At 72.4% G+C, this 43,245-nt stretch carries 46 protein-coding genes and 1 pseudogene; 34 read left to right on the top strand and 13 right to left on the bottom strand.

Annotation, left to right across the window (positions count from 1 at the left end):
• The 4 genes and pseudogenes from Q7F20_RS05395 to Q7F20_RS05380 all read left to right on the top strand — a co-directional run.
• Positions 1-606, top strand: a pseudogene (locus tag Q7F20_RS05395) (hypothetical protein); the annotation flags it as partial.
• A gap of 47 nt (positions 607-653) precedes the next feature.
• Complete coding sequence (locus Q7F20_RS05390) at positions 654-3,821, top strand: GH92 family glycosyl hydrolase (protein WP_305739088.1); 3,168 nt, start codon at positions 654-656, stop codon at positions 3,819-3,821.
• 34 nt (positions 3,822-3,855) lie between these two features.
• Positions 3,856-4,086 (top strand): hypothetical protein, encoded by a 231-nt coding sequence (locus Q7F20_RS05385; RefSeq protein ID WP_305739087.1) that lies wholly within the window; start codon positions 3,856-3,858, stop codon positions 4,084-4,086.
• Between the two features lie 46 nt (positions 4,087-4,132).
• Positions 4,133-4,336 (top strand): hypothetical protein, encoded by a 204-nt coding sequence (locus Q7F20_RS05380; protein WP_305739086.1) that lies wholly within the window; start codon positions 4,133-4,135, stop codon positions 4,334-4,336.
• 116 nt (positions 4,337-4,452) lie between these two features.
• Here the strand turns inward: Q7F20_RS05380 and Q7F20_RS05375 are convergent, their stop codons facing one another.
• The 3 genes from Q7F20_RS05375 to Q7F20_RS05365 form a co-directional block, all read right to left on the bottom strand.
• Positions 4,453-4,965 carry a GNAT family N-acetyltransferase gene (locus Q7F20_RS05375; RefSeq protein WP_305739085.1) on the bottom strand — a complete coding sequence of 171 codons (513 nt, stop codon included), beginning with the start codon at positions 4,963-4,965 and terminating at the stop codon, positions 4,453-4,455.
• Positions 4,966-4,988: 23 nt separating this feature from the next.
• A complete protein-coding gene (locus tag Q7F20_RS05370; RefSeq protein WP_305739084.1) occupies positions 4,989-5,927 on the bottom strand; it encodes an aldo/keto reductase family oxidoreductase in 939 nt (312 codons plus the stop codon).
• 119 nt (positions 5,928-6,046) lie between these two features.
• Positions 6,047-6,658, bottom strand: coding sequence for a hypothetical protein (locus Q7F20_RS05365; protein WP_305739083.1), 612 nt, complete (start codon positions 6,656-6,658; stop codon positions 6,047-6,049).
• 89 nt (positions 6,659-6,747) lie between these two features.
• Between Q7F20_RS05365 and Q7F20_RS05360 the strand changes: the two genes are divergently transcribed.
• Positions 6,748-7,557 (top strand): putative RNA methyltransferase, encoded by an 810-nt coding sequence (locus tag Q7F20_RS05360; RefSeq protein ID WP_305739082.1) that lies wholly within the window; start codon positions 6,748-6,750, stop codon positions 7,555-7,557.
• Between the two features lie 8 nt (positions 7,558-7,565).
• On the opposite strand, the gene Q7F20_RS05355 is transcribed toward Q7F20_RS05360, so the two are convergent.
• Positions 7,566-8,066 (bottom strand): hypothetical protein, encoded by a 501-nt coding sequence (locus tag Q7F20_RS05355; RefSeq protein WP_305739081.1) that lies wholly within the window; start codon positions 8,064-8,066, stop codon positions 7,566-7,568.
• 112 nt (positions 8,067-8,178) lie between these two features.
• Positions 8,179-8,598, bottom strand: coding sequence for a VOC family protein (locus Q7F20_RS05350; RefSeq protein WP_305739080.1), 420 nt, complete (start codon positions 8,596-8,598; stop codon positions 8,179-8,181).
• A 61-nt stretch (positions 8,599-8,659) separates the two neighbouring features.
• On the opposite strand from Q7F20_RS05350, the gene Q7F20_RS05345 reads away from it, so the two are divergent.
• The 8 genes from Q7F20_RS05345 to Q7F20_RS05310 all read left to right on the top strand — a co-directional run bounded on the left by Q7F20_RS05345 (position 8,660) and on the right by Q7F20_RS05310 (position 18,305).
• On the top strand, positions 8,660-9,604 hold the full coding sequence (locus Q7F20_RS05345; protein ID WP_305739079.1) for a YafY family protein: 945 nt from the start codon (positions 8,660-8,662) through the stop codon (positions 9,602-9,604).
• 228 nt (positions 9,605-9,832) lie between these two features.
• Entirely contained in the window at positions 9,833-9,922 is a 90-nt protein-coding gene (kdpF, locus tag Q7F20_RS05340) for a K(+)-transporting ATPase subunit F (protein ID WP_042724093.1), read from the top strand.
• Positions 9,922-11,607: a potassium-transporting ATPase subunit KdpA gene (kdpA, locus tag Q7F20_RS05335; RefSeq protein ID WP_305739078.1), complete on the top strand. Its 1,686-nt coding sequence runs from the start codon at positions 9,922-9,924 to the stop codon at positions 11,605-11,607. The genes kdpF and kdpA overlap by 1 nt, the downstream gene beginning before the upstream one ends.
• A gap of 29 nt (positions 11,608-11,636) precedes the next feature.
• On the top strand, positions 11,637-13,730 hold the full coding sequence (gene kdpB, locus Q7F20_RS05330; RefSeq protein ID WP_305739077.1) for a potassium-transporting ATPase subunit KdpB: 2,094 nt from the start codon (positions 11,637-11,639) through the stop codon (positions 13,728-13,730).
• A gap of 2 nt (positions 13,731-13,732) precedes the next feature.
• Complete coding sequence (gene kdpC / locus Q7F20_RS05325) at positions 13,733-14,338, top strand: potassium-transporting ATPase subunit KdpC (RefSeq protein ID WP_305739076.1); 606 nt, start codon at positions 13,733-13,735, stop codon at positions 14,336-14,338.
• A 121-nt stretch (positions 14,339-14,459) separates the two neighbouring features.
• Entirely contained in the window at positions 14,460-16,952 is a 2,493-nt protein-coding gene (locus Q7F20_RS05320) for an ATP-binding protein (RefSeq protein WP_305739075.1), read from the top strand.
• Positions 16,949-17,647 carry a response regulator gene (locus Q7F20_RS05315; protein WP_305739074.1) on the top strand — a complete coding sequence of 233 codons (699 nt, stop codon included), beginning with the start codon at positions 16,949-16,951 and terminating at the stop codon, positions 17,645-17,647. Before Q7F20_RS05320 ends, Q7F20_RS05315 begins: the two co-directional genes overlap by 4 nt.
• Positions 17,648-17,759: 112 nt before the next feature.
• Complete coding sequence (locus tag Q7F20_RS05310; RefSeq protein WP_305739073.1) at positions 17,760-18,305, top strand: helix-turn-helix transcriptional regulator; 546 nt, start codon at positions 17,760-17,762, stop codon at positions 18,303-18,305.
• Between the two features lie 12 nt (positions 18,306-18,317).
• Here the strand turns inward: Q7F20_RS05310 and Q7F20_RS05305 are convergent, their stop codons facing one another.
• Complete coding sequence (locus Q7F20_RS05305; protein WP_305739072.1) at positions 18,318-19,190, bottom strand: LuxR C-terminal-related transcriptional regulator; 873 nt, start codon at positions 19,188-19,190, stop codon at positions 18,318-18,320.
• 110 nt (positions 19,191-19,300) lie between these two features.
• Between Q7F20_RS05305 and hxlB the strand changes: the two genes are divergently transcribed.
• From hxlB to Q7F20_RS05285, 4 genes are all read left to right on the top strand, one after another.
• Positions 19,301-19,861: a 6-phospho-3-hexuloisomerase gene (gene hxlB / locus Q7F20_RS05300; RefSeq protein WP_305739071.1), complete on the top strand. Its 561-nt coding sequence runs from the start codon at positions 19,301-19,303 to the stop codon at positions 19,859-19,861.
• A gap of 11 nt (positions 19,862-19,872) precedes the next feature.
• Positions 19,873-20,511 (top strand): 3-hexulose-6-phosphate synthase, encoded by a 639-nt coding sequence (gene hxlA, locus Q7F20_RS05295; RefSeq protein ID WP_305739070.1) that lies wholly within the window; start codon positions 19,873-19,875, stop codon positions 20,509-20,511.
• Between the two features lie 67 nt (positions 20,512-20,578).
• Positions 20,579-21,667 (top strand): bifunctional GNAT family N-acetyltransferase/class I SAM-dependent methyltransferase, encoded by a 1,089-nt coding sequence (locus Q7F20_RS05290; RefSeq protein ID WP_305739069.1) that lies wholly within the window; start codon positions 20,579-20,581, stop codon positions 21,665-21,667.
• On the top strand, positions 21,664-22,404 hold the full coding sequence (locus Q7F20_RS05285) for an alpha/beta hydrolase (protein ID WP_305739068.1): 741 nt from the start codon (positions 21,664-21,666) through the stop codon (positions 22,402-22,404). The genes Q7F20_RS05290 and Q7F20_RS05285 overlap by 4 nt, the downstream gene beginning before the upstream one ends.
• On the opposite strand, the gene Q7F20_RS05280 is transcribed toward Q7F20_RS05285, so the two are convergent.
• Positions 22,370-22,813, bottom strand: coding sequence for an NUDIX domain-containing protein (locus Q7F20_RS05280; protein WP_305739067.1), 444 nt, complete (start codon positions 22,811-22,813; stop codon positions 22,370-22,372). The genes Q7F20_RS05285 and Q7F20_RS05280 overlap by 35 nt on opposite strands.
• Before the next feature lie 74 nt (positions 22,814-22,887).
• A complete protein-coding gene (locus Q7F20_RS05275; RefSeq protein ID WP_305739066.1) occupies positions 22,888-24,243 on the bottom strand; it encodes an APC family permease in 1,356 nt (451 codons plus the stop codon).
• Positions 24,244-24,445: 202 nt separating this feature from the next.
• Between Q7F20_RS05275 and Q7F20_RS05270 the strand changes: the two genes are divergently transcribed.
• The 3 genes from Q7F20_RS05270 to Q7F20_RS05260 all read left to right on the top strand — a co-directional run bounded on the left by Q7F20_RS05270 (position 24,446) and on the right by Q7F20_RS05260 (position 28,671).
• Positions 24,446-25,213: an HAD family phosphatase gene (locus tag Q7F20_RS05270; protein WP_305739065.1), complete on the top strand. Its 768-nt coding sequence runs from the start codon at positions 24,446-24,448 to the stop codon at positions 25,211-25,213.
• Positions 25,214-25,288: 75 nt separating this feature from the next.
• Positions 25,289-27,799 (top strand): glycoside hydrolase family 65 protein, encoded by a 2,511-nt coding sequence (locus Q7F20_RS05265; protein WP_305739064.1) that lies wholly within the window; start codon positions 25,289-25,291, stop codon positions 27,797-27,799.
• Between the two features lie 104 nt (positions 27,800-27,903).
• Positions 27,904-28,671 carry an SDR family NAD(P)-dependent oxidoreductase gene (locus Q7F20_RS05260; protein ID WP_305739063.1) on the top strand — a complete coding sequence of 256 codons (768 nt, stop codon included), beginning with the start codon at positions 27,904-27,906 and terminating at the stop codon, positions 28,669-28,671.
• Between the two features lie 7 nt (positions 28,672-28,678).
• On the opposite strand, the gene Q7F20_RS05255 is transcribed toward Q7F20_RS05260, so the two are convergent.
• Positions 28,679-29,065 carry a VOC family protein gene (locus Q7F20_RS05255; RefSeq protein WP_305739062.1) on the bottom strand — a complete coding sequence of 129 codons (387 nt, stop codon included), beginning with the start codon at positions 29,063-29,065 and terminating at the stop codon, positions 28,679-28,681.
• Complete coding sequence (locus Q7F20_RS05250) at positions 29,062-29,577, bottom strand: DUF1697 domain-containing protein (protein ID WP_305739061.1); 516 nt, start codon at positions 29,575-29,577, stop codon at positions 29,062-29,064. The genes Q7F20_RS05255 and Q7F20_RS05250 overlap by 4 nt, the downstream gene beginning before the upstream one ends.
• A gap of 72 nt (positions 29,578-29,649) precedes the next feature.
• On the opposite strand from Q7F20_RS05250, the gene Q7F20_RS05245 reads away from it, so the two are divergent.
• From Q7F20_RS05245 to Q7F20_RS05230, 4 genes are read left to right on the top strand one after another with little or no spacing between them, the layout of a single operon-like run.
• Complete coding sequence (locus Q7F20_RS05245; protein ID WP_305739060.1) at positions 29,650-30,132, top strand: prevent-host-death protein; 483 nt, start codon at positions 29,650-29,652, stop codon at positions 30,130-30,132.
• A gap of 3 nt (positions 30,133-30,135) precedes the next feature.
• Entirely contained in the window at positions 30,136-30,378 is a 243-nt protein-coding gene (locus Q7F20_RS05240; RefSeq protein WP_305739059.1) for a hypothetical protein, read from the top strand.
• Entirely contained in the window at positions 30,375-30,515 is a 141-nt protein-coding gene (locus Q7F20_RS05235) for a hypothetical protein (RefSeq protein ID WP_305739058.1), read from the top strand. Before Q7F20_RS05240 ends, Q7F20_RS05235 begins: the two co-directional genes overlap by 4 nt.
• 44 nt (positions 30,516-30,559) lie before the next feature.
• A complete protein-coding gene (locus tag Q7F20_RS05230) occupies positions 30,560-31,027 on the top strand; it encodes a hypothetical protein (RefSeq protein ID WP_305739057.1) in 468 nt (155 codons plus the stop codon).
• A gap of 65 nt (positions 31,028-31,092) precedes the next feature.
• On the opposite strand, the gene Q7F20_RS05225 is transcribed toward Q7F20_RS05230, so the two are convergent.
• Positions 31,093-32,565, bottom strand: a complete 1,473-nt coding sequence (locus Q7F20_RS05225; protein WP_305739056.1) for an NCS2 family permease — start codon at positions 32,563-32,565, stop codon at positions 31,093-31,095.
• A gap of 145 nt (positions 32,566-32,710) precedes the next feature.
• Between Q7F20_RS05225 and folE the strand changes: the two genes are divergently transcribed.
• The 5 genes from folE to Q7F20_RS05200 all read left to right on the top strand — a co-directional run bounded on the left by folE (position 32,711) and on the right by Q7F20_RS05200 (position 36,493).
• Complete coding sequence (gene folE, locus Q7F20_RS05220; RefSeq protein ID WP_305739055.1) at positions 32,711-33,322, top strand: GTP cyclohydrolase I; 612 nt, start codon at positions 32,711-32,713, stop codon at positions 33,320-33,322.
• The gene (folP, locus tag Q7F20_RS05215; RefSeq protein WP_305739054.1) at positions 33,319-34,260 is read left to right on the top strand and encodes a dihydropteroate synthase; all 942 of its coding nucleotides are present in this window, start codon (positions 33,319-33,321) and stop codon (positions 34,258-34,260) included. The genes folE and folP overlap by 4 nt, the downstream gene beginning before the upstream one ends.
• Positions 34,257-35,042 (top strand): pyrimidine reductase family protein, encoded by a 786-nt coding sequence (locus Q7F20_RS05210; protein ID WP_305739053.1) that lies wholly within the window; start codon positions 34,257-34,259, stop codon positions 35,040-35,042. The genes folP and Q7F20_RS05210 overlap by 4 nt, the downstream gene beginning before the upstream one ends.
• Before the next feature lie 85 nt (positions 35,043-35,127).
• A complete protein-coding gene (locus Q7F20_RS05205) occupies positions 35,128-35,781 on the top strand; it encodes an HAD-IA family hydrolase (protein ID WP_305739052.1) in 654 nt (217 codons plus the stop codon).
• A gap of 169 nt (positions 35,782-35,950) precedes the next feature.
• Complete coding sequence (locus Q7F20_RS05200; RefSeq protein WP_305739051.1) at positions 35,951-36,493, top strand: type 1 glutamine amidotransferase domain-containing protein; 543 nt, start codon at positions 35,951-35,953, stop codon at positions 36,491-36,493.
• A gap of 38 nt (positions 36,494-36,531) precedes the next feature.
• Here Q7F20_RS05200 and Q7F20_RS05195 read toward each other — a convergent pair whose 3' ends face one another.
• Positions 36,532-37,104 (bottom strand): molybdenum cofactor biosysynthesis protein, encoded by a 573-nt coding sequence (locus Q7F20_RS05195; protein WP_305739050.1) that lies wholly within the window; start codon positions 37,102-37,104, stop codon positions 36,532-36,534.
• A 110-nt stretch (positions 37,105-37,214) separates the two neighbouring features.
• Here Q7F20_RS05195 and Q7F20_RS05190 point away from each other — a divergent pair, with 110 nt between their 5' ends.
• The 5 genes from Q7F20_RS05190 (at position 37,215) to Q7F20_RS05170 (ending at position 42,786) form a co-directional block, all read left to right on the top strand.
• Positions 37,215-38,783, top strand: a complete 1,569-nt coding sequence (locus tag Q7F20_RS05190; protein WP_305739049.1) for a DNA-3-methyladenine glycosylase 2 family protein — start codon at positions 37,215-37,217, stop codon at positions 38,781-38,783.
• Entirely contained in the window at positions 38,780-39,292 is a 513-nt protein-coding gene (locus Q7F20_RS05185; RefSeq protein ID WP_305739048.1) for a methylated-DNA--[protein]-cysteine S-methyltransferase, read from the top strand. Before Q7F20_RS05190 ends, Q7F20_RS05185 begins: the two co-directional genes overlap by 4 nt.
• A gap of 165 nt (positions 39,293-39,457) precedes the next feature.
• Complete coding sequence (locus Q7F20_RS05180) at positions 39,458-40,276, top strand: alpha/beta fold hydrolase (protein ID WP_305739047.1); 819 nt, start codon at positions 39,458-39,460, stop codon at positions 40,274-40,276.
• A 17-nt stretch (positions 40,277-40,293) separates the two neighbouring features.
• On the top strand, positions 40,294-41,175 hold the full coding sequence (locus Q7F20_RS05175) for a hypothetical protein (protein WP_370871622.1): 882 nt from the start codon (positions 40,294-40,296) through the stop codon (positions 41,173-41,175).
• Between the two features lie 135 nt (positions 41,176-41,310).
• Positions 41,311-42,786, top strand: coding sequence for an amino acid permease (locus tag Q7F20_RS05170; RefSeq protein ID WP_305739045.1), 1,476 nt, complete (start codon positions 41,311-41,313; stop codon positions 42,784-42,786).
• Positions 42,787-42,814: 28 nt separating this feature from the next.
• On the opposite strand, the gene Q7F20_RS05165 is transcribed toward Q7F20_RS05170, so the two are convergent.
• Positions 42,815-43,245: LysE/ArgO family amino acid transporter (locus Q7F20_RS05165; protein ID WP_305739044.1), on the bottom strand; the 431-nt coding region annotated here is incomplete at its 5' end.

Below are 43,245 nucleotides of genomic sequence, written 5' to 3'. Positions count from 1 at the left end.
CTGGACGCGCAGCGGCCGAACGCCTCCGACGACGTCGCGACCACGGTGCTCGGCGCCCAGGCGGCCCGCAGTGCGGACGGTGCGACCGGGGCGGTCGGCCGTTCCGGAGGCCCGCGCGGCCCGGTCGCCGCACCCCCGGCACCGACGCCGGACGACCGACCTCGCCGCCGTCGCGGACCGATCATCGCGGCAGTGGTGGTCGGCGTGCTCGTGCTCGCCGGCATCGTCGTCGCCGTGTTCGCCCTGAACGGGGACGACGGGCCGACGCCGGCACCGACGGATTCGAGCTCGAGCTCGCCCTCGACGGACGACCAGCAGCCGAGCGAGCCGGCGGAGCAGCCGTCCGAACCGGCGGAGCAGCCGTCCGAACCGGCCGAGCAGCCGAGCGAACCGGCGGAGCAGCCGTCCGAGCAGCCCTCCGAGCCGGCACAGCCGAGCGACCCGGCGGACGATCCCTCGGTGGGGCCGCAGCCGTCGAGCCCGGCGTCGAACCCGGTGCAGACACCGCAGGGCGGCGCCGACCCGGCCGTCGACACCAGCGGCAAGGGCGGTCCCCGGCAGGGCCCCGGGAACTCGTCGAACGCGCCGGGGCACAAGAAGGGCTGACACGCCGGGGGTTTTCCTCCAGACGGTGGACCAAATACGCTGGTCCGGTGCGAGAACTGCAACGGAGCGGTGGCCCGACGACGGCCGTCGCCGCGCGGAACGGTGTCGGCTTCGGTTCGGCGGAGGGCTGGCTGGTCGAGCGGCCCGCCGGCGAGGACGTCGCCGAGGCGATCGTCCCGGGGTTCGACGGTCGGACGATCGAGTCGGGCGACGAGCTCTCGTGGGTGTGGTTCCCGGAGCGCGTGCTGCCGGACGGCGCGACGGAACCGACCGAGGACGACCTGCCGCACTTCTGGGACGCGACCGCGTTCGCGCTCGACCTGGTCTGCACCGACGGCACCCGGCTGAGCGACACCGCGCGCGACCAGTACGGCGACGCGCTCACACCGCGGGCGCAGGACGCCGCACGCAAGCAGTGGGTCGACCAGTGGAACCGTCGATCGGTGGACCTCACGCCGCTCGCGGGTCGGGTCGTGGACCGCCTGGAGGCGCGGCTCGGCTCCGCCCCGCACCCCACGATCGCAGCCGGATCGGGTCCGACCACCGCCTCCAGCGTCGACGACGGGTCCCGTCGGCACCTGCGCGGCTGGCTCGACGCCGTCCGCATCGGACCCGCGCGCCCCGCCCCGCGCACCCCGCTCGACCACGTCCGCACGACCCGCGGCACGCAGGCGTCCGCACGGTTCTCCCGCGGCAACAACGCCCCGCTGGTCGGCATCCCGCACGGAGGGGTCTTCGGCCTGCCGATGACCGACGCCTCGAGCAACCGCTGGCCCTACGCCTACCAGGAGCACGACCGCACCGACGCGACGGGCCGGGTCCGCCCGGCGATCCAGGCGTTCGCGACGAGCCACATCCCGTCACCGTGGATGGGGGACCGCGGCGTGTTCCAGGTCATGCCCTCCCCGCTCGACACCCCCGACCCCGATCGCGGCGCCCGCGCGCTCGGCTTCGACCACGACCACGAGCTGGACGGCCCCCACCGGTACCGGGTCGAGCTCGACGGCGGCGTCACGGCCGAGATGACCGCGGGGGAGTTCGCCCTCGGCTTCCGGTTCACCGGCACCCGGAGTCTCGTGCTCGACCACCACGGCCGGGTCTCGGAGGTCTCGGTGACGGTCACGGACGGTGCGGCCGTGGTCGAGGCCCTGCTCGACGATCGTCCGGGCACGCCGCCCCACTTCGTGCACCTGCGGGTCCCCGGCGTGACGGCCGACCACACCACGGTCGGCGAGCAGCAGCTCCGCGGCTGGCTGTCGCTGTCCGACGACGCCGGAGGCACCGACGTCCTGCTCGGCATCTCCACGGTCTCGTTCGAGGACGCCCGCGCGAACCTCGACGCCGCCGGCCCGTTCGACACCATGCGGGCCCGGGGTGAGCAGCTCTGGACCGACGAACTCGCCACGCTCTCCGTCGAGGGCGCGACCCCCGACCAGCTGACGAGCCTGTACTCGGGGCTGTACCGGCTGTTCCTCTACCCGAACCGTGCGGGAGAGACCGCCCGCGACGGGGTTCCCCGGCACCGCTCCCCGTACGGCGCCGTGCAGGCCGAGCCGATCCGCGACGAGCCGGGCCCCGAGATCGTCGACGGGCCCTTCACCACCACGAACGGGTTCTGGGACACCTACCGGACGGCGTGGCCGCTCCTCGCCCTGCTCACCCCGGAGACGGCGGGCGACCTCGCGCAGGGATTCGTCGAGCACCACCACGACGGTGGATGGACTCCCCGGTGGAGCGCCCCCGGCGCCGAGGACTGCATGACCGGCACCACGAGCGACACCGTCTTCGCGGACCTCGCGGTCAAGGGCGTCCCCGGGTTCGACCTGGAGCAGGCCTACCGGAGCGCGGTGCGGAACGCGACCGTCCCGCCGCGGGACGAGCGTGTGGGACGCAAGGGGAGCCTCCCGGGTGCCTTCCGCGGCCACGTCGACACCGCGACCCACGAGGGCATGAGCTGGACCCTCGACGCGGCCATCAACGACTGGGGGCTCGCCGTCATGGCGGGCCTGCTCGCCTCGCGCGCCCGGACGTCGGCCGACCTCGCCCGCTGGGAGGCGGAGGCGGAGTGGTTCGCCCGTCGTTCCCTGCAGTACCGGAACGTGTTCGACTCCGAACGCGGGTTCTTCATCGGCCGCGACCCGGACGGGTCGTGGCGGGTCGGCACCGAGTTCGACCCGCGTGACTGGGGCGACGACTACACCGAGACGAACGCGTGGGGGACGGCCTTCACCGCTCCCCACGACGGTGCCGGGGTCGTCGACCTGCACGGCGGCGCGTCCCGGTTCGACGCCGCGCTCGACGCCTTCTTCGCCACCCCGGGGACCGGTGCGACCGCCCGCTCCGGGTCGTACGGCTTCCCGATCCACGAGATGACCGAGGCCCGCGACGTGCGGATGGGGATGCTCGGGCTGTCGAACCAGCCAGCGCACCACATCCCGTTCTTCCCGATGTTCACCGGGCGGCACGACGACGCGCACCGCCTCGTCCGCGAGGCGCTCGAGCGACTCTTCGTCGGTTCGGACCTCGGCCAGGGCTACCCCGGCGACGAGGACAACGGCGAGATGAGCGCCTGGTACGTCTTCGCGACGATCGGGCTCTACCCGCTGGCGCCGTCCACGGGCACCTACGTCCTCGTCCCGCCGTCGGTCCGCCGGGCCGTGCTGCGGCAGCCCGGGCCCACGCCCACCGTCATCGAGACGCGTTCCGACGGACGGTTCATCGCCTCCGTCACCGTCGACGGGGAGCCCTGGACGTCGGTCAGCATCCCGCACTCGGTCGTGGTGTCGGCGTCCAGCATCGTGTTCACGCTGACCGCCGAGCCACAGGGCTGGGCGTCGGACAGCCGCCCGGTGTCGGCGTCCGACGTGCACGGGTACCGGGACACTCCCGTCGACCTGCTGCCGGTCGGCCTCTCGCCGCTGAGCGACGACGCGGGTCGGACCGTCACACCCGTCACGGCGGGGACCTCGGTGTCGTTCGAGGTCCCACCGGTCCCGACCTCGCTGTACACCGTCACCGCCGCGGAGGCCGGGGTCTACTCGTGGGACGCGGCGGTCGGCGACACCCGGGTCACCGTGCAGGACGCGGTGTTCGACTGGGCGGGGCAGACCCGGGTGTTCCGGCTGCAGGGCACCGGCACGGCCTTCACGGTCACTGCGGTCTCCGACCTCCCGCTCACACAGCTCGAGCTGATCGCGGCGGACGGACAGCGTTGACCCGTCGTTCACCCTTGCGGAGGATGCTCACCCCATGTCGATGAGCACACCCTTCGATCCCGAACAGCCCGGCCGCTCGATCCCCGTGGACGGCTCCGACGAGGACGAACTCCAGATCGAGGAGGACCGCGGCGCCGACGTCGGTCCCGCCGCCGGTGACCCGAGCGTCTCGCCCGTCCACCACGAGGACGAGGACGAGGCCGGCGGCGGTCCGGTGTTCCGGCGCCCGCAGGCCGGCGACCGCCTGCACCCGGACGACCTCTGACGCGTTTCCAGGGCGATTGCCAAGTGCGTCGGGCACGCTCGGGCGCATGTCGATCGCGAACTCGTGGGACCCGTCCGGTGGCCGTGCCATCCCCGAGGACCAGGTGAAGCAGGACGGGCTCGAGCTCGACGAGGAGACGGCTGCCGAGCTCGGCATCACGTTCGACGTCGTCGGCGGGGCGTCCGCCGACCCCGCGGGGGTGTCGCCCGTCGACGTAGCGGTCCCGAGCACCCCCACCCACACCGACTGACCCCCCTTCGCCGGCGCTGGCCGCGGCGTACCCGGTCGGATCGCGCGTTGCTGGTCAGAAGTTCTGACCAGGTACGCGCGAGAACACCTTGCATCGTGGACGTTCTGGGAAGAACCTCAGCGCACCCGGTACTTGAACCCGACGTGGGAGCCCGTGAACCCCAGCCGCTCGTAGAACCGGTGCGCCTGGGTCCGGTCGGCGTCGGAGGTCAACTGCACGAGCGACGTCCCGAGCTCCCGCGCCGCGACGTCGATCACCCACCGCATCACCGCGCTGCCGATCCCACCGGAGCGCACGGCACTGCTCACCCGGACGGCCTCGACGAGCAGCCGGGCGGATCCACGCCGGGCCATCCCGGGGATCCTCGTGAGCTGCAGCGTGCCGACGACGACGTCCCGCTCGTCGGTCACGACGAGGAGCGCGTTCGCCGGGTCCGCGACGATCGCCCGGAGCGCGGCGGCGTACAGCGGCTCGTCCTCGGGCGCGGCGACGTCCCCGCGCGCGGCGCTGATCGGGTCGTCCGACAGCAGTGCCGTCAGGGCGTCGAGGTCCTCGGGCGAGGCGTCGCGGACGGTGACGGCGCCGGAGCGTGTGGCGAGGGTGACGGGCAGGGTGAGGTCGCGGAGCACGGGTCCCACCCTGCCCGATCGGCTCAGGGAACGGTGTGCCCCGCGGCGGTGAACACCCGGTACCACTCCTCGCGGGAGAGCACGACGTCCGACCCGGCGGCCGAGTCCCGCACGCGCTGTGGGTTCGTCGTGCCGAGGACGACCTGGAAGTGCGCGGGGTGCCGGGTGATCCACGCCACCGCGATCCCCGTCGGGGTGACGCCGTGCGCGGCCGCGAGCTCGTCCAGCACGTCGTTCAGCTCGGCGTAGTGCTCGCGGTCGTCGAGGAAGACGCCGTCGAAGAACCCCTTCTGGAACGGCGACCAGGCCTGCAGCGTGATGTCGTTCAGGCGCGAGTGGTTGAGGATGTCGTTGTCGCGGTCGATCGACTGGTCGAGTCCGGCCATGTTCGCCGTGACGCCCTGCGCGATGACGTTCGCGTGCGTGATGCTCAGCTGCACCTGGTTGAAGGCGAGCGGCTGCTGCACCGAGCGCTTGAGGAGCTCGACCTGCCCCGGCGTGTGGTTCGAGACGCCGAAGTGGTGCACCTTGCCGGCGGCGTGCAGCTCGTCGAAGGCCTTCGCCACCTCGTCCGGCTCGACCAGGGCATCGGGACGGTGCAGGAGCAGCACGTCCACGTAGTCGGTCCGCAGTGCCTCGAGCGACTCGTGGACGGACTCGATGATGTGCTCGTACGAGAAGTCGAAGTACGCGCCGTGCGGGGTCGGACGGATCCCGACCTTGGTCTGCAGCACGATCTCGGCCCGCTCGGCCGGCGACAGCGTCACGGCCGAGCCGAACCGCGCCTCGCAGCCGTGCCACTCGCCGTACACCGCGGCGTGGTCGAACATCGTCACGCCGGCATCGCGCGAGGCGGCGTACAGCGACCGGATGTCCTCGTCGCTCATGTCGTTGATCCGCATCAGGCCGACGATCACGTCGGAGGCGGTGAGGTCCGTCTGTGGCAACTCCAGTGTCTTCACGCCCTCGATCCTGCCATCGCTCCAGGCCGGCAGGCAGGCCCTGTCCGTACCCGCATCGGACGGGTCGGGAGGCGCGGCTCGGCCCCGCCACGGACGTCCCGACGGTCAGGTGGTCCGGTTCAGGGCACCAGGGCGGCGAGCACGCCGGTCCCGCCGGCCCAGGTGCCGGAGAGCGTGCGGCCCGCGGGCAGTTCCGCTCCGATGACCCGGGCGACGACGAGCGTGCCGTGGTCGGTGCGGACGGAGGTCAGGTCCCCGGCGGTCTGCGCTGCGGCGGCAGCCACGGCGGGGGAGTCGGTGTCGGATCCGCTGCCCTGGGCCGTCCCCTCGGCGTCCCACGCCCCGGAACCGTCGGCGCGCTCGAGGGTGGCCTCGTGCCCGCCCGTGGCGATCGCCCGACGGAGCACGTCGGCGTACACCGGGTCGCCGACGGCGTCGTAGACCCATCGGCGTCCGAGTACCGAGTGGTCCATCTCGGTCACGAGGAAGGCCTCGGCGCCGTCGAGCGGTCCGCCGCGGTAGGTCAACGGCGCCTGGAGCACCCGGTCGTCCGAGGTGCGCACGAGGATCGTCTCGACGCCGACCTCGCCGGCGGGGTCGTCGAACCGGAACCTCCCGGCGATCGCGAGGTCGTCGCCGGCGGACACGCCGCTCCAGGGCTGGCCCGGCAGCCAGGCGGCGAGCGCCTCGAGCTTCGACGGACGGAGTTCTGCGCGGTGGATGACGGCCATGCCCCGACCGTACCGGGGTCAGTGGACGGAGAACCCGCCGTCGACCGCGCCGGTCCGGCCAGGCCAGCGAGGCCCCGTACGCTGGGCCGGTGCGTGACGACCTGCTCCCCGTGCTCGCCTGCCCCGTCTGCGCCGAGCCTCTCGGCCGCGTGGTCGGCGGTCAGGTCGGCTGCGCGAACGGTCACCGGTTCGACGAGGCCAAGCAGGGGCACCTCACGCTCCTGCCCGCGAAGCGTCGGGCGTTGACGGCGGACACCCCGGAGATGGTCGACGCCCGGCTCCGCTTCCTCGGGCGGGGGCACTACGCGCCGGTGGAGCGCGCCGTCGCCCGAGCGGTCGCTTCCTTGGACGTGCCCGGTGTCGTCCTCGACGTCGGGTCCGGTCCGGGCACGTACCTCGCGCACGCGCTCGAGGCCGTCCCGCGGCTCGGGGTCGCACTCGACCTGTCCGCGGTCGCGATCCGACGCGCCGCTCGCATCCACGAGCGTGCGGGGGCCGTCGTCGGGGACGTGACCGAGCGCCTCCCGGTCGTCGACGGCGCCGCCGCCGTCGTGCTGGACGTGTTCGCGCCGCGCAACCAGAGGGAGTACGCGCGGGTGCTGCACCCCGAAGGGCTCCTCGTCGTGGTGACACCGCGCACCGGACACCTTGCGGAGCTGGCCGAGGCGACCATCACGGTGGACCCCGAGAAGGAACGGCGGCTGCACGAATCCCTGGCGCCCGCGTTCGAGCAGCGCTCGGCCGAGGACCGCACGTGGACGATGGAGCTGTCCGCCGAGGACGTCCACGACGTGGTGCACATGGGGCCGAGTCACCACCATGTCGACCCGGAGCAGGTGTTCGCGCCGACGAGCGTCACCGCTGCCGTGACGGTCAGCACGTGGAGTCCCACGCGCTGACCGCCCGGTCACCGCGCCCGCCGCCGAGCGGTGTGGGCTCGCCCGCGAGAGCGGTCGATCGCGATCCCGGTCCGCGCGAGCAGCAGCACGGCGCCGACACCACCCGCGCCGATCGGGGTCACGAACAGGCCGAGGTCCATCCCCGGCATCCGCCACCAGTCGATCGACCACGCGGCGACGAGGGCGAACGCGAGCAGCAGTCCAGCGCGCCACCACCAGCGACCCGGCAGGCGACCGACGCCGAGCCAGGCCAGCACGAGGAGCGCCCAGCACCCCTCCGGAGCGAAGGACCGCGGATCGTTCGTCCCGCACGAGGACACCGCACACTCCCACTCGACCTGGTCGGCGACGCCGGCGTACCAGCGGAAGAGCAGGACGGCCGTGACGACGGCGAGGAGCGCGACCGGCGGGCCGACCCAGCGCCGGGCGCGGCCGAACCGGTCGCGGCGGCGAGCGGCCACCCACCCGTTGCCGAGGTCGTAGCCGGGCATGGGTCGGAACTCGGGCATCCCAGCACGCTACCGGGGGCCGGATTTCGTGGAGAAGTGGATCGGAATCCGGAGGCGCGGTCACCAGGGCGGCGGCTACGCGGAGCCGTACGGCCCCGCGCAGCCTCCGGTGTCAGCCCTGCGACCCCTCGACGTCGAGTGCCCAGACCACGCCGAAGCGGTCGCGGAGCTGCCCGGCGAGCGGTGCCCAGGCCGACGGGCCGAGCGGCTGCCGGATCTCGGCACCCTCGGACAACCCCGCCCAGTACCGCTCGATCTCGGCAGCGTCGTCGCCGTGCACGTACACGTAGAAGGCGTTCGTGCCCTGGTCGTACGGCTGTCCCGGCCAGACGTCGAAGGCCATCACCCGCAGCCCGGCGTCGGTGGCGACCTGGCCGAAGACGATGCGGTCGGCCCAGGCGGGCTCGTCCGAGGCGCCCATCGCGCCGTAGGTCATGGACGCGACCTGTCCGCCGAAGACCGAGGCGTAGAAGTCGAGGGCCGCGCGGGCCTGTCCGTCGAAGTTGAGGTGGGTTGTGGTTTCGATGCTCATGCGACCAGCATCGGAGGTGTTGCGGTCAGATCCTGTCCGCTTCTCGATCGATACTGGGGACATGTCCGGACCGTCCTCGCGCATGCTCGCGCTGCTCTCACTGCTGCAGGTGCACCGGGACTGGCCGGGTGACGAGCTCGCCGGACGGCTCGAGGTCAGCCCACGCACGCTCCGTCGGGACGTGGACCGGCTCCGCGGCCTCGGCTACCGCGTCGAGGCGCTGCGCGGCCCGGCAGGGGGCTACCGACTGGAGGCGGGTGCGGACCTGCCACCGCTGCTGTTCGACGACGGCCAGGCGGTCGCGATCGCCATCGCGCTGGCCGTGGCACCCGCCACCGGCGCGGACATCGCCGAATCGGCCGCCCGGGCGCTCGCGACGGTGCGACAGGTGATGCCCGCGCGTCTGCGCGCACGGGTCGACGCGATCGACGCGGTCACGTCGCCCGGACGCACCCGCGTCGACCCGGAGGTCCTGGCCGCCGTGAGCGAGGCGGTCCACCTCGGCGAGGTGCTCCGCTTCGGGTACGGCCCTGACGAGACGCTCCACCGCGTCGAGCCGCACGCGGTGGTCGCTCGGGACGGCCGCTGGTACCTGCTCGACTGGGACCTCGACCGCGCGGACTGGCGCACGCACCGAGTCGACCGCATCACCCCGCGGATGCGGACGCGCGTGCGGTTCCCACCGCGTCACGTACCGGGCGGTGATCCGGCAGCGTTCGTGGCCGCGCGGTTCAAGGGGTCGGACCGCGCGGACGTCTGGCCGTGCACCGGCACCGCCGTCCTCGAGGTGCCGGCCGACACCATCGCGCCGTACCTCCCCGACGACGCCGTGCTCGAGCCGCTCGGACCGGAACGGTGCCGCCTCACGCGCGGCTCCTGGTCGTGGGACGGCCTCGCGGCGGCGTTCGCCGGCACCACCGCGCAGTTCACCGTCGAAGGGCCCGACGAACTCCGTGCAGCGACGGCCGTGCTCGCCGAGCGGCTCCGGAGGGCCACGGCGCGTTAGCGACGCGCATGCGTGTGTGCGGAGCGCGTTAGGGAACCGTCAGGACGGCCCAGGAGGCGCGGCTGCGGATCCACCATCGGTTCGGCACCACACGTGGTGCCGGTCCGCACCACCCGGTGCCGGGCCCGTGCAACCTACGGAGTCCCAAGTGTTCGACGTGTTCGTCGTCGCCGGTGTCCTCGCCGTGTTCGGCGTGGTCGCCCTCATCGCCAAGGGGGTCGAGCGGCTGTGATCGGCATCACCATCGCCGCCGCCGTCCTCGGCGTCGCCGCTGTCGTCTACCTGGTCTGGGCGCTCGTCCGGCCGGAGAAGTTCTGATGAGCACCGGGGACACGTGGGCCGGCATCGCCCAGGTCGCGCTCCTCGTCCTGCTCCTCGTGGTCTGCTACCGACCCGTCGGTGACTGGATGGCGAGCGTCTACACGCCCGTCCGGCACACCCGCGTCGAGCGCGGGGTCTACCGCGTCATCGGTGTCGACCCCGACGCGGAGCAGTCCTGGCCCGCCTACCTGCGCGGCGTGCTGCTCTTCAGCGTCGTCGGGCTCCTGCTCGTGTACCTCCTGCAGCGGATCCAGGTCGTGCTGCCGGGGGACCTCGGACTGCCGAACGTCGGACCGTCGCTCGCCTTCAACACGGCGGCGTCCTTCGTCTCGAACACCAACTGGCAGTCGTACTCACCCGAGGCGACCGTCGGCTACAGCGTCCAGATGGCCGGCCTCGCGGTGCAGAACTTCCTGTCCGCCGCGGTGGGCCTCGCCGTCGCCGTGGCGCTCGTCCGCGGGTTCGCCCGGCGGAGGTCCGACACGCTCGGCAACGTCTGGGTGGACGTCGTCCGCGGCACCGTCCGACTCCTGCTCCCCGGTGCGTTCGTCTTCGCGATCGTCCTCGTGGCCGGCGGTGTCATCCAGTCCTGGGGTGCCGGCGTCGACGTCACGACGCTGGCCGGGGGCGCACAGCACGTCCCGGACGGCTTCGTCGCGTCGCAGGAGGCGATCAAGGAGCTCGGGACGAACGGCGGCGGGTACTTCAACGCGAACTCCGCGCACCCGTTCGAGAACCCGCAGGCGTGGACGAGCCTCGTCGAGGTCTTCCTCATGCTCGTCATCCCGTTCTCGCTGCCCCGCACGTTCGGGCGCCTCGTCGGCGACGACCGCCAGGGCTACGCGATCCTCGCCGTCATGGGCGCGATCTTCCTCGTGTCGCTCTCGGTCATGTCGGCGTTCGAGCTCGCCGGAGCCGGCGCGGCCACGCACGCCGCCGGTGCGGCCATGGAGGGCAAGGAGGTCCGGTTCGGGATCCTCGGCACGACGCTCTTCGGCACGACCTCGACGGCCACCTCGACCGGTGCGGTCAACGGCATGTTCGACAGCTTCACGCCGATCGGCGGGATGATGGCGCTGCTCAACATGATGCTGGGCGAGATCAGCCCCGGCGGCGTCGGCTCCGGGCTGTACGGCATGCTCGTGCTCGCCGTCATCACGGTGTTCATCGGCGGGCTCCTCGTCGGTCGCACCCCGGAGTACCTCGGCAAGAAGATCCGCGCCCGCGAGATGACCTTCGCCGCGCTCTACATCCTCGTGACCCCGACGCTCGTCCTGCTCGCCACGGGGTTGTCCCTCGTGATCCCGGGGGTCAAGGAGCAGGTGACCGGGACGAGCATCTTCAACCCGGGCAACCACGGCCTGTCCGAGCTGCTCTACGCCTTCACGTCCGGCGCGAACAACAACGGGTCCGCGTTCGGCGGCCTCACCGCGAACACCACGTGGATGAACTCCGCGCTCGGCGTCGTGATGCTCCTCGGACGCTTCCTGCCGATCGCGCTCGTGCTGGCGCTCGCCGGCTCCCTCGCCCAGCAGGACAAGGTGCCCGCGACCGCCGGCACGCTGCCCACCCACCGGCCGCTGTTCATCGGCCTCCTCGGGGGCGTGGCCGTCATCGTCACCGCCCTCACCTACTTCCCGGTGCTCGCACTGGGACCCCTCGCAGAAGCGCTCGCTCGATGAACGCCCCGTCGACGTCCAAGGACAACTCCATGACCACCGCGACCTCCGCGCCCGAGGCGACCAGCGCCTCCAGGCCGACCACCTCGTCCGCCTTCGGACCCCGCCAGCTGGCGGCGGGTCTGCCGGGTGCCCTGCGCAAGCTCGACCCGCGTCTCATGTGGCGCAACCCCGTCATGTTCATCGTCGAGGTCGGCGCCGCGCTCACCACCGTCTCGCTGTTCGTCGAGCCGTCCGCCTTCACCGTCGCGATCGCCGTGTGGCTCTGGCTGACGGTGGGCTTCGCGAACCTGGCGGAGTCCGTGGCCGAGGGCCGCGGCAAGGCGCAGGCCGACACCCTCCGCAAGACGCGGTCGACCACGACCGCGCGGCGGGTGCTCGGGTACGACACCGCGGACCCGGCCGCCACCCGCAACGCGACCGAGGAGGTCGCGTCCGTCGACCTCGCCAAGGGCGACGTCGTCGTGGTGGTCGCCGGCGAGGTGATCCCGGGTGACGGCGACGTCGTCGACGGCATCGCGTCCGTCGACGAGTCGGCCGTGACGGGTGAGTCCGCTCCGGTCATCCGCGAGTCCGGCGGCGACCGGAGTGCCGTCACCGGCGGCACCCGGGTGCTCTCGGACCGGATCGTCGTGCGCATCACGTCGACCCCCGGTGAGACCTTCATCGACCGGATGATCCGGCTCGTCGAGGGCGCCGCACGCCAGAAGACGCCGAACGAGATCGCGCTGAACATCCTGCTCGCGTCGCTGTCGATCGTCTTCGTGATCGTGTGCCTCACGATGCAGCCCATCGCCGGTCTGGTCGGCGCGACCGTGAGCATCCCGGTGCTCATCGCCCTGCTCGTCTGCCTCATCCCGACCACCATCGGGGCGCTGCTCTCGGCCATCGGCATCGCCGGCATGGACCGCCTCGTGCAGCACAACGTGCTCGCGATGTCCGGCCGTGCGGTCGAGGCAGCCGGTGACATCACGACCCTGCTGCTCGACAAGACCGGCACGATCACGTACGGCAACCGCCGGGCGTCCCGCGTCGTGCCGGTGCCCGGTGTCACCGAGCCGGAGCTCATGGAGGCTGCGGCGCTGTCGTCGGCCGCGGACAGCACGCCCGAGGGTCGCTCGATCGTCGAGCTGGCGGAGTCCTCCGGCGTCACGACCCTGAAGCCGACCGGAGCGGTCGAGGTGCCCTTCACCGCGCAGACCCGCATGTCCGGCCTCGACCTGACCGACGGCACGGAGGTCCGGAAGGGTGCTGCGGCTGCGGTGCTCCTGTGGGCCGGGGCAGCCGACCCGGCCGTCACCGCCGCGATCGACGCCACCGTGGCCGAGGTCTCCGACCAGGGCGGCACCCCGCTCGTCGTCGCCCGCCGCGCGCCCGGTGGCGCCGTCGACCTGCTCGGCGTCGTGCACCTCAAGGACGTCGTGAAGGACGGCATGTCCGCGCGGTTCGCGCAGCTCCGCGAGATGGGCATCCGGACGGTCATGATCACGGGCGACAACCCGCGCACCGCGAAGGCCATCGCCGCCGAGGCCGGCGTCGACGACTTCCTCGCCGAGGCCACCCCCGAGGACAAGCTCGCCCTCATCCGCAAGGAGCAGGAGGGCGGCAACCTCGTCGCGATGACCGGCGACGGCACGAACGACGCCCCGGCCCTGGCGCAGGCGGACGTCGGCGTCGCGATGAACACCGGCACGACGGCGGCGAAGGAGGCGGGCAACATGGTCGACCTCGACTCCGACCCGACCAAGCTCATCGACGTCGTCCGGATCGGCAAGCAGCTGCTCATCACCCGCGGCGCGCTCACCACGTTCTCGATCGCCAACGACGTCGCGAAGTACTTCGCGATCATCCCGGTTATGTTCCAGCTGGCGTTCCCGGGGCTCGCGGCGCTGAACGTCATGGGCCTGCACAGCCCGTCGTCCGCGATCCTGTCGGCCGTGATCTTCAACGCGCTCGTCATCGTGGCGCTCATCCCGCTGTCGCTGCGCGGCGTCACGTACCGCGCTGCATCGGCCTCGTCGATCCTCGGCCGCAACCTGCTCCTCTACGGGCTCGGCGGCGTGGTCGTCCCCTTCATCGGCATCAAGCTGATCGACCTCGTCGTCGGTCTCATCCCGGGGTTCTAGTCATGGCTTCTGCACGTACAACCTTCCGTTCCGCCGGTGTGGCCGTCCGCCTCACCCTCCTCTGCACCGTCGTCCTGGGCGTCGCCTACCCGCTCGCGGTGTGGGGTGTCGGCCAGGCGGCCTTCCACGACCAGGCCGACGGCTCGATGGTCACGTCCTCTGACGGGAAGGTCGTCGGGTCCTCCCTGATCGGTCAATCGTTCGACGGGCCCTCCGCAGCCCGGTGGTTCCAGTCCCGTCCGAGTGCCGCGGGCGAGAAGGGCTACGACGCGAACGCATCGAGCGGGTCGAACCTCGGGCCGAACAACCCCGACCTCGTCAAGGCGATCCAGGAGCGTCAGGAGGCGATCGCGAAGGCCGACGGCGTCCCCGTCAGCGAGGTCCCCGCGGACGCGGTCACCGCGTCGGGCTCCGGCCTCGACCCGGACATCAGCCCCGAGTACGCGATGCAACAGGTCGCCCGGGTGGCGTCGGCGCGGGGGATGTCCGAGTCGGCCGTCCGGACGCTCGTGGAACAGCACACCGAGGCTCGGCAGCTCGGGTTCCTCGGCGAGCCCGTCGTCAACGTCCTCGAGCTGAACCTGGCGCTCGCGAAGGCGTCGGCGTGACCCGTGGCGCGGATCGCTCCCGCACGACCGGAGTCACCTCGAACCGCGCGGAACCGCGGTCCGGACGGACTTCGGTCGTGCGGGCGCTGCCTGCACCGCTCGGACGCGAGAGGATGGGCACGTGAAGCGCGGGAAGCTACGGGTCCTGCTCGGTGCGGCGCCCGGTGTCGGCAAGACGTTCACGATGCTCGAAGAAGGGCACCGACTGCGCGCCGAGGGGCGCGACGTGGTCGTCGCCGTCGTCGAGACCCACGAGCGCGCCGCCACCGCCGCGCTCGTGCACGGCCTCGAGGTCGTGCCGCGCCGGATCGTCGAGCACCGCGGCGTGACGCTCGACGACATGGACCTCGACGCCGTCCTCGCGCGCCGGCCCGACATCGCCCTCGTCGACGAACTCGCCCACACGAACGCCCCCGACGGCCGCCACGAGAAGCGGTGGCAGGACGTCGAGGACCTGCTCGCCGCCGGGATCTCCGTCGTGAGCACCGTGAACATCCAGCACATGCAGTCCCTCGGCGACGTCGTCCGCGAGATCACCGGCACCGTCCAGCGCGAGACCGTGCCGGACGCCGTGGTGCGCCAGGCGGACCAGATCGAGGTGGTGGACCTCGCCCCCGCGGCGCTGCGCGAGCGGCTGTCGGACGGGCTCGTCTACCCGGCGAGCCGGATCGACGCGGCACTGTCGAACTACTTCCGGCTCGGCAACCTCACCGCCCTCCGCGAGATCGCCCTGCTCTGGCTCGCCGACGAGGTCGACGACGCGCTCAAGGCCTACCGAGCCGAGCACGGCATCGACCACCGGTGGGAGACCCGGGAACGCGTCCTCGTCGCACTGACCGGCGGCCCCGAGGGGGAGACACTGCTGCGCCGGGGTGCCCGGATCGCCGCGCGGAGTGCCGGCGGCGAGCTCGCGGCGGTGCACGTCACGACGAACGACGGCCTCCGCGAGCGCCACCCGGGAGCGCTCGGGAAGCAGCGCGCCCTGCTCGAACAGCTCGGCGGGACGTACCACCAGGTGGTCGGCGACGATGTGCCAACGACCCTGGTGCGGTTCGCGAAGTCGATCGACGCCACGCAGATCGTCATCGGTGTGAGCCGTCGCAGTCGCATCGCGGCGGCGATGACCGGTCCGGGCATCGGCAACACCGTCATCCGTGAGTCCGGCGACATCGACGTCCACGTCGTCACCCACGAGCGCGCCGGCGGCGGCTTCGCCCTGCCGAAGCTCGGCGGCAGCCTGTCCCGCGGGCGCATCGTCGCCGCCTTCGCGCTCTCGCTCGTCGCCGGGCCGCTGCTGACCTGGTTGCTGTCGTTCAGCACCGACCCCGACTCGATCACCGTGGACGTGCTCGCCTACCAGCTGCTCGTGCTCGTGGTGGCGCTCGTCGGCGGGATGTGGCCGGCCGTCTTCGCCGCCGTGCTGTCCGGGCTGAGCCTGGACTTCTTCTTCGTGCAACCCCTGCACATGGTCACGGTGCAGCAGCCGTGGCACCTGGTCGCCCTGGTCATGTACGTCATCAGTGCCGTGCTCGTGAGCTTCGTCGTGGACCGTTCGGCACGGCGGTCCCGTGCTGCCCGGCGCGCCGCAGCGGAGTCGGGGCTGCTGATGGGCATCGCGGGCAGCGTGCTGCGCGGCGACGACGCCCTGCAGGCGCTGCTCGACCGCACCCGCGAGGCGTTCGGCTTCACCGGCGTCCGGATCCGGCAGGGCGACGAGGTGCCGGCCACGTCCGGGGTGTTCGACGGGACGCCGGACGCGGCCACGTCCCTCCCGTCCGGCGCCGTCCTCGAGTTCGCGGGCGCCCCCGACGACCCGACCCAGCGTCGACTGCTGCGCGTCGTCGAGCAGCAGCTCGACGCCGCGGTCGAACACCGCGACCTCACCCGCGCCGCCGTCGACGCCGAGCGCATCGCGGCGGCAGACCGCGTGCGGAGCGCGATCCTCGCGGCCGTCGGCCACGACGTGCGGCGACCGATCGCAGCCGCCTCGGCGGCCGTCCAGACGCTGCGGGCGTCGGACATCGAGTTGTCGACGGACGACCGGGAGGCGCTGCTCGCCACCGCCGACGAGAGCCTGCGACAGCTGGCGGTGCTGTTGGCCGACCTGCTGGACGTCAGCCGCGTGCAGGCCGGGGTGCTCGCCGTGAGGCCGGTGCCGCTCGCCCTCGAGACGGTGGTCGCCCCCGCGCTCGACGAACTCGAACTCGGTCCGGACGACGTCGACCTCGACCTGCCGGCCGACCTCCCGCCGGTGCTCGCCGACGCCGTCCTGCTGCAGCGTGTCGTCGTGAACCTGCTCGCCAACGCCGTGCGGTACGCCCCCGAGGGCACCCGGGTCCGCATCGCCGCGAGCGCGTTCGGCGGCGGGGTGGAGCTGCGCGTGGCCGACCACGGGCCGGGCATCCCGGAGGACCGCCGCGGCGAGGTGTTCCAGCCGTTCCAGCGCCTCGGCGACACCGACAACGACACCGGACTCGGACTCGGACTGGCGCTGGCCCGCGGGTTCACCGAGGGCATGGGCGGCACCATCGAGGTCGACGACACCCCGGGCGGCGGACTCACCGTCGTCGTGCGGCTGCCGATCGCCGGACACGTGGGGGTGTCGGTCCTGTGAGCACGAAGGTCCTCATCGCCGACGACGACGCCCAGCTCGTCCGGGCGCTCGCCGTCACCCTCGCGGCCCGCGGCTACGACGTCGTCACCGCCCGTGACGGTCGTGCCGCGCTCGACGCAGTGATCACCGAGCGTCCCGACCTCGTCCTGCTCGACCTCGGGATGCCACGGCTGGACGGCATCGGCGTGCTCGAGGGGCTCCGGGCCTGGACGCAGGTCCCGGTGCTCGTGCTCTCCGGCCGCACCGACTCGTCCGACAAGGTCGACGCGCTCGACGCCGGGGCCGACGACTACGTGACGAAGCCGTTCCAGATGGACGAGCTCCTCGCCCGGCTCCGGGCGCTCGGGCGACGGCAGGCAGCCGTCGCCGCGTCCGCCGGCGGTGCACCCACCGTGGCGGTCGGCGACCTCGTCGTCGACCTCGTCGCGAAGCAGGTCACTCCGCCGACCGGTCCCGCGATCCGGCTCACCCCGACCGAGTGGCGGCTCCTCGAGGTCCTCGTGACGAACCCGGACCGGCTCATGACGCGCGAGATGCTCCTCACCGAGGTGTGGGGTCCGTCGCACGGCAACGACTCCGGGTACCTGCGGCTGTACATGGCGCAGCTGCGGCGCAAGCTCGAGCCGGACCCGGCGCACCCGCGGTACCTGGTGACCGAGTCGGGCATGGGCTACCGGTTCAGCCCGCGTGCGTGACGAGCCCGTCGTGGACGTGACGAGCGCAGTCGTGCACGTGACGGGTCGCTGTCGGGGACGTGGCGGGTCCCTGTCGTGGTGGTCTCGCCCGTCCGGTTCCTAGGCTCGGGGCATGAACGAGATGCGGATCGCTGCACTGCGGCGAGAACGAGGCTGGACGCAGGAACGGCTCGCCGAGGCGAGCGGGATCGCCGTCCGGACCGTCCAACGGCTCGAGGGCGGCAAGGACGCGAGCCTCGAGACGCTGAGCGCCCTCGCCCGTGCGCTGGAGGTGCCCGTCCGCGACCTGTTCGCCGGCGAGGAGCCGTCCGGGCTGGACCCGGCCGTGCGTGGGCTCGACGAGCGGACGGCGGCCGACCAGGCGGCTCGCGACCGGGCGGTCGCGGGCTTCTGGTCGCTGTACTCCGCGATCGGCGTGGGGTTCGGCATCGCGACCGCGCTGCTCGTCGTGCTCCGGGTCTGGTCCCCGCTCGTCTTCGTCGCCGTCGGCGGGTACTGGGCCGTCGGGCGCCTGGCAGGACGCTTCCTGCTCGACTCGGTCGTCGGGCCGCGACTCGACCGCCGGTACCCGCTCGCGAGCACCACGAGCGCACGCGGTACGGGGAACAGCGCCCCGAGCGGTACCGAGACGGGTACCCGGACACCGCCGGCTGGCTGACCCCGGCGGTCCTCAGGCCCGGGAACTGACCGCGGCGAGCTCCGCCCGCGTCCGCGCGCCGAGCTTCCGGAGCAGGTTCGCCACGTGGTACTTCACCGTGTTCGGGCTGATCCCGAGGCCGTCGGCGATCTCCCGGTTGCCGATCCCGGTGGCGACGAGCCGCAGCACGTCCTGCTCGCGAGGCGTGAGGTCGGACGCCTCCGACGACACCGGTGTCCCCGCCGGCGGGTCGAGCGGGATGGCGATGTCGAGCACGGAGCCCCAGCCCGCCGTGGACGCCACGTGCAGGTCGCCGTCGAGGGCCGCGACCCGCTCGGCGATCGGCCGCACCGTGTCGTCGTGCGCGTCGAGCGTTCCGGCTCCGTCGTCGCGGAGCTGCATGAGCAGGTTCCGTCCGTCGCAGTCCCACTGGATGCGGACGCGACGCGCAGCACCCTCGTCCACCAGGGCGAGCACCGCCGTCCGCACGATCGCCCGGGCGCTGTGGGCGACGTCGCCGGGGAGTGCCCGACCGGTCGCGGGCGGTTCGACGAACTGCACGTCGAGGTCGCCGAACCGGACGAGCGGACGGAGGTCGGCGCGGAGCCGCGAGAACGCCCCGGTGACCGGTTCGAGCAGGGCTCCGCGCTGCCGGTCCGTCACGGTCCGGAGGTCGACGAGCGCCGCCGAGGCGATCTCGACGGCCTCGGCACGGGCTGCCGCGTCGCCGACCCGCGGCGACCGGAGCACGGCGAGCACGGACTCGAGGGTGAGCGCGTGCCGGTCCGCCTGCTCCGCGACCGTCCGCGCGTGGTCGGCGGCGGCGAGGCGTCCCGCGGGGTCGCGCCGCGCCTCCTGGTCGACCGACCCGGTGGCCGTCCCGTCGTCGCGCGCTCTGTCGGTCACGCGACCAACCGTACGACTCCCACCCGAGCGGGTGGGGCCACCCGATCGGACGGGAACCCCGCCGTGTCGGGTAGCGGCGACGGACCCGCGCCCGGACCACGATCGGAGCCGTGCCCGCTGCCACCGTGACCGACGCCCTCGCCCTGATCGTCCACGAGTCCGCCGACCTCGCCGAGACCGTGCGGGGCGACACCGACGCCGCGCTCGACCTGCTCAGCGGTGCCGAGCGCGTGTTCGTCCACGGGGCCGGCCGCTCCGGCCTCGCGCTCCGGATGACGGCCATGCGGCTCATGCACCTCGGACTCGCCGTGCACGTCGTCGGCGAGGTGACGACGCCGGCCGTCCGGAGGGGAGACGTCCTGCTCGTCGCGAGCGGCTCGGGGACCACCACCGGCATCGTCCAGGCGGCGCGCACCGCGGTCGACGTCGGCGCCGACGTGCTCGCCGTGTCGACGACCGACGACTCGCCGCTCGGTGCGCTCGCCGCCGTCACCCTCGTCGTCCCCGCCGCGACGAAGACGGACCGGTCGGGCAGCGCCTCCGAGCAGTACGCGGGCAGCCGCTTCGAGCAGGCCGTGGTCCTGCTCGGCGACGCGCTCTTCCACGCCCTCTGGACCCGGAGCGGACGCTCCGCCGACGACCTGTGGCCCAGCCACGCCAACCTCGAGTGAAAGGCACACCCATGCAGATCCAGTTCGCCATCGACACCCTCACCACCGAGGCCGCGCTCGACCTCGCCGCGAAGGCCGCTCCGAGCGTCGACGTCCTCGAGCTCGGCACGCCGCTCATCAAGAGCGCCGGCCTCTCCGTCATCACCGCGATGAAAGAGGCGCACCCGGACAAGACCGTGTTCGCCGACCTCAAGACGATGGACGCCGGCCAGCTCGAGGCGGACATCGCGTTCGCCGCGGGGGCCGACCTGGTCACGGTGCTCGGTGTCGCCGGCGACTCCACCATCCGCGGGGCCGTCGCCGCCGCCGAGCAGCACGGCAAGGGCGTCGTCGTCGACCTGATCGGCGTGGACGACAAGGCCGCTCGCGCCCGCGAGGTCGTCGCCCTCGGCGCGCAGTTCGTCGAGGTGCACGCGGGGCTCGACGAGCAGGCCGAGGAGGGCTTCACCTTCGCCACGCTGCTCGAGGCCGGCGAGGCGTCCGGTGTCCCCTTCTCGATCGCGGGTGGCGTGAACGCGTCGTCGATCGCGGCCGTGCAGGCGTCCGGAGCGATCATCGCCGTCGCCGGGAGCGCCATCTACAGTGCGGACGACGTCGCAGCCGCGGCGGCGGAACTGCGTGCGGCCGTCTCGGAGGCCGCGGCGGTCTGACCCGGTCCAGGAGGCGCGGGTCGACCCGGCAGGGTCGGCTCGCGCCCGCGGGCGGTAGCGTCGGGGCGTGACGATCGCGCTGCGCCGGGTGACGGCGGACGACTGGGAGACCTGGCGCCCGGTCCGGCTCGCGGCCCTCGCGGACGCACCCGGCGCCTTCGGCTCCACGCTCGCCGACTGGGCCGACGCACCCGAGCACCGGTGGCGGACCCGCCTCTCGATCCCCGGTGCACTCGACCTGCTCGCCCACGCCGAGGACGACTCCGTCGTCGGCATGGCCGGCGGCGTCCCGGGGTCCGTACCCGGCACCGCCGAGCTCATCTCGATGTGGGTCGACCCCGCTGCACGCGGCCGAGGGGTCGCCGCCGCGCTCATCCGTGCGGTCGCGACCTGGGCGGCCCGCACCGGTGCCCACACTCTCGAACTGTCCGTGATGCCGGACAACACCGGGGCCCGCCGCACGTACGAGCGCTGTGGCTTCACCGCGGCCGGGGACGCCGGAGACCCGCTGCCCGACGGTCGGCACGAGATCGTGATGCGCCGGGACCTCGCCGCCGAGCGCACGCTGGACGCCTACGAGCGCGCCGCCGACCGCTACGCCGAGCGCACCGACGACCACCGCGCCGGGCTCGTCGACGACCTGCTCGCACTCGTCCCGCTCGGGGCGCGGGTGCTCGAACTCGGGTCCGGCCCGGGGCGCGACGCCCTCGCGCTCGAGACGACCGGACTCGTCGTCGACCGGACGGACGGAGCGCGGTCGTTCGTGGACGCGCTGCGGGCCGACGGGCACGACGCCCGCCAGCTCGACGTGCGGCCGGACGCGTTCGGCGGCCCGTACGACGCCGTGTTCGCGAACGCCGTGCTCCTGCACGTCGAGCGGGGTGACCTCGGGGGAGTCCTCGCTCGGCTGCGTGACGCCGTGCACCCCGGCGGTGTGCTGGCCGCGACGGTGAAGCTCGGCGAGGGCGAGGCCTGGAGCACCCGGAAGCTCGACCGCGCCCGGCACTTCACCTACTGGACGCCCGAGCCCCTGGCCGAGGTCGTCCGCCGATCCGGCTGGACCGACGTCGACGTCCGCGAGACCACGCGCGCGGGCGCCGACGAGCGGTGGCTCACCGTCACCGCCCGACGCCCGCAGGGAGCAGGGAGACCATGAACCGAGCACTCCGCTGGACCGCCTGGGTCGTCGCCGTTGTCGTGCTGATCGCGGTGGTGTTCCTCGTCTGGGCGAACATCGTCATGCAGGGCACCCGGAGCGCGGCGCTGCAGGTCTGGCGGGACGACCGTGTGGCCGTCCGGGACGCGGGCGACGCCGTGGTGATGACCCCGACCGGCACCGCGAACGGTGTGGGCATCGTGTTCATCCCCGGCGCGAAGGTCGACCCCTACGCGTACATGGCGACGTTCCGGCAGGTCGTCGCCAGCGGGACGACCGTCGTCATCACGAAGCCGACGCTGCACCTCGCCTTCTTCGACACCCGCCCGCTGTCGACGTTCGAGTCCCACGCCCCCGACGTCCGGTCGTGGGCGGTCGGCGGTCACTCCCTGGGCGGTGTCCGTGCCTGCCAGCTGGCGAAGGACGCCGACGGGCTGCTCCTCCTCGGGAGCTACTGCGCGAACGACATCAGCCGCTCGTACATCCAGGTGCTCAGCGTCTCGGGCTCACGTGACGGCCTCTCGACGCCGGCGAAGGTGGACGCTGCCCGGCACCTGCTGCCGTCGACCGCGACGATGACCGAGATCAACGGCGCGAACCACGCGGCCTTCGGCGCCTACGGCGACCAGCCGGGGGACCGGACGGCGACGATCAGCCCCGCCGACGCGCGATCGCAGATCACCGCCGCCGTGGAACGCTGGGTCAGCGCGCTGCCCGCTGGGTCGAGCCTGCGCTGACCGCTGCCCGGACGGCCGCGAGGGCCCGCTGCGGCACGAGGCCGACGTCCTCGAGGCGGTCGAGCGGGACCCATGTCGGGTGGTACCGGTTGCCGGGTGTCGTGCGCGCGCCCTCGGGAGACGTCGGGTCGAGCACGGGTGCGTCCTCTCCGACGGCGACCTGGAGGTACACGGTCGGCGCCTCGCGGTCGAGCCCGACGGGCAGCAGCGCGAGGACCTCGCCGTCGAGTCCGGTCTCCTCGCGCAGTTCGCGGACACAGGCCTGCTGCGGCGTCTCACCGACCTCCACACCACCGCCCGGCAGGACGGCGTAGCGGCGGCCGTCCCGCTCCCGCAGGACGAGCAGCACCGCGTCGTCGCGGACCGCGACGGCCGCAGCGCGGACGCGGAGGGGGTCAGGACCGGCCATCCGCCCACCGTACGCGGTCCGGTGTCGGTGAACCGCGCCTCCTGGCGGTCGGACGGGAGGCGCGAGGCGCGCGGTCAGTCGGCCCGCGGATGCTGCTGGTCGCGACCACGGCCGCGCGTCGCGCGGGCGATGCCGTACAGCACGACGCCGACCACCAGCAGCAGTCCCGCGTACAGCCACACCTGCCCGCTCTGCTGGGTGAGCAGCAGCACGCAGGAGGCGACGCCGAGCACCGGCACGAACGTCCAGACCCGGAAGTGGTCGTGCGCCACGTGGTCCCGGCGGAGCACGAGCACGGCGACGTTCGTGCTGATGAAGACGAACAGCAGGAGGAGCACGACGGTCTCGGCCAGGACCCCGACGTCGCCGATCAGGGTGAGGAGCATCGCGACGACCGTCGTCGCGACGATGGCCGTCCAGGGGGTCCGCCGCTTCGGCAGGACACTGCCGAGCACGCTCGGCAACAGCCGTTGCTCGGCCATGCCGTAGGTCACGCGGCTCGACATGATCATCGTGAGCAGCGCACCGTTCGCCACCGCGACGAGTGCGATCAGGCTGAACACCCAGTCGGGGATCGGCACGCCGGACGCCGACACCACGGCGAGCAGCGGGCCGCTCGAGTCGGAGAGCTCCGGAGCGGGGAGGGCGATCGAGCTGGCGAGACCGACCAGGACGTACACGACGCCGGCGGTGGCCAGCGCGCCGAACAACGCCTTCGGGTACACCTTCCGGGGCTCGCGGACCTCTTCCGCGACGTTGGCGCTCGTCTCGAAGCCGACGAACGAGTAGTAGGCGACGATGGCGGCGCTCAGGGTCGCGAGCGCCGGGTTCGCATCCGCCGGGAACGCGCCGACGCGGCTCACGTCGCCGCCTCCGCCGCCGAGCATCACGGCGACGACGACGATCACGATCACCAGTCCCGACACCTCGATGACCGTCATCACGACGTTGCTCCGGAGCGAGTCCGAGATGCCGCGCGCGTTCAGGCAGGCGATCAGCGCCAGGAACACGATCGCGGTGGGGACGGGCGGCAGGTCGACGAAGGTCCCGAGGTAGTCGCCGGCGAACGCGAGCGACAGGCCGGCCGCGCTCGTGACGCCCGCGGCCAGCATGCAGAAGCCGACGAGGAACGACACCAGCGGAACCCGGTAGGCGCGTTCGGCGAACACGGCGGCACCACCGGCCCTCGGGTACTTCGTGACGAGTTCGGCGTAGGAGCCGGCGGTCAGCAGCGCGAGCAGCAGGGCGAGCACGAGCGGTGCCCACAGCGCGCCGCCGACGTCCTCCGACAGCGTCCCCATGAGGGCGTAGATGCCGGCGCCGAGGACGTCACCGAGGATGAACAGGTAGAGCAGGGGCCCGGTGATGACCTGCCTGAGCTTGGAGTCGCCGTCCTGCGCGCGTGCCGGAGCGGTGGTGTCGCTGGTCATGGTGGTGCCTTCCGTCCCGGCCAGCGTCCCGGGACGGACCTCGGCGCGCTCCCAGTCGGTGCACGGAACGCGGTTCCCCTGCACAGCGAACGAGTGTGTGAACTCTTTCCACGGGGCCCGGCGCGCCTGAACGCCGGGCCTGGAGCGGTCCTAGACTCGTCCGGAAGCACCGTCGACGACCCCGTCCCCCGGAGGGCAGCACATGACGACGCCGGACCGGCGCACTCCCGCGCGACTCGCTGACCAGCGAGCGCTCCTGTTCGACCTGGACGGCGTCCTCACCCCCACCGCGGACGTCCACATGCGCGCGTGGAGCCGGTTGTTCACGCCCTACCTCGCCCAGCACGGCGTCGCTCCGTACACCGAACAGGACTACTTCGCGTACATCGACGGCAAGCCCCGGTACGACGGGGTGCGCTCCCTGCTCGAGTCCCGTGGCATCGACCTGCCGCAGGGCACCCCGGACGACCCGCCGGACGCCGACACGGTGTGCGGGCTCGGCAACCGGAAGAACGCCGAGTTCACGGCCGAACTGGCCGAGCACGGGGTGGAGCCCTACCCCGGCTCGCTTCGGTTCCTCGTCGCCGCGATCGACGCCGGACTCTCCGTCGCCGTCGTGTCGAGCTCGGCCAACGCGGTGCAGGTGCTCCGCACGGCCGGCATCCTCGAACGCTTCCCCGTGGTGGTCGACGGCCTCGTCGCCCGCCAGGACGGCCTGGCCGGCAAGCCCGCGCCCGACACCTACCTCGACGCGGCGAGCCGGTTCGGCCTGACCGCTGCCGAGTGCGTCGTGGTCGAGGACGCAACGAGCGGGGTCGAGGCCGGCCGCAACGGCGCCTTCGGGCTCGTCGTCGGTGTCGACCGCGGTGCCGGTGCCGACGCGCTCCGAGCCCACGGGGCGGACGTCGTGGTCGGCGACCTCGACGAACTCGTCGACCAGCTGCCGGAACCGGCCACGAGCACGACGTAGGCGGGGCGGCCGGGGCGATCCGCGCCTCCAGGCCTCCCGACCCTCCCACGAACACCTCCTCCCCCACGGAGCACCATGAACCCCATCACCTCCGACCCGTTGGACCGCGTCCGCTACCCGATCGACGAGTGGGCCCTCGTCGAGACCGAGTACGCGCCGGACGAGCAGGGCGTGGCCGAGACGAACTTCGCCGTCGGCAACGGCTACCTGGGCCTGCGCGGCAACCTCGACGAAGGTCGCGGCGGCGTGCAGTACGGCACGTACATCAACGGCTTCCACGAGACCTGGCCGATCCGTCACGCAGAAGACGCCTTCGGGTTCGCGAAGACCGGGCAGACCATCATCAACGCGCCCGACGCCAAGGTGATCCGCCTGTACGTCGACGACGAGCCGCTCGTCCTGGCCGAGGCCGACATCCTCCGGCACACCCGGCGGCTGGACTTCCGCGGTGGGTACCTGTTCCGCGAGACCGAGTGGTCGACGCCCTCCGGCAAGCGGGTGCTCATCCGGTCCAGGCGGCTGGTGTCGTTCACCGACCGGCACCTGGCGGTCATTGACTACGAGGTCACCGTGCTCGACGCGGACGCCTCGATCCTGCTGTCGAGCCAGATCCTCAACCGGCAGGACGTGCAGGACGAGTACCACGCGGGCATGCGTGCGGCAGCGAACGCCTTCGACCCGCGCAAGGCCGAGGCGTTCACCGAGCGGGTGCTCGAGCCGAAGCTCAAGCGCAGCACCGGCGGCCGTTCGCTGCTCGGGTACCAGGCGGCGAGCTCGGGCATGACGATCTGCGTCGGCGTCGAGCACCACCTCGAGACCGAGAACAGCTGGGACGAGTCCTCGTCGATCGAGGACGACCTGGCGAAGCACGTCTACCGCGTGCAGGCGCGCGCCGGGCAGCCGATCCGCCTGACGAAGCACGTGGTCTACCACACCTCCCGCGGGGTCCCGGCGCGAGAACTCGCCGATCGGTGCGAGCGGACGCTCGACCGTGCCCGTGCCGAGTCCGTCGACGCCGCGTTCACGCGGCAGGCCGAGTGGATGGACGACTTCTGGGCACGCAGCGACGTCGAGATCGCCGGCCAGCCCGCGCTCCAGCAGGCGGTCCGGTGGAACCTGTTCATGCTCGCGCAGGCCACCGCCCGCACCGACGGGCACGGCATCGCGGCCAAGGGCGTGACGGGCTCCGGGTACGGCGGCCACTACTTCTGGGACATGGAGATCTACGTCCTGCCGTTCCTGTCCTACACGGCGCCGATCGTCGCCCGGAACGCCCTGCGGTTCCGCTACAACATGCTCGACGCGGCACGGTCCCGCGCCCGTGAGCTCAACCAGCACGGTGCACTGTTCCCGTGGCGGACGATCAACGGCGAGGAGTCCAGCGCCTACTACGCAGCCGGCACCGCGCAGTACCACATCGACGCGGACATCGCCCACGCGCTCATGCAGTACGTTCGCGCCTCGGACGACCGCGAGTTCCTCAAGCGTGGTGCGATCGACATCCTCGTCGAGACCGCCCGCCTGTGGGAGGACCTCGGGTTCTGGCGGTCCAACGGCGACAAGAAGTTCCACATCGACGGTGTGACCGGTCCCGACGAGTACACGACGGTCGTCGACGACAACCTCTACACCAACGTGATGGCGCGGGCGAACCTGTGGTTCGCGGTGAACGCCTGCCGCGAACTCGCGGTCGACGACCCGGAAGAGTACGACCGCATGGTGCGGCGGACCGGGCTGCAGGCGCAGGAGATCACCGACTGGGAGCACGCGGCCGAGTCGATGGAGATCCCGTTCGACCCGCACCGCGGCATCCACCCGCAGGACGCCCAGTTCCTCGACAAGGAACTCTGGGACCTCGACAACACCCCCGAGAGCAAGCGGCCGTTGCTGCTCCACTACCACCCGCTGGTGATCTACCGGTTCCAGGTGCTCAAGCAGGCGGACGTCGTGCTCGCGCTGTTCCTGCAGGGGCACGAGTTCACCGCCGCCGAGAAGCGTCGCGACTTCGACTACTACGACGCCCTCACCACCGGCGACTCCACGCTGTCGGCGGTCGTGCAGTCGATCATGGCGGCCGAGGTCGGCTACCACGACCTCGCGCTGCAGTACTTCCAGACGGCGCTGTACGTGGACCTCGCCGACCTGCACGGCAACACCACCGACGGGGTGCACATCGCATCGACGGGTGGCATCTGGGGTGCGGTCGTGAACGGGTTCGGCGGCATGCGGGACCACGGCGGTCGGATGACCTTCAACCCGCGACTGCCGAAGGACTGGGAGCGCATCACCTACCGACTGACGGTCCGTGGATCGCGCGTGCGGGTCGACCTCGAGCAGGACGCCATGACCTTCACGGTCGAGACGGGGTCCGGCTTCACGGCGTGGGTGCACAACCAGCAGTGGGACGTCACCGCCGGTGAGCCGACGGTCGTGCCGCTGCCGCACCAGGGCCCGCGGATGACCGGGCGCGCACCGACGACCGCCGACATCCAGGGCACGCTCCGCGCCGACGGCTCGGTCGTCACGGCGTCGATCCCGACCATCTCGCTCGACCGCGACCTCGAGCCGGAGGACACGACCGCCTGACACCTCCGAACGCGCCCAGGCGCACGCGGGCACCATGGCTCGCCGTGCCCCGTCGGGCCGATGGCGTCTCCCCGGGCACGGACCGTGCAACGAGAGGAGACACCATGGGCAACCGGTTCGAGGGCAAGGTGGCGATCGTCACGGGTGCCGGGTCCGGCATCGGCGAGGCGACCGCTCGGGCGTTCGTCGACGAGGGGGCGTCCGTCGTCCTGACCGACAGCGTCGACGAGAAGGTCCGGGCCGTCGGCGACAGCCTGCCGGCCGACCGGGTCGTGGCGCTCCACGCGGACGCCGCGAGCCCCACCGACTGGCAGCGGGTCGTCGACGCGGCCGTCGAGCGGTTCGACCGCATCGACGTGCTCGTGAACAACGCCGGGACGTTCAGCTCCGGCGACATCACGGACATCGCCCCCGAGGAGTGGCGACGGGTGATCGAGACCGACCTGTCCAGCGTGTTCTACGGCACGCGTGCGGCGCTGCCGTTCCTCCGTGCCACGAAGGGGTCGATCGTCAACACCTCGTCCGTGTCCGGCGAGGACGCGGACTGGCGGATGAGCCCCTACAACGCGGCGAAGGGCGGGGTCTCGAACTTCACCAAGGCCGCCGCGCTCGACAACGGGCAGTTCGGCGTCCGCGTGAACGCCGTGGCGCCCGGGCTCGTGTGGACGGACCTCACGCAGGACCAGGCGGAGGACGAGGAGCTGCAGGAGAAGTTCGAGGAGCGGATCGCCCTCGGCCGCGCCGGTCGTGCGCACGAGGTCGCGGCGGCCGTGCTGTTCCTGGCGAGCGACCAGGCGTCGTTCATCACCGGGGCGGTCCTGCCGGTCGACGGTGGCACCACCGCGAGCAACGGGCAGCCGCCGCAGGCCTGACGACGGCTCAGTCGGCGACGAGTTCGACCTTGACCCGTTCGGCGTCCTCGAGGAACGCCGCGTGGTGGTCCGGCCCGCCGGCGTGCGGATGACGGTCCTCGTAGAGGCGGCGCCATCCGTGCTCCGGCGCGGCCTGCCAGAGCCGGGCGACGTCGTCGGTGTCGCCGGCGTGGAACGCGAGGTGGCTCAGGCCGGGGCGTCGACGGTCGTGCTCACCCGGCAGCGGGGCGGTCTCGAGCACGACGTACAGGTCGCCCAGCCGCCAGCTCCGTCCATCGGGCCACCGCTGGAACGGCTCGTAGCCGAGCTCGGTCACGAGCCAGTCCCACGCGGGACCGGACACGTCGAGGTCGGCGGTGCGGAGTTCGACGTGGTGCAGACCACCCCGGCTCACAGGAGCTTCCGGAGCGTGTTCGCGTTGCGGGTCGTCGTCGTCCGCTTGAAGCGGGCGGCACCGGCCCGCTTCGCGAACGCGGTGTCCGTGCTCGCCCCCTTCGGACACGACCAGTAGACGACGCCCCCGCCACGTGCGACGCGCTCGACGGACTCGTCGACGTCGAGGTCGGCCAGCAGGTCGTCGAGGGCGCCGTCGTCGGAGCCGAACACCACGTAGTCGTGACGGTCCTCGGCGGAGGGGAACGGGAAGCCGTCCACGATCGCGGCGAGGTCGTCGTGGGGGACGAGCACGATCCAGGCGTCGTAGCCGAAGCGGTCCCGGAGCGACTGCTCGATGTCGGTCGTGAGTGCCGCAGCCGTGCCGTCCGAGCCGAACACCACGTTCCCCGATGCGAGCACGGTCCGGACGTCCTGGTAGCCGCGTTCGCGGAACAGCGCCGCGAGTTCGGCGCTCCTGATCGTGATCCCGTTGACGTTCACCCCGCGCAGCAGCGCGACCCACCTGGTCATGCCCGAACCGTACCGCGCCCCTCTGACGAGCGCAGGGTTGTCTTCAGAACGTGTTCTGAATACTCTGGTCGCGTGACCGCTCCCGCTCCCGCTCCTGCTCCAGCACCGTCCCGGCGTCGTCGCGCGGTGCAGTCCTCCGACCTCTCGCGCCACGCGAAGGAGGTCTTCGCCGCAGCCGAGCAGGAACCGCTCGAGGTGACCCGCCGCGACGGCAAGCCGCTCGTCCTGACGACGAAGGAACGCTCGGACGACGACGAGGCGGTGCTCGACATCGCCGCGCAGCTCATCGCGGCGGTGACGATCAACGAGCAGCTGCCGCTGCACGACCGTCTGGCCATCCCGTACCCGTGGCTGAAGCTGTTGAGCCGCGCCGATCAGCAGCGGTTCGCGAAGGAGATCGTCGAGGTCGCGCGCGGCTCGTTCTCGCTGCGACAACCGCGCCGGCTCCTGCTCGAGATGCAGGCGTGGCGCAACTCCGCCGAAGCCATCGCCGCTGGCTGGGACACCTCCGAGGTCGAGGTGACCGACAGCCCCGTCGTCGTCGAGAAGCCCTGACGGGTGGCCCGTCGTTCCGGGGTGGCGCGGCCGGTCCGCACCACCGAGTACACGATCGTCTTCGGGAACCGAGCAGCGGAGCACGGGTGGCGAGACGTCGTCGCCACGCAGCGGAATGCCGTGGCGGCGGCATGGGAACGGCTCACGACCGATCCGCTGACCGAGGACCTCGCGTGTCACGCGCTCCGAGGTGAGCTCGGGTCGGTGACGCGTGTCACGCGCTCCGAGGTGCGCTCGGGTCGGTGACGCACTCCGGGCGGGAGTGGGTCCGCCGGCAGTACGAGCTGCGCCGCGGTGCTCGGCTGTGGTTCACCGTCGACGAAGTGCAGATGGTCGTCCATCTCCTCGCGGTGCACACGCACCACCCGAACGCGACGAAGTGAGGCACCTCGGAGCGGTCCGAGCAGCCGTCCGGTAGACGGGACGCATGACGAACGACGCACCGACCGACGACGCTCAGGGTCCCGACGAGCAACACCGCGTGCCCGAGGGGGTCTCGGACACCACGGTCGAGGCGCTCGGCACCCTGTCGGCAGCGGTCGAGGTGATCGAGCATGCCCGAGGGCTGCTCTACGGGTTCCACCGACTGACCGGAACGGCGGACCTGAACCTCGGCGAGGCGGTGGACCAGCTCCGGAACGCGGGCCACACCGAGTTGGCGGACCGCATCGAGACCGAGCTCGTCGGGCGCAACGTCATCGCCGGCCGGTGGACGTTCCAGATCGTCGAGGACTACGACGACGGGTACTACGCCCTCGCGAAGGAACTCGAACGGACCGCTCGTGACGAGCTGGTGCAGGGACGGAAGCACCTGTTCGAGGCGGGCATGAAGGAGGACCGGCGCACGCAGGGCCGACGCCACCACGAGGCGACGCCGGCCGACCTGGCGGGCTGAGGCCGCGCCTCCCGGGCCGTGTGCCCGCGCGAAGGCGAACGCAGCACGGCCGCGCAGCGCGCGCCTCAGCCGACGCCGAGCAGCGCCTCGATCGGCCCCCGCGCGAAGTACAGCAGGAAGCCCGCCGCCACGACGTACAGCAGCCACGACACCTGACGGCCACGGCCGGACAGCAGCTTGATGAGCACCCAGCTGATGAAGCCCGCGCCGATGCCGTTCGCGATCGAGTAGGTCAGCGGCATGATCACGATCGTCAGGAACGCCGGCAGCGCAGCACCGAAGTCGGTCCAGTCGATGTCCTTCACCTGCGCCACCATGAGCGCCCCGACGACCACGAGTCCGGCGGCGGCGACCTCGAGCGGGACGACCTGGGTGAGCGGCGTCAGGAACATCGACGCCAGGAACAGCAGACCGGTGACGACCGAGGCCATGCCGGTGCGCGCACCCTCGCCGATGCCGGCGGCGGAGTCGATGAAGACGGTGTTCGACGACACCGAGGCGCCACCACCTGCGATCGCACCGGCACCCTCGACGACGAGCGCCGACTTCAGGCGCGGGAAGGTGCCGTCGGGGTTCGCGACACCGGCGGCCTTAGCGAGCCCCGTCATCGTGCCCATGGCGTCGAAGAAGTTCGTGAAGACGAGGGTGAAGACGAGCATCGACGCGGCGATCGGGCCGATGCGGGTGAAGGCGCCGAAGACGTCCGCGTGGCCGACGAGCGACAGGTCGGGCACCGCGAACAGCGCAGAGGGCAGCCCCGGCGCGTTGAGGTTCCACCCGGTCGGCGAGTCGACCGAGGTCGGGACCTTGTAGATCGCCTGCAGGATGATCGCGATGATCGTGGTCGCCACGATGCCGATGAGCAGGGCGCCCCGGACCTTGCGCGCCATCAGCGTGCCGATGATGACGAGGCCGATGAGGAAGACGATGGTCGGCAGCGCCGCGATGGAGCCGTCCTCGCCGAGCTGCAGTGGCGGGGAAGCGTTCTTCGTGGTGCGGACGAACCCGGAGTCGACCAGGCCGATGAACGCGATGAACAGACCGATGCCGACGGTGATCGCCGACTTGAGCTGTGCGGGCACGGCCGTGAAGATCATCGTCCGGATGCCGGTCAACGCCAGGATCACGATCACGACGCCGTTGATGACGACGAGGCCCATCGCCTCGGCCCAGGTGACCTGGTGCACGACGCTGACGGCGAGGAACGAGTTGATCCCGAGGCCTGCCGCGATGCCGAACGGCAGGTTCGCGATGAGGCCCATCGCGATCGTCATGAGACCGGCGACGAGTCCGGTGGCGGCGGCGACCTGGGCGTTCTGCAGCCAGCCGCCGACGACGTCCTGCGGTGCCTGGTCCTGACTGAACCCACCGAGGATGAGCGGGTTGAGGATGACGATGTACGCCATCGTCACGAAGGAGACGAGTCCGCCCCGGATCTCGCGGGGGATCGTCGAGCCGCGGTGGGTGATCGAGAAGAAGCGGTCGAGGCCGGTCGCGAAGCGGTTCCGGGGTGTGGTGTCGGTCTGCGGGGCGCTCACCGATCAAGGTTAAAGGACGCTGGGTCCCCGGCGTGTCACGGGGCTCCTCCAGGCGGCGCACGGGAGGCGCGGCTCGCCTCGACGGGGTACGTCACGCCCGGTGGCCGCTCGCGTTCTGCGGCCAGGGCTGGTGTTGGATGGACGGGTGAACGAACGTCTGGACCGTGCGCGGATCGAGGCAGCCGTGCGGGAGCTCCTGCTCGCGATCGGTGAGGACCCCGACCGTGCGGAGCTCGCGCGGACGCCCGCTCGCGTTGCCGAGTCGTACGGGGAGTTCTTCTCGGGCATCGGGACGGACGCCGTGGCGATCGCACGAGACGGCACGGTCCACGCCGAACCGGCCGACCGCGGGCAGCTCGTCATCGTGCGGGACGTGAAGTTCCGGTCCGTGTGCGAGCACCACCTGCTCCCGTTCCTCGGAGTGGCGCACCTCGCGTACGCGCCGGGCGAGCGGCTCATCGGCCTCGGCACGCTGTCCCGCGTGCTCGACGCGGTGGCCTCTCGCCCGCAGCTGCAGGAGCGGCTCGGGGAGCAGGTCGCGGCGACCATCGCCGAGGGCCTCGGGGCCGCGGGCGTGCTCGTGGTCCTCGACGCACAGCACCAGTGCGTGACGACCCGCGGGGAGCGCCAGACCGGCTCGACGACGGTCACCGTGGCGGCGACCGGCAGCCTGGCCGAGGCGGCGGGACGGGCCGAGGCGATCGCCCTGATCGGTGCCGACGCCGGCGACGGCACCGGCCACGGGGCGGACGCGTGACGACCGAGCGCGGCGAGTCGCGCCTCCAGGACCCTGCCGCCGCCGCGCCCGGGTGGGTCGTCCCCGACCTGCGCGACCCCGTACGCACCATCGGCCGTCGGACGTTCGACTTCGACCACCGCATCGCCGTGATGGCGATCGTGAACCGCACGCCCGACTCGTTCCACGACCGCGGCGCCACCTTCGCACTCGACCGTGCGGTCGAGGCCGCCGTCCGCGCGGCCGAACAGGGCGCGGACTGGGTCGACATCGGCGGCGTGAAGTTCGCCCCGGGGCCCGAGCTGCCCGCGGCCGACGAGATCGACCGCGTCGTCCCCGTCGTCCGACAGCTCGCGCAGGAGTCCGACGTGACGATCAGCGTCGACACCTTCCGCCCCGAGGTCGCCCGAGCGGCGATCGAGGCCGGCGCGAGCGTCGTCAACGACACGACCGGGCTGTCCGACCCTCGGATGGCGGCGGTCGTGGCGGACTCCGACGCGACGATCGTGATCACGCACTCCCTGGCGGAGCCCCGTCGTCCGCTGCCCGCCCCGCCGCAGTACGGCGACGTGACGACCGAGGTCGTCGGTTTCCTGCGCGAACGCGTCGAACGGGCGCTCGCCGCGGGTGTCCCGGAGTCGCGGATCGTCGTCGACCCGGGGCACGACCTCAACAAGAACACCGTGCACACGCTCGAGCTCACCCGACGCCTGCCCGAGGTCGTCGCACTCGGCTACCCGGTGCTCGCGGCGGTGTCGAACAAGGACTTCGTGGGGGAGTCGCTCGGTCGTCCCCGCGGTGAGCGACTGGCGGGGTCACTGGCCGTCGCCACCGTCAGCGCGATGCTCGGCGCCCGGATCGTCCGGATGCACGACGTGATCGAGAGCGTCGACGCGATGCGCATGGTCGAGGCGACACTCGGCTGGCGGGCACCGGTGGAAGCGCGGCACAACACGTGAGCGTCCTCCCGCCGTCGATCGCCGACCTGTCCGACGACGAGCTGCTCGAGCTGTACACGGCAGGGGCGACCGCGCCCTGGCTGCGGGTGAACTTCGTGACGACGCTCGACGGCTCGGCGACGGCCGGTGGGGACGGGGTCTCGGGCTCGCTCGGCGGGCCGGACGACCTGCGCGTGTTCGACCTGCTGCGTCGGGTCGCCGACGTGGTGCTGGTCGCCGCCGGGACCGTCCGTGACGAGGGCTACGGTCCGATGGTGCTGCACGACCGGGACGTGGCCTGGCGACGGGCGCACGGGATGCCCGACCACCCGGTCTTCGCGATCGTGTCCGGCTCGCTGTCCCTCGACCCGGCGTCCCGGGTGTTCACCGAGGCGCCGGTCCGGCCGATCGTGCTCACCTCGGCCACGGCGGCGGCGTCCCCGCACGCCACGGCGCTGCGGGCGGTCGCGGACGTCGTGCCGTGCAGCTCCGACGACGATCGGGACACCGTGGACGCCGTCGCCCTGCGGGACGCCCTGTTGGCGCGCGACCTCGGCACGGTGCACTGCGAGGGCGGGCCGAGGTTCTTCGGGGCGCTCGTCGCGGCGGACCTCGTGGACGAGCTCACCCTGACGGTCGACCCCTCGCTCGAGGGCGGCGCCGGCCCGCGGATCACGCACGGCGGTTCGCCCGACCTCCGGCGCTTCCGGCCGGCCCACGTGCTGCTCGGCGCCGCCGGCGTGTTGTTGACCCGGTACGTCCGGGTCCGCGACCGCGACCGGGTCCGCGACCTCGACGAGTGAGCAGCAATCGTCGGGTGCCCGGAGCGTGCTCGACGATTCCTGCTCACTCGACGAGCGCGCGGCACGGCGCGCTAGGGTCGGGCGCGTGATCGACATCGTGGCGTCCGGGGTCCTCTTCGACATGGACGGGACCCTCGTCGACTCGACCGCGGTGGTCGAGGCCGCCTGGACGGGCTTCGGCACCCGGCACGACATCGACCCGCAGACGATCCTGGCGTTCTCGCACGGACGTCAGACGATCGACACCGTCCGGCACTTCCTGCCCGACCTGCCGCTCGACGAGCAGCACCGCATCGTCGACGAGATGATCGCGGCGGAGGTCGACAACGTCGACGGCATCCTCGAGGTCCCCGGAGCCGCCGCGTTCGTGTCGCGTCTGGTCGACGCCGAGGTGCCGGTCGCCCTCGTCACGAGCGCTCCGCGGGACCTCGCCGTCAACCGGATGCGGGCCGCCGGGGTGCACGTGCCGGAGGTGCTCGTCGCCTCCGAGGACGTCGAGCACGGCAAACCGCACCCGGACGGGTACCTGCGCGGCGCCGCACTGCTCGGCGTCGACGCCGCCGACTGCGTGGCGTTCGAGGACGCACCCGCGGGGCTCGAGGCCGCGATCGCCTCCGGGGCGACGACCGTCGTCGTGGGGGCGCTCGAGGGAGACGTCACCGCGGGGCTGTACCGCGTCGGGGGCTACGACGGGATCTCCGTCGAGCGAGAGGGCACGGCCTTCCGCATCCGCGGCTGACCCCGACCGGCCCGTCCGCTCGGCTCGGGGCAGTCCGCTCGACTCGGGGCAGTCCGCCCGGCTCCGTGCTGTTCACCTGGCTCCGTGCTGTCCACATGCGGAGGCGTCCAGGGGCCCCGGACGACGCTGGTGGTGCGGCCGGAACCACCGGGCCGTGGAAGGAACGATCATGGCAGCACTCGACGGCAAGAACATCCTCGTCATCTCGACGAACTACGGCGTGGAACAGGACGAGATCGTCGTCCCGATCGACCAGCTCCGTGAACGGGGCGCGAGCGTGACCGTGGCCGCGCAGGAGACCGGGGCGATCCAGACCCTCGTCGGCGACAAGGACCCGGGCAAGACGGTTGATCCGGACACCACCATCGCCGGTGTCAACGCGGGTTCGTTCGACGCGCTCGTCGTCCCCGGGGGCACGATCAACGCGGACACGCTCCGCACCGACCAGCGAGCGGTCTCCCTCGTGCAGGCGTTCGCGGGCGCGGGCAAGCCCATCGCCGCGATCTGCCACGGGCCGTGGACCCTCGTCGAGGCCGGCGTCGTGTCGGGGAAGACGATCACGTCGTACCCGTCGCTGCAGACCGACCTCCGGAACGCCGGCGCCGAGTGGGTCGACCAGGAGGTCCAGGTCGACGGTGGCCTCATCACCTCGCGGAACCCGGACGACCTGCCGGCGTTCGTCGACGCCATCGAGCAGGCGCTGACGGCCTAGACACCGGCCCGGCACCCCGGCACCGAAGCGCCCGCCGCTCAGGGCAGCGCGACGGGGCGGGCCGTGCGGAGCACCGCGGGGCCGAGGGCGAGGACGCCGTCGGACTCCGGGTCGCACCGCACACCGCCCCGCCCGCGCATCGCCCGGAACGCCCCCGGGGCCACCTCGTGGTCCATCCAGGCGCACGGGTTCGCCGGCCGGTACCCGCGGAACAGCACGGGCTCGCGGTCCCCGCTCTGCAGGGAGAACGGCTCGCCCCGGAGCGCCTCGACGTCCGCGCCACGCAGGAACACGTTGCGACGGGTCGCCACGGGGTCGACCGTCGCACCGAGTGACGCGCCGACCTGCTCGAGTCCCTCGAGTCCGATCACGGTAACCGAGGCGTGCACGTGTGCCCGCGAGGCGAAGTACCGGTCGCCGACGATCCCGAGCCCCGCTCGTACCTCGACGTGTTCGCGCAGTTCGTCGGGCTCGCCGTCCAGGACCGGCAGCGCACCGTCCGCCGGCCGCCCCTCGTACCGGTGCCGCCGCGACACCAGCAGCAGTGCGATCTCGACGTCGGTCCGGAAGGGCAGGTCGCCGGGGCCGGCCACGTCGTCCACCAGGGTCACGCGCCCCACGCTAGCCGCGCCTCCTGGCCGCCGTCACCGTGCTGCCGGACGGCTGCTGCCCTGTCTGATTTCCGCCAGTCGATGTCGGTGTCCCGTGTCAGGCTGAGCTGGTGACCACAGAACCAGACGCACTCCACGCCGAGCGCTACCGCGTCGTCGCGTCCCGCGACGCCCGGTTCGACGGGCAGTTCGTCACCGCCGTGCACTCGACCGGCATCTACTGCCGACCCTCGTGCCCGGCCCGGACGCCCCGGGAGTCCGGCGTCACCTTCTACCGCACCAGTGCCGCCGCGCACCTCGCCGGGTTCCGCGCCTGCAAGCGCTGCCTGCCCGAGGCGACGCCGGGCAGCCCCGAGTGGGACCTCCGCGAGGACGTCGCCGGTCGCGCCATGCGCCTCGTCCTCGACGGCGTCGTCGAACGCGACGGCGTGCCGGGCCTCGCCGCCCGCGTCGGCTACTCCGAGCGGCAGCTGAGCCGCATCATGACCGCCGAGCTCGGCGCCGGGCCGAAGGCGCTCAGCCGAGCGCACCGCGCACAGACCGCCCGGACCCTGCTCACCTCGTCCGACCTGCCCATCGCGGACGTCGCGTTCGCCGCCGGGTTCGCGAGCGTGCGCCAGTTCAACGAGACCGTCCGCGAGGTCTTCGCGGTCACACCCACCGAGCTCCGAGCCCGTCGCACCCTCCGACCGGTGGCGGACGGCGCGCTGCACGTGCACCTGCCGGCGCGGGCGCCGTTCGATGCGCAGGGACTCCTCGACTGGCACGCGCTCCACGCCCTGCCCCGCACCGAAGAGGTGCAGGTCGACGACACGGGGCGGGTCACGTCGTACGGACGGGTGCTCGACCTGCCAGGAGGCGCGGCCTGGTTCAGCGCCTCGGCCGCCGTCCCCGGGATGGCCGGGCGGGGGACCGGGATCGACCTGCGCGTGCGGGTCACGGACCTCGCCGACCTTCCGACCCTCGTGGCGCGGGTGCGCTCGTACTTCGACCTCGACGCCGATCCGGAAGCGGTCGACGCCGTCCTCGGCGCGGTTCCCGAGCTCGCCGACGCCGTCTCGCGGGTTCCCGGCATCCGGCTCCCCGGTGCCGTCGACCCGCACGAGATCGTGTTCCGCACCCTCATCGGTCAGCAGGTGTCCGTCGCGGCGGCGCGGACGGCCCAGGCGCGGCTCGTCGCGGCGCTCGGGTCACCGGTACCGTCCGCGATCGCGTCGGACGCCCTGCTGTTCCCGTCCGCCGCCGTCGTCGCGGACCGCGGGCACGAGGTGCTCCGCGGCCCGGCTGCCCGCGTGGACACGATCCTCCGGGTGGCCGCCGCGCTCGCCGACGGATCGCTCGTGGTCGACGGCGGGCAGTCCCTCGACGAGCTGCGTGCCGGGCTCCTCGCGGTCAAGGGCATCGGGCCATGGACCGCCGACTACGTGGCACTCCGGGTCCGCCACCACCCGGACGTCTTCCTCCACAGCGACCTCGCGGTGCGCAACGGTGCACAGGAACTCGGGCTGCCCGGATCGGCGCGTGCGCTCTCCCTATGGTCAGAGCGGGTGGCGCCGTGGCGGAGCTACCTCACGATGCACTGCTGGCGACCGATCGTCGACCGCGCGACGGCGACGGCGACGGCCGGTGCGACCCACACGACGACCGCGGCTCCGGCCGCCCGGAAGGACGAACGATGACCGATGCGACGATCCAGACGCTGGACACCCCCGACGGCCCCTTCACCGTGCTCGAGGACACCGAGGGCCGTGTCCTCGCCTCGGGCTGGACGGACGACCTGGAGCGCATCCTGGCGCGTCTCGCCGACCGGCACCGCCCGGAACGCGTGCTCGACGGCCGGGTGGCCTCGGCGGACGCCGTCGACGCGTTCTACGCGGGCGAGGTCGAGCACGCGATGCAGGTGCCCGTGCGCCAGTTCGGGACCGAGCTCTTCGCCGAGGGATGGCGGCAGCTCCGGCTGATCCCGGCGGGCGGGACGCTGACCTACACCGGGTTCGCGGCGGCGATGGGCCGACCCGACGCCGTGCGGGCCGCGGCGAGCGTGTGCGCCCGGAACGCCCCGGCGCTGTTCGTGCCGTGCCACCGCGTGCTGCGGACCGACGGCACGCTCGGCGGCTTCGCGTGGGGGCTCGACGTGAAGCGGTCCCTGCTCGAGCGGGAATCGGTGGGGACGACGGCCCTCGTCTGAGCCGGTGGGATCCGCGGCCGGACCGGCGTTCTCCCCCTCATTGCGGGTGTCGACGCGCGACCGGTCGGCTGTCATGCTCGACACAACCGACCCGCCGAGGACCAGACCCGAAGGACCGGACGCGCACCAGCGGCGCACCGCGGTCGAACCACCTTCGAGGACCCCATGGACCAGCACGTCGACCGCACGGTCGTCTCCGCGGACGGCACGGTGCTCGCCGTGTCCGAGGCCGGAGCGGGCCCGGCGCTCGTCGTCGTCGGCGGGGCGTTCGACCACCACGGCACCCCTTTCCTCACCGGGCTGACCGCGGCGCTGCAGGACCGCTACCGGGTCATCACCTACGACCGGCGCGGCCGCGGCGCGAGCGGCGACACCGAGCCGTGGGCGATCGAGCGTGAGGTCGAGGACCTCGCGGCCGTGGTGGCCGACGTCGGGGGGCCCGTCACCGCGGTCGGCCTCTGCGTGGGCGCGGGCGTGGTGTTGCACGGCCTGGCAGGCGGGGTCCGCCTCGACGCCGCCGTGCTCTGGGAGCCGCCGTACCGCGCGACCGTCGACCCGCACGCCGACGACGTCGTCTTCGCGGACGTCCTCGACGAGCACGTCGCGGTCGGTCGCCGCGCCCAGGCCGTCCGGGCGTACCTCGCGCACGTCCTCGACCTGCCCATGGGGCAGATCACCGCCCTCCGACTGAAGGGGGCGCTGTGGCGGTCCCTCGTGGTCGACGCACACGTGCTGAGCCGGGACGTCCGGGTCCTGAACGGACTCGCGATCCCCGAGCGGGTGGCAGCGGCCGTGGGCGTGCCGGTCCTCGTCGCAGCGGGCGGTGAGAGCCTCGAGTGGATGCGGCAGGCGGCCCGCGCCGTCGTCGAGGCCGTCCCGGGTTCGGAGTACACCGAGGTGCCGGGGCAGCTGCACGTGCCCACCCCCGAGGCCCTCGGCCAGCTGCTCGACCGGTCCACCGCGCGGACGGCCGCACGGCGCTGAGCACCGGGGCTGCAAGGATGGTCGTCGTGAACGCACCTCGCCTCGGACTCCTGCTCGACGTCGACGGACCCATCGCCAGCCCCGTCTCGCGGACCATCGCGATCCCGAGCATCGTCGAGGACCTCGTCGCGCTCGCCGCCGAGGGCATCCCCGTCGTCTTCAACACGGGGCGGAGCGACGCGTTCATCCGGCAGGAGGTCGTCGGCCCGCTGCTCGAGGGTGGCCTCGCGGCCGGCGGTCGTGTGCACGCCGTGTGCGAGAAGGGTGCCGTCTGGTGCTCGATCGGCCCGCAGTACGAGGGCGGCATGGGCGAGCTGACGGTCGCCGAGGACCTGGCGCTGCCACGGGACTACGCCGACGAGATGCGCGAGCTCGTCCGCGACGAGTACGCCGACCTCGTCTTCTTCGACGAGACGAAGCGCGCGATGGTCTCGATCGAGCAGCGCGTCGAGGTGCCGAACGCCACGTACCTCGCCCGCCAGCCCGAGTTCGACGCGAAGGCGATGGCCGCGCTGCAGCGACGCGGGCTCGGGGTCCGGCGGCTCGACGACGTGCGGCCCGACGCCTCCGGTGCCGTGCAGTGGCGCATCGACCCGACGATCATCTCGACCGACGTCGAATCGGACCGCAGCGGCAAGGACATGGGCGCCGAGCGGTCGCTCGAACTCCTCGCGCGGGACGGCGAGCTGCCGCTGGCGTGGCGGACGATGGGGGACTCCCGCAGCGACTACGCGATGGCGGACTGGCTGCACGCCCAGGGGCACGACGTGGCGCACGTGGACGTCCGTCCGTCCGACGGGGTCCCCGAGACGCCGTACCCCGTGCTCACGGCACCCGACGGCGTGATCCACGACGAAGCCGGAGCGCGGTTCCTGTCGGACTGGCGCCGGTCCGCCTGAGCCGAGCCGCGCCTCCCGGATCCGCGGCGACGCGGTCCGCGGGAAGCGGCTGCGTGCATCCCCGCTGTTTGCGTGCCGGGGTGGTACACCAGTAATGTCGCGGGGTCCGCCGCCAGCCGTTGACGGGAACCACCCATGGCACAGAAGCTCCGCATCAAGTCGATCGAGGCCTCGATGGCCGACTCCGAGGAGCAGGGCCGGTCCCTGAAACGCTCCCTCCGGACCTTCGATATCGCCGCGATGGGGATCGCGGTCGCCGTCGGTGCCGGCATCTTCTCGGTCGGTGCGAACGCCGCCGCGAACTTCGCCGGCCCGAGCGTCATCATCTCGTTCCTGCTCGCCGCCGTCACCTGCGGCCTGGCGATCATGTGCTACGCCGAGTTCGCCTCGACGATCCCCGTCGCCGGCTCCGCCTACACGTTCACGTACGCCACGATGGGCGAGCTGCTCGCGTGGATCGTGGGGTGGGACCTCATCCTCGAGACCCTGACCGCCAGCGCCGTGATCGCGAAGTACTGGGGCATCTACCTCAGCACCGCCTTCCAGGTGTTCGGCGTCGACCTGCCGAGCACGATCCAGCTCGGCCCGGTCCCGTTCACCTGGGGCCCGGTCCTGATCGTCGGCATCTTCACCGTGCTGCTCGCGTTCGGCACCCGCCTGTCGTCCCGGGTCTCCGCCGTCATCACGGTCATCAAGGTCGCCATCGTGGTCTTCGTCATCGTCGCCGGTGCGTTCTTCGTCAAGGCCGCGAACTTCACCCCGTTCGTCCCGCCGGCGTCGCCCGCTCGCGGTTCGGAGGGCAGCGTCTGGACCCAGTCCCTCGTGTCGTGGTTCACCGGCTCCGAGCCCGCGCAGTACGGCGTCTTCGGTCTGCTCGCCGCGGCCTCCCTCGTGTTCTTCGCGTTCATCGGGTTCGACGTCGTCGCGACCAGCGCCGAGGAGACCGAGAACCCCCAGAAGACCCTGCCCCGCGGCATCTTCATCGGCCTCGGGATCGTGACGCTGCTCTACGTCGGCGTCAGCGTCGTCATCACCGGCATGGTGTCCTACCAGCGGCTCGCGCAGGAGGACGCGCCCTCCCTCGCGTCGGCCTTCGACATCGTCGGGCTGCCGTGGGCCGCCGGCATCATCGCGATCGGCTCCCTGATCGGTCTGACCACGGTCGTCATGGTGCTGCTGCTCGGTCTGTCCCGCATCGTCTTCGCGATGAGCCGTGACGGCCTGTTGCCGCGCTGGTTCTCGAAGACGAACGAGAAGACCCAGACGCCCGTGCGCGTGCAGGTCGTCGCGGGTGTCGTCGTCGCGCTGCTCGCCGGCTTCACCGCGGTCGACAAGCTCGAGGGCATGATCAACATCGGCACGCTGTCGGCCTTCGTGCTGGTGTCGATCGGGATCATCGTGCTGCGCAAGTCGCGTCCCGACGCTCCGCGCGCCTTCCGGGTGCCGTGGTCGCCGGTGTTGCCGATCGTCTCGGCGGTGCTGTGCTTCTGGTTGATGCTGAACCTCGAGGTCGAGACCTGGCTCCGGTTCATCATCTGGCTCGTGGTCGGGTTCGCGATCTACTTCGGCTACAGCCGTCGCAACAGCCGAGTGGGCAAGGGCCTGCAGTAGCGCGGGGGGCGGCCGCCGGGCACCGGCGTCAGGCGCCGAGCGCGAGCGCCGCGCCGAACCCCAGCATGACGAGCGCGACGAGCCCGTCGAACACACGCCACGTCAGCGGCTTCGCGAACAACGGTCGCAGCAGTCGCCCGCCGAACCCGAGTGCGCCGAACCACAGGCAACTCGCGAGGACCGCCCCCACCGTCCACCACCACCGGTCCGCCGGCCCCTGCTGGTTCGCGACGGATCCGAGGAACACGAGCGTGTCCAGGTAGACGTGCGGATTGGCCCACGTGAACAGGAGCATCGTCACGACCGCGGTCCGAACGGTCGCCGCCCGACCTGGAGGCGCGGTGCGCGCCCGCCCCGCATCCGGCGTCGCGGGGGCGGTGGCGTCCCGCCCCGTCGGGGTCGCGATCACGGTCGCTTCGCGCCCCGGCGCGGGGGCGGTGGCCGCTTCGCGCCCCCTGG

Origin of the sequence: Curtobacterium sp. A7_M15 (genome assembly GCF_030705415.1) — a bacterium.
Classification (GTDB): Bacteria; Actinomycetota; Actinomycetes; order Actinomycetales; family Microbacteriaceae; genus Curtobacterium.
Note: the sequence above shows the minus strand (reverse complement) of the source record. Positions and strands in the feature narration are given on the sequence as shown.

What these genes read in the sequence shown, in the direction of transcription:
- Q7F20_RS05230 (WP_305739057.1), top strand. Translation starts at nt 30,560, where the DNA reads ATGACGAACGACGCACCGACCGACGACGCTCAGGGTCCCGACGAGCAA.
- Q7F20_RS05345 (WP_305739079.1), top strand. Translation starts at nt 8,660, where the DNA reads ATGTCCGGACCGTCCTCGCGCATGCTCGCGCTGCTCTCACTGCTGCAG.
- Q7F20_RS05250 (WP_305739061.1), bottom strand. Translation starts at nt 29,577, where the DNA reads ATGACCAGGTGGGTCGCGCTGCTGCGCGGGGTGAACGTCAACGGGATC.
- Q7F20_RS05260 (WP_305739063.1), top strand. Translation starts at nt 27,904, where the DNA reads ATGGGCAACCGGTTCGAGGGCAAGGTGGCGATCGTCACGGGTGCCGGG.
- Q7F20_RS05270 (WP_305739065.1), top strand. Translation starts at nt 24,446, where the DNA reads ATGACGACGCCGGACCGGCGCACTCCCGCGCGACTCGCTGACCAGCGA.
- Q7F20_RS05350 (WP_305739080.1), bottom strand. Translation starts at nt 8,598, where the DNA reads ATGAGCATCGAAACCACAACCCACCTCAACTTCGACGGACAGGCCCGC.
- Q7F20_RS05355 (WP_305739081.1), bottom strand. Translation starts at nt 8,066, where the DNA reads ATGCCCGAGTTCCGACCCATGCCCGGCTACGACCTCGGCAACGGGTGG.
- Q7F20_RS05380 (WP_305739086.1), top strand. Translation starts at nt 4,133, where the DNA reads ATGTCGATCGCGAACTCGTGGGACCCGTCCGGTGGCCGTGCCATCCCC.
- Q7F20_RS05180 (WP_305739047.1), top strand. Translation starts at nt 39,458, where the DNA reads ATGGACCAGCACGTCGACCGCACGGTCGTCTCCGCGGACGGCACGGTG.
- Q7F20_RS05280 (WP_305739067.1), bottom strand. Translation starts at nt 22,813, where the DNA reads ATGGCCGGTCCTGACCCCCTCCGCGTCCGCGCTGCGGCCGTCGCGGTC.
- kdpA (WP_305739078.1), top strand. Translation starts at nt 9,922, where the DNA reads ATGAGCACCGGGGACACGTGGGCCGGCATCGCCCAGGTCGCGCTCCTC.
- Q7F20_RS05200 (WP_305739051.1), top strand. Translation starts at nt 35,951, where the DNA reads ATGGCAGCACTCGACGGCAAGAACATCCTCGTCATCTCGACGAACTAC.
- Q7F20_RS05310 (WP_305739073.1), top strand. Translation starts at nt 17,760, where the DNA reads ATGAACGAGATGCGGATCGCTGCACTGCGGCGAGAACGAGGCTGGACG.
- Q7F20_RS05385 (WP_305739087.1), top strand. Translation starts at nt 3,856, where the DNA reads ATGTCGATGAGCACACCCTTCGATCCCGAACAGCCCGGCCGCTCGATC.
- kdpB (WP_305739077.1), top strand. Translation starts at nt 11,637, where the DNA reads ATGACCACCGCGACCTCCGCGCCCGAGGCGACCAGCGCCTCCAGGCCG.
- Q7F20_RS05265 (WP_305739064.1), top strand. Translation starts at nt 25,289, where the DNA reads ATGAACCCCATCACCTCCGACCCGTTGGACCGCGTCCGCTACCCGATC.
- Q7F20_RS05285 (WP_305739068.1), top strand. Translation starts at nt 21,664, where the DNA reads ATGAACCGAGCACTCCGCTGGACCGCCTGGGTCGTCGCCGTTGTCGTG.
- hxlA (WP_305739070.1), top strand. Translation starts at nt 19,873, where the DNA reads ATGCAGATCCAGTTCGCCATCGACACCCTCACCACCGAGGCCGCGCTC.
- Q7F20_RS05170 (WP_305739045.1), top strand. Translation starts at nt 41,311, where the DNA reads ATGGCACAGAAGCTCCGCATCAAGTCGATCGAGGCCTCGATGGCCGAC.
- Q7F20_RS05275 (WP_305739066.1), bottom strand. Translation starts at nt 24,243, where the DNA reads ATGACCAGCGACACCACCGCTCCGGCACGCGCGCAGGACGGCGACTCC.
- Q7F20_RS05365 (WP_305739083.1), bottom strand. Translation starts at nt 6,658, where the DNA reads ATGGCCGTCATCCACCGCGCAGAACTCCGTCCGTCGAAGCTCGAGGCG.
- Q7F20_RS05185 (WP_305739048.1), top strand. Translation starts at nt 38,780, where the DNA reads ATGACCGATGCGACGATCCAGACGCTGGACACCCCCGACGGCCCCTTC.
- Q7F20_RS05175 (WP_370871622.1), top strand. Translation starts at nt 40,294, where the DNA reads ATGGTCGTCGTGAACGCACCTCGCCTCGGACTCCTGCTCGACGTCGAC.
- kdpC (WP_305739076.1), top strand. Translation starts at nt 13,733, where the DNA reads ATGGCTTCTGCACGTACAACCTTCCGTTCCGCCGGTGTGGCCGTCCGC.